Origin of the sequence: Pseudomonas sp. PDNC002 (assembly GCF_016919445.1) — a bacterium.
GTDB lineage: Bacteria > Pseudomonadota > Gammaproteobacteria > Pseudomonadales > Pseudomonadaceae > Pseudomonas.
The window spans coordinates 3,524,796-3,580,895 of record NZ_CP070356.1 but is presented as its reverse complement, the minus strand read 5'-3'; the positions used below and the strand labels follow the sequence as shown (position 1 = coordinate 3,580,895).

Below are 56,100 nucleotides of genomic sequence, written 5' to 3'. Positions count from 1 at the left end.
TGCGCGCCCCGGACATCTGGCGCGGCGCCACCAGCAATGCCTGGCAAGTGGAGAATCCAGCATGACAAAACGCCTGAGCCACGGCATGGGCCTGGAGCCGGTGGAGGCCGACTGGCCAGCGCTGACCGAAGCGGAGGTCGCCGAGCTGTTGAAAGACTTCCCGCAGGCCGGCGACGAGGCGCGCCTGGCCTGGCACAGCCCGCGGCCCTTCTCCGCCGCCGCGCTGGTGGAAACCGCCAGCGGCCCGCTGTTCGTCAAGCGCCATCACCCCAGCGTGCGCACGGCTGACTGGCTGGCGGAAGAACACGCCTTCCTCGATCACCTGGCCCGACATGGTGCGCCGGTCGCGCAGGTACTGCGGGATCGATACGGCCGCAGCGCTATCGAACTGGGCGGCTGGACCTACGAAGTTCACCAGAAGGCGGAAGGGCTGGACCTGTACCGCGATGCGCTGTCCTGGACGCCCTTCCAGCACAACGCCCACGCCTTCGCCGCTGGCGCTGCATTGGCGAAACTGCACCGTGCCGCCGAAGGTTTCGCCGCGCCTTCGCGCAGCGCCGGCGTACTGGTCAGCAACCTCGACTTGTTCGGCGCGCAGGACCCGCTGGCCGCCATCGAAGCGACATTTGACCAAGCACCCGCCCTGGCGGAGTACCTGCAAGCACGCCCCTGGAAGGAAACGCTCAGCGAACTGCACCTGCCGCTGCAACGGGAGCTGCTGCCCTACCTGCAACGTCAGCCGGCACTCTGGACCCACAACGACTGGCACGCCTCGAACCTGCTGTGGAGCGAGGATGGCCCGCAGGCGCAGGTGGTCTCTGTGCTGGACTTCGGACTGAGCGATCGCACCTTCGCCCTCTTCGACCTGGCCACCGCCATCGAGCGCAATCTGGTGCCCTGGCTGGAGCTGGACCAGGGACGCGCCGCCGTCGCCGACCTCGATGCGCTGGACGCCCTGCTGCAGGGCTACACCAGCGTGCGCCCTCTGCGCCGCGGCGATCTGCTCGCGCTGGCCGCGCTGCTGCCACTGGTGCACACGGATTTCGCGCTGTCCGAGGTCATCTACTTCCACGGCATCCTCGGCTCGGCCGAGAGCGCTTCGCTGGCCTATGACAATTACCTGATCGGCCACACCCGCTGGTTCCTCGAAGCCGAAGGCCAGCGCCTGCTGAATCACCTTCGCCAACTGGCCGCTAAGGTGAACTGAGATGCGCGAACCCCTGGTCACCGTAGGCTGGCTGGCCACCGCGCTGGACGACCCGCGCCTGTGCCTGCTGGATGCCAGCGTGGAACTGGCGGCGCCTGAATTCGATGGCGACTATCGCGTCGAATCCGGCAAGGCCGGCTGGCTCGCCGGGCACATTCGCGGCGCTCGCCACGCGGATCTGCTGGGCGAGCTGGTCGATCCGCAGGCGTCTTTCAGCTTCGCCCTGCCGGATGCCCGATCGGCCCTGGATTCCCTGCAACGACTGGGCGTCCACGACGACTCGCTGATCGTGATCTACGACCGCAGTGACGGCTTCTGGGCCGCACGCCTGTGGTGGATGCTGCGCAGCCTCGGCATCGCGGCAGCGGTCCTCGATGGCGGATTGCGCGCCTGGATTGCGGCTGGCCTAGCGCTGGAGAAAGGCGATGAACCCAGCGTACGCACGGGAACATTATCCGCCGCCACGCGCTACCTCGATGGGTTCTGGATCGACCGCCACGGCGTGGGGAAAGTCGTCGCGGGAGAAGCACCGGGCACACTGGTCTGCGCCTTGTCCGCCGCCCTCTTCGACGGCAGCGCCGTCACCCGTTACGCCCGCCGTGGGCACATTCCCGGCAGCAGCAACCTACCGGCGCGCAGCCTGTTCGACGACGACGGCCGCTACCGGCGCGGCGCGGCACTGAGCGAAGCCCTCAGCGGGCTAAGACAGGCCGAGCCGCCGCTATTGCTGTACTGCGGTGGCGGTATCTCCGCCGCTGCCCTCGCGCTGGCCCTGACGCTGGCCGGGGAAACCCGAGTCGCGATCTACGACGGCTCGCTGCAGGAGTGGGCCGCCGAGCCCTCCCTGCCATTGACCACCGGAGCAGCTCCGGCCTGACAGCCCGCCCACGGGCAATCACGTTTCACATCCAAGGCCATCCGTTTCGCGCGGGAGGGGCTCAGCCCCGTGCATTCCCGGCGCACGCCCCGGCGATTTTCAGGAGCGTTCCATGCAGTACCTGCCGCGCCCCGCGCGCACGCGATTTCCCCTCAGCCTGCTGACCCTGGCCGTACTGCTGGCCAGCGGCCCCGGCCACGCCGAAGACGCAGCAACCCTGGACACCGTGACGGTGATCGGCCACGACACCGAGAGCTACGCCAGCGGCCGCGCTTCGGTCGGTGGCTTCGGCGAAGCCCCGCTGCTCGATACGCCCGCCTCCATCTTGGTATTCAACCAGGCGCTGCTCAAGGACCAGCAGGCGCGCCTGCTCAGCGACGTGCTGAAGAACGACGCCTCCACCGGCGAGGCCTACGCACCGGTGGGCTACTACGAGAACTTCGAGATCCGCGGCTATTCGCTCAACTCCGCCAGCAGCTACAAGATCAACGGCCGCACCATCACCGGCGAGCAGAACGTGGCGCTGGAGAACAAGGAACAGGTCGAGGTGCTAAAGGGCCTGTCCGGCCTGCAGAGCGGCGTGTCCGAGCCGGGCGGCGTGATCAACTACGTCACCAAGCGCCCGCAGGACGTGCGCTCGGTGACCCTCGGTACCGACGATGAAGGCGGCCGCTATGTCGCCACCGACGTCGGTGCCTGGCTGGACAGCGAGCAGACCGTCGGCGTTCGGGTGAACCTCGCCCACGACGACCTGCGCTCCTACATCGACCACACCGACGGCCAACGCGACTTCGCCTCCCTGGCACTGGACTGGAACCTCTCACCCAACGCGCTCTGGCAATTCGACGCCGAGTACCAGAACCGCCGCCAACCCTCCGCTCCGGGCTACCAGTTGCTCGGCGGTACGCAGCTGCCCCACGACATCGACCCGCACGACCGTATCGGCTACCAGAGCTGGGCCGACCCGGTACGCATCGAATCGCTCAACCTCAACACGCGCTTCGAATACCGCTTCAACGACGCCTGGACAGGCACGCTCAGCGCCTCGCGCAGCCGCGTGGTGATCGACGACTACAGCGCCTTCCCCTGGGGCTGCTATGGTGCGGCGAGTTGCGCCGACTCGGCGGTGCCCAACTACTTCAGCCCGGAAGGCGACTACGACCTCTACGACTTCCGCAGCCCCGACGACACTCGCCGCAACGACGAACTGGAAGCCGCCCTGCACGGCCAGTTCGCCACCGGCTGGCTGCGCCACGAGCTGACTATCGGCACCTCGGCCTTCCGCCGTGTACTGGACAGCCGCCCGGAGCTCAACGAGTGGGTCGGCACCGGCAACATCTACACCGGCATCGGCGCCGTGGAGCCCTTCGACGGCGAGCCCGGCCACAGCTATCGCCACCTCGACAGCCGCCAGTACGGCCTGTTCGCCAGCGACCGCATCTCCTTCAATGAGCAATGGCAGGTCGTGCTGGGCGGACGCCAGGTGCGCCTGGACGAGCGCACCTTCGACAGCGACGGCGACACCACCCGGCATACCCGCCGCGCGGAATTCCTGCCCAACGGCGCGGTGATCTTCAAGCCGCGTGCGGACATCTCGATCTACGGCAGCTACAGCAAGGGCCTGTCCCTGGGCGGCGAGGCTCCGTGGTTCGCCAGCAACGCCGGCGACACCCTGGCGCCTACCTCCTCACGCCAGGTCGAGTTCGGCATCAAGCAGGAGCTGGCCGGCTTCGACTGGAGCGCCGCGCTGTTCCAGATCCACCAGGCCTACCAGTTCGCCCGGCCCAACGGCGACGGTACCTTCACCTACGTGCAGCAGGGCCAGCAGAAGAACAGCGGGCTGGAGTTGTCCGCCAGTGGCCGGGTAACCTCCACGCTGCAATTGAGCGGCAGCCTCGCGGCGATCCGTTCGCGGGTGGTGAACAGCGGCACGGACGACTACGAAGGCCACCAGGCGATCAACGTCCCGCGCCTGCGCGCAAGCCTGCAGGCGGACTACGCGCTGGCCGAAGTGCCGGGGCTTTCGCTGCTGGGCGCGGCACGCTACAGCGGCGCCAAGTATGCCGACCGCGATGGCGCAGTAGAGGCCGGCGGCTACACCGTGTATGACGCCGGCGCACGCTTCAGCACACGCATCGGCGACTACCCGACCGTGCTGCGGCTGAGCGTCGACAACCTGTTCGACAAGCGCTACTGGCGCGATGTCGGTGAATATTTTGGCGACGGCTACCTGTTCCAGGGTGCGCCGCGTACGGCTCGCCTGACGGCGAGCGTCAACTTCTGAGGTAAGCGCGAATGTCTGCTCTGGAAATCATCGCGGTGATCGTCAACGTGCTCGGCGTCTGGCTCACCGCCCGGCGCATCCGCTGGTGCTGGCCGGTGAACGTGGTGGCGGTGCTGCTCTACGCGTGGATCTTCTTCAGCGTGAAGCTCTACTCCGACATGCTCCTGCAACTGGTCTTCGTGGTCCTGCAGTTCTACGGCTGGTGGCAATGGAGCAAGGGTGGCAGCGACCACGGCAAGGTGCGCGTCGAACGCCTGCCCCTCTCCACCGCTATCACCAGCTGCCTGGCCGGTGCCGTGGGCGCCTTCGCCCTGGGCTGGGCGATGCACACCCACACCGACGCCGCCCTGCCCTGGATGGACGCCGCGCTGACCGCCTTCAGCCTGGTGGCGAGCTTCTGGGCGGCGCGCAAATACGTCGCCAGCTGGTGGCTGTGGATCATCCTCGACGTGCTCTACACCGGGGTCTTCCTCTACAAGGCGCTGTACCTCACCGCCGGGCTCTACGCCGGCTTCGTGGTGCTGGCGATCTACGGCCTGCTGGCCTGGCAGCGCGAGCTGCATGACGAACCGCCCAGCGCTCCGGCACTGGCCGGCAACTCCTGAGAAACGCCATGCTCTACCAGGCCATCCCGCCGCACTACGCGCGCATCCGCGACCAGTTGGCCGCGGACATCGCCCAGGGGCGCTTCCTCGCCGGGCAGAAGCTGCCGCCCGAGCGCGACCTCGCCGAGCGCTTCGAATGCACCCGCGTGACCCTGCGCCAGGCCCTGCAGCAGCTGGAAACCGAGGGCCTGATCTACCGCGAGAACCGCCGCGGCTGGTACCTCAGCCCGCCGCGCATCGACTACGACCCGACGCGGCTGGTCAGCTTCATGGACTACGTGCGCCTGCAGGGCCGCGAGCCACTCACCGAATGCCTGAGCGCCGAACGCCGCCGCGCCGGCGCCTGGCTGGCCGCGCGGATGAATCTGCCGTCACCGGACGAACCCGTCTTCCGCCTGCACCGCCGCCGGCTGATCGACGGGCGCCCGGTGCTGGTGGAGATCAACACCCTGCTCGCCAGCTGGTGCCCCGATCTGCTCGACGCGCGCCTGGACCGTTCGCTGACCACCGTGCTGCGCGAGCGCTTCGGCAAGGTGCAGACGCGCTGCACGCTGAACCTGCGCCTGGGCACGGTCAACGATGACCAGGCCGAGCTGCTGCAATTGGCGTCCGGCGCCAGCAACCTGGTGCTGGAGCGCCTGAACTACGCCGAGGACGGCCTGCTGGTGGAATTCGACCAGGAATTCTGGCGGCCGGATGCGGTGTCGGTGGCGGTCCAGGCAGATTTCCCGTCGCGGCTGCTTATAGCTGAATAAGTAATTACCAAATGCAAATTCAGTATTTCTGGTTCTAATAGAATCACGGCTAGGCTAGCTCCAACTTCACCGCAACCGGCTTGCCTCAAAGCCTTTCGGAGCCGCCATGGATCGCATCGACAACATCATCGACCTCGCCCGCCACCGCACGCGCCGTCAGGCCCGCCGCCAGGCTGAGCTGATGTGGATGCTGTACGCGCAGCGCGCCGGCTACGACGCCTTCCAGATCGTCCAGCAGAGCCGCGACAGCGGCCGCCGCGAGGCCTGATCAGTGGGCCTGTCGCTGTCCACGGAGCTGCCGGCCGTGGAGTTCGACGCCACGCCCGGCACCACCGAAGACCCCATCGGCGAACGGGTCGCCAGCAACCTGCTGCGCCTGCGCGCCAAGCGCAATCTCTCCCTCGATGGACTGGCCCGCCTTTGCGGCGTGAGCCGGACCATGCTCGCGCAGATCGAATCCGGGCGCAGCGTCCCGTCGATCAAGGTGCTATGCAAGATCGCCCAGGGCCTCAAGGTCTCGGTCGCCGCCTTCCTCGACGACCGCGCCTTCGAAGGCGTGGCCGTGCTGCCGGCTCGGGAAAGCAAACGCCTGGTCAGCGGCGATGGCGCTTTCGTCAGCCGCGCGCTGTTCCCCTTCGATGTCTCGCGCCAGGTGGAATTCTACGAACTGCGCCTGAAGGGCCTGGCCATCGAGCATTCCGACGGCCACGCACCGGGCACCCAGGAAAACCTGGTGGTCGCCCAGGGCGTGCTGGAGATCAGCGTCAACGACGAGCGCTTCCTGCTCGGCACCGGCGACTCCATCCTGTTCTACGCCGACCAACCACACAGCTACCGCAACCCGGCGGACAGCGAAGCGGTGGCCTACCTCGTCACCACCTACGCCGAACGGCTGGACTGAGTCGCTGCGCAAAACGCAAAAGGCCCGGCGGGTTTCCCCACCGGGCCTTTTCGTTTCAGCGCGTCGCGATCAGCAGGTGCAGCACATCATCGGCATGCCGTTGCAGCTCATCATCATCGGCATGCCGCACTCCATCATCTTGTTCATCAGCATGCAGCAGTTCTTCAGCATGTCCATGCTCATGCCCTGCATCGGCATCATCTTGCACATCATCATGTCGCCCTGCATGAAGCACTCCATCATGCACTTCATGGCCGGCATGCCCATGTTCATGCCCATCATCGGCATCGACATCATCGGGTTCATCATGCCCATCATCGGCATCATGGCCATGGCGGGCTGGGACATGCCCATCATCATCAGGTTGCCGCAGTGCATCATCATCGGCATGCCGCAGTTCATCATCATCGCCATCATCTCGGCGCTGTTGCGGAACATGGCCATTTCCATGCCCATGGCCGGCTTCATCCTGCACATCATGCCGTCGTCGAGCATCTCGCATTCCATGGTCGCCATCATCATCGGCATGCCCATCATCGGCATCATGGCGTTGGTGTTCATCGGCATCTGCATGGCGTTCATCATGGTGGAGCTCCCTGAATCGATTGGAATGAAGTGCTGCGAATGGGGCCGATTCTAGGAAGGCGCGGCGGCGGAACAAGATGGCGGCAGAGCGGCTGTTTCCGGCGTGTCTTCTCGCGATTCCGGTTCGATGATGGCGGTACTGTTCGCGATGGCTTCAATTACCACGCTTGAGCGAATCCAAAAGAATGCCTGAAGTGAATTTCGGCAAGATGGATATCTCATCCAGTGCTTAGCAAAGAACCGTTGTGAATATTGAATCTAACCAGCTCGCAAAAACTTCACGGCTGGCTGCGATGCACGTCCTAGAGCGTCTCCATGCAGATTCCAGCCAAATAAAATCAGCTATATAAGAATGCGTTTTTAATATTTAAGGAAATAACGGACGACCTTCTATAGTGGCGGTTTGGTTCAACTCTCATCACCGCAAGGAAGTCCCATGTTCCGCCATCTGCTCGCCGCCAGCCTCGCCCTGGCGCTGTTCGGCTGCGCCACCCCGCCCGCTCCTTCCGTCCATACCACCAACCCTTCCACTTCTACACTGCAGGGCGATCCCACACGGCCGGCGCAGGCGCAGTGGCTGCGCACCGAGTTGTATTTCGCGCTGGGGCAGGAGAACGGCAAGGAGAAGATCAGCGAGCAGCGCTGGCGGCAGTTCCTCGACCAGGAGGTGACGCCACGCTTCCCGGATGGCTTCACCGCCTACGATGCCTACGGCCAGTGGCGCGACCACGGTGCGCCGGCGCCGGAGCGGCTGAGTACCAAGGTGATCGTCATCCTGCATGAAGACACTGCCGCGCGCGGCCAGGACATCGAGGCGATCCGCCTGGCGTGGAAGCGCATCACCGGCGACCTCTCCGTGCTGCGCCTGTCGCAACCGGCGCAGGTGTCATTCTGATGGGCGAATTCCGCGAAACGCTGCACGAGGGTTACGCGCAGGCATTAACCGTCGATGAGCCGATCTACCAGGGCAACACCGGCCAGCAGGCCGTGCAGGTATTCCGCAACCGGCGCTTCGGCCGCGTGCTGACGCTGGATGGCGTGGTGCAGACCACAGAGGCCGACGAGTTCGTCTACCACGAGATGCTCGCCCATGTGCCGATCCTCGCCCATGGCGCAGTGCGCCGCGTGCTGGTGATCGGCGTGGGCGATGGCGGCATCCTGCGGGAAATCGTGCGGCATGCCGGCATCGAGGAAATCGTCGCGGTGGAGATCGATCCGCAGGTGGTCGAACTGTGCCGCGAGCTTCTACCGAATCACTCGGCCGGCGCGCTGGACGACCCGCGCCTGAGACTGGTGTATGCCGATGGCCTGGAATATCTCGCGCAAAGCCGCGAGTCCTTCGACCTGATCATTTGCGATTCCACCGATCCGGGCGGCCCGGCGGCCAGCCTGTTCACCGATGCTTTCTATCGCAACTGCCAGCAGCGTCTCGGCGCCAGCGGAATCCTCGCCACGCAGAATGGCGTGCCCTTCCTCCAGCCGGAGGAGCTGGGCGGCACGGCACGGCGGCTGGCGGACAGCTTCGCCGACTGGGGTTTCTTCCATGCCGCGGTGCCGACCTACATCGGCGGCAGCATGGCCTTTGGCTGGGCGTCGAACAGCGAGAAGGTCCGCCGCACCGACCTGGAAACCCTGCGCCAGCGCTTCGCGAAAAGCGGCCTGGTGACCCGCTACTACACCCCCGAAGTGCACCAAGCGGCCTTCGCCCTGCCGCGCTATATGCTCGACCTGATCGAGGCCGGACTTCAGCGCGACAGCTGAGGGTTGTCCAGGCGCTGCGGCGTCCAATCCGGGTCGCGGGCGCGAACCGGGCTGCTGACCTGCAGCACCGCCGTGCCGAAGCGTTTCTTGAAGTCCGCGCCGATCTGCGCCAGCGCCTGGCGGGTGTAGGGGTTGTCGGCATGGATGAGGATCAGCATCCGCGACGGCAACTTCTCCGGCCCGCCGCTGGGGCCGCGCCACTGGCCGTGCAGGTCGAGCCAGCTCAGACCATCGGGGAAACGCGGTGTCACCTCGCGGGCGAGGAAGTCTTCCCACTGCGACAATTCCACCGCCTCAAGGTACAGCTCGGTGCGCAGCATGCGCCGTCCGCTCGCTTCACCACTGGCATTGGCGCTGGGCTCGTTGAGCCACAGCCCGACCAACGCCGCCAGCAACACGGCCACGGCGCCATTGAGCCAGAGCAGTCTCCTGCGCATCACACGCCCTCCTCTGGCCAAGCTTCCGCCTGCACGCCTCGCGGGCGCAGGATCAGTTGCAGCAATGCACCCAGGGCCAGCACGCCCACGCCGAGCAATGCACCCCAACCGACATAGGCGACGCTGGAATACAGCATGTACAGGCACACCGCGAGGAAGCCCAGCGGCAACCACGGGTAGAGCGGCACGCGGATCGGCCGGGGCACTTGCGGATAGCGGCGGCGCAGGATGATCAGCGCCAGGCTGCTGAGGCTGAGGAACAGCCAGTACACCGGAGTCATGTACTCCACCATGGTGTTGAAGCCGTGACCGCTCCAGCCGCCGACCGCGATCAGCAGCAGCGCTACTACGCCCTCGGCCAGCAATGCCGCGCGCGGTACGCCATGGCGCACATCCCAGCGGCCGAGCGCGCGCAGCGCCGGCACATCGCTGGCAGCGGCGTAGGTGGTGCGGCTGCCGACGATCAGCGTGGAGTTGATGCTGGCGACGGCGGACACCACCACCACTGCCATGATCAGGCCGATCCCCGGCGCGCCGAAGGCCAGCCCGAGCAGCTCCAGCGCCGGCGCGCCACTGGCGGCCAGGCCGTCGAAGCCGAGGCCGCGAATGAACGCCCAGTTCAGCGCCAGGTAGATCAGCAGCAACGCGGCGAGCGCGCCGAGCATGGCGGTGAAGATGCCCCGGCGGTTGTCGCGCAGCTCCGCCGACAGCGTGGCCGCATCGCTCCAGCCACCGAAGGCGAGAAAGACGTAGATCAGCGCGGCGGAGAACCCGGCGACGCCCACCTGTTCCGGTTCCACCGGCGGCGCAACGGGCGGCGCGAAACCACGCCACTCCAGCCACAGGCCGGCACCAACGATCCCCAGGAATCCAGCGGCGACCAGCACCACCAACCCGGCCTGGGTGCCGAAACTGACGCGCCAGCCGATGAGATTCAGCGCCACCAGCGCGGCGACCAATCCACCGGCCAGCAGTACGTTGCCCAACTGGCCGAGGCCAAGCAAGGCACTGAAGTGATCGGCGAAGAGGAACGCCATCAGCGCGATCCAGCCGGTGTGCAGGATCGCGAAGCGTGACCAGGCAAACAGGAAACCCACCCGCTGGCCGTAGGCGCGCTCGAGGAAGTGATAGTCGCCGCCGGGATGGGCGAAGGCCGAGGCCATCTCCACATAGCACAGGGCGCCGACCATCGACAGCAGGCCGCCAAGAATCCACACCAGATAGAAGTGCTCCTGGCCGACGTTCAGCGCGACGGTGGGTGCGGTTTTCAGAATATCGCTGGTGATGACCATGCCCAGCGTCAGCAACAGCGCGTGGACAGCACCCAGTTGCCGGCGCGGGCCGGCGTCGTTGTCAGCCATGAATCGGCTCCGGAAGTAGTAAGGGCCGCGATGCGGCCCCTGGATTTTCAAAAGCGCAGATCAGAACGAATAGCTCGCGCGAGCGTAGTAGTACGCGCCGTTGGTGCCGATCGGCGAGAGCACGTCGTACGGCAGGTTGCCGCCGTAGTTGATCTCCGAGCTTGAGCGTTCCGGGTAGTTGTCGGTGAGGTTGTTGCCGCCCACCGCCAGGCTGAACTGCGGGGTGAACTTGTAGGCCACCTCGGCATCCAGCTGCCACACCGCGCCGTAGGTCTGCTCCGGGTGGTAGCCGTCGCCGAAGTCGAACACGCGGATGGTCTCACCCTGCCGGGTCAGGCGACCGAGCAGGTTCCACTGCGCATCGCTCCAGGTAGTGGTGAGGATGAAGCGGTCCTTGGGCGCGGCGTCAGTGAGGGTGTTGCGTTCCTCCACGCCCACCAGCGCATCGTCGCCAATCCCCAGGTTGCTGAGCTGCTGCGGAGTGGCCTTGGTGCTGCGCACCTTGGTGTGGTTGTAGGTGTACGCGGTAGTCACGCCCAATTGGCCGCCAACGAACGGCTGGTGGTAGTTCAATACCAGCTCCGCGCCATCGGTCCGGGTATCGGCGGCGTTGGTGAAGAAGTTCACGTCGTGCACGCCGGCTACACCGAAGTTGTCCTGGATGAACTGCTCCATGGCGTCGCTGCCGATGCGCTGGGACAGGGTGATGCGGTCGTCGACGTCGATGCGGAACACGTCGAAGGACAGGTCGAAGCGATCATTTAGCTGCGCGGTCAGGCCCAGGCTGAAGTTCTTCGAGGTCTCCGGATCGAGCTTCTCGGCGCCCAGCGCGCGGGCGATCGGATCGTTCACCGAGAGCACGCGGATATCGGTCAGCGTGCCGCCGTCACCGAAGTTGCTGGTGGTGTTCTGGAAGCCGACCTGGGCCAGCGATGGCGCGCGGAAGTTGGTGGACGCCGCGCCGCGCAGGGCCAGCACCGGGGTCAGCTGATAGCGCCCGCTGAGCTTGCCGGTGAGCTTGCTGCCGGCATCGTCGTAGCGCTCCCAGCGCGCAGCGGCATCGACGAAGAACTGGTCGGTGAGGTCGCCCGACAGGTCGACATAGGTGCCGAAGACGTTGCGGTCGATGTCCGATTCCTCGCTGGGGCGCAGGCCAGCCGCGCCGTCCGCGCCAACACCGTAGTACGAGGCCTCGTCACCAGCGGTGGTGATGTAGTTCTCGTACCGGTATTCGCCACCCAGCGCGAGCACGAACGGCCGCCCGGCAAGGCTCAGCTCGCGGTTCAGGTCGAGGTTGGCGACGCTCTGGCGCAGCTCGTAGTCGCCGGTGTCGAAGCGGGTCGGCGTGTCCTCGCCGAGCGATGCATTGAGGGTGCGCCGGGTCGAGGATTCGAAGCGGTTGCGGCCGTGGGTGACGCTGGCGTCGTAGTCCCAGGTGTCGGCGATCAACCCTTTGTAGCCGAGGGTGGCGGAGAGGTCGGTGTTGTCGCCCAGGGACTGCGGCAGGTAGCCGTTGGGGTAGATCTCCGGGTGCTCATCCGGGTAGCGGTAGAACTCCGCGCCAGTGGTATGGCGCTCGTTGTACAGGCCGAAGGAGTACAGCTTGCCGCCGCCCAGGGCGAGGTCGCCGTTGAACCAGGCGTTGACGTCCCGCGCCAGGCCATCGCCCATCACGTAGTTGCGTTGCCCGGGAGTGTCGGCGAAACCGTCATAACCGGCGCGGTTGGTCGGTTCGCGGTTGATGAATTCGGCGCCGCCACGGATGAAGCCGTCTTCGCCCAGGCGGGTGCCGGCCTTGGCAGCGGTATAGGAGTTCTGCCCGTCGGTGGTGGTCTTGTCGATGGCGTCCTGGTGGGTGTGGTAGGCGCCGTAGCTGGTGGTTACCTCGCCGCCTTCGGGGGCATCGTCGAGGATAATGTTGATCACCCCGGCAATGGCATCGGAGCCGTACTGCGCACCGGCGCCGTCGCGCAGCACTTCGATGCGCTTGATGGCGCTGATGGGGATCGAGTTGAAGTCCACCGGCGCGGTGCCGCGACCGATCTTCGAAGAGTCGTTGACCAGCGCCGAGGTGTGCTGGCGCTTGCCATTGATCAGTACCAGCACCTGGTCGGGGCTCATGCCGCGCAGCTGGGCGGCGCGCACGTGGTCGGCGCCACCGGAGTTGGACTGGCGCGGGAAGTTGAAGGACGGCAGCAGCGTCGCCAGGGCCTGGCCCAGTTCGCCGCCGACGGCGCCGGTGGATTGCAGGTCCTGCGCCGTGAGCACGTCCACCGGCACGGGGGAATCCAGCAGTGTACGGTTGTTTCCGCGGGCGCCGGTGACCAGCACGGTCTCAAGCTTGGTGGTGGCCTCGGGGGTCGACGAACTTTCGTCGGCGTGCGCGGAGGCCTGGGCGATGACCGAGGCCACCGCAACGGCAATAAGGGAACGGGATAACACGCGAAATACTCCTGTCTCGCTTAAAGAGCGCCACTCGCCGTTGGCGGCGAGTCCGGAACTCCGCTTTTTGGGTTCTTTTGACTTGAGCGGTTGGTGTCGGAAGTCCGGAAACCGCGAGCGACTGTTCCCGCTCAGGAGGGGAAAACAGTGCTCGGGAAAGCGCTCCAGGTGTCACGGCCGGTCGCTTTTCGTGATGAGCGAAAAGGCGCGGCTCTCGGTATCGCGGGTCATCCCTGACCCGATGGGGAAGGCGTCATCCTAGCTAGTGGCAGAATGCTTTTAAACGAATAAAAAATGCTTTGGTTATAACTACTTGCAATGTTCTTCAGGCAACACCGGCAGATGTTCGCCCAGCAACAGCAGCGCGTTTCAATCGAAAGCCTTGCGGGTCCATTCGTCCTCGGGAATATCCAGCGCCGCGCCGGAAAAGCGCTCCTCGCGGAAGGGGTCGGCGTCATTGTGGAAACCGTTGTTTTCCCAGAATCCGGGGCGGTCGGTTTCACTGAAATCCAGCGCGCGCAGCCACTTCGCGCTCTTCCAGAAATAGCGCCCGGCGATCACCAGCCGCAGCGGCCAGCCGTGCACTGGGGTCAGCGGTTCGCCGGCATAGTGCGTGGCGAGCAGGCTGTCCGGGCGCAGCAGGTCTTCCAGCGCCAGGTTGGTCTGGTAATCGTGATCGGCGTGGGCCAGGACGAACTGCCCGGCCGGTTGCACGCCGTAGTGTTCGAGCAGGTCGGACAGATGCACCCCGCGCCAGGCGGTATCGAACCTCGACCAACGCGTGACGCAATGGATATCGCAGACCAGCTCGCGCTGCGGCAGCTCCCGCAAGTCGTCCAGGCTCAGCTCCAACGGTTGCGACAGCGCGCCGGACAGACGCAGGCGCCAGGTCTCGCGCTCGTAGTTCGGCACCTCGCCCTCATGGAGAATCGGGAAGCGCTCGGTCAGCACCTGACCCGGTGGAAGCCGCTCACCATGGCGCGGATCACCTGCCGGCGAGCGCGCCCTCTTCAGGCGCGTGGCTTTGTCGTGCATCCCCGCTTCCTCAGTTGGCCAGCGGAATCCACGGCGCCTGCGCGACCTTCTGCGCCTCACCGAAGGCAGGCACCTTGCGCGCCAGGTCGCGAACGTTCTTCACGTCCAGGTCGAGCAGTTGCTGGCGGGTGATCAGGGTCGGCGGCACCAATACCTGTTCGCCCGGATTCTCCCCGGCGATGCGCAGCGCCAGGCTGCGCACGCTGATGGCCCCGGCCACTTCCGGGTTGACCGCGGCGGTGGCACTCCAGGCGCTGCCCTCTTCCTTCATGATCTGGATGTCGGCGGTGGAAATGTCGGCGCTGTAGATCTTCACCTTTTTGCCCAGGCCGGCTTCGTCCACGGCGATCTTCACGCCCTTGGCGAACTCGTCGAAGGGCGCGAAGAACACGGTGATATCCGGGTTGGCACGCAGCACCGCGCTGGCCTGGTCGGCCACCGAGTTGGCAATCGGCGCGTTGAGCGTGCCGAAGCGCGCTTTCTCGACGATGCCGGGGTTCTCGGCCTTCACCTGGCGCCAGATCTCGTCGCGGCGCTCCATGGGGGTGAAGCCGTCGATGTACACGTAGCCGGCCTCGAAGGACTTGCCGTTGTCCTGCAGCACCTGCTTGAGCGCCAGGCGCGCCAGCTCGCGGTGGTCCTGCTCAACGCGGGTGATGCGCGGGTCGTTCACGTCGACGTCGAAGGTCACCACCTTGATGCCCTTGGCCAGCGCCTTGTCGATGGAATCCTTGAGGGTTTCGGCGAGACCCAACTGGACGATGATGCCGTCCACGCCCAGGTCGATGGCCTGCTCCAGCATCTCGCGCTGGGTGGCCGCCTGCTGGCGGGCGTCGAACACGCGCAGCTTCACGTCCAGCGCATTGGCCTGCTTCTCCACGCCACGCAGGTAAGCCTCGGGAAAGTCCCCGGAGAACAGGTAGCCGACCAGGGCGATCTGTACGCCGCCCTTGTCGAAGGGTGCCGGCGCGCCGGGCAACCCGGCGGCCACCGCAGAAGCGGCGCTGGACAACAACAGGCCGGCGGCGAACAGCGCACGCAGGGATTTGCCGGGGGTGAATTTCATCCGTTGAGTCTCCGAAAGTTGAATCTCTGAAATAGGTAGGCGATCAGCGCCCGCGTCGAGCCAGACCGAAGGTGAACATCAAGGCCGAAACGAGGACTGCACCCTTGACGAAATCCTGGGCGTAGTAAGGCGCGTTGAGCATGGTCAGGCCGTTGAGCAGGGTCGCCACCAACACCGCGCCCACGAGCGTTCCGAAGGCATTGGGCTTCTGCGCGCCGAGTACGGCGAAGCCGATCAGCGCGGCGCCCAGGGCATCTAGCACCAGGCCATTGCCGGAGCTGACATCGCCGCGCCCGAGGCGCGCTGCCAGCAGCAATCCACCCAGCGACGCGAGCAGCGCCGAGAGCACGTAGGCGAGCAGCTTGTAGCGCTCCACCGCCGCACCGGCGAGGCGCGCCGCCTGTTCATTGCCGCCAATCGCGTAGAACAGCCGGCCCGGCCGCGTACGCTCCAGAAACAGCCAGATCAGCAACGCGCAGCCGAGCATGATCACCACGGGCACCGGCACGCGGTCCCACAGCTGGGCGCGACCAAGGGCAAGGAACCAGCTGGCGAAAGCACCCGGCGCTTCGTCGCCGTTGGGCAAGGTCATGCCGACGGCGATGGAGCGACCGCCAGTGGGGATCAGTTGCACGCCCACCACGAGGAACATGCTGCCGAGGGTGGCGAGGATGTCCGGCACGCGCATGCGCACGATCAGCCAGCCATTGAGCAACCCGACCAGGGTGCCAAGGCCGAGGCTGATGAGGATCGCCGCGAGCGGGCCCCAGTTCAGCACCACCATCACGTAGCTGGCGGTCATCAGGCTCAGCGCGGCGACCGCGCCAATGGACAGGTCCAGCCCGCCCACAGCCATGCTCAGGGTCACGCCCAGGGCGAGCAGCGCGACGATGGACACCGACTGCAACACCAGGAACAAATTGCCGACCCGCAGGAAGGCCGGTTCCAGCAGGGCGAACACCAGCACCAGCAAGGCCAGCAGCAGGAGCAGCGCGTAGTGGATGAGGAAATCGAGCAGGCGTGCGACGGAGGACGTCGCCGGGCTGCCCACGGCAGTTCTAGACACGCACAGCTCCTTGGCGTGAGAGATTGGACGGGGTGAGATGGGCGACGATCTCGCTGCGTTGCAGATCGTGCCGGGGCAGTTCGGCGACCACCGCGCCGTCGCGCACGACAAGGATGCGGTCGGCGATTTCCAGGGCTTCGTCCGGGTCGCTGCAGATCACCAGCGTGGCGCGGCCGGCGGCGCTGGCACGGATGCGCTGGCCGATATCGCGGCGGGCGCGCACGTCGACACCCTGGAAGGGTTCGTCGAGGATCAGCACGCGGCCCTGCCCCAGCAGCCATCGCGCGAGAATGACTTTCTGCTGGTTGCCGCCGGAGAGCAGTTCCAGCGGGTGTTCGAGGCCGGGCCCCTTGATACCGAGCGCTTCGATCTGCTCGGCCACCTTGGCGCGCTCGGCGTTACGGTCGATGAAACCCAAGCGCGTGAAGCTGCGCAGAAACGGCAACGTCATGCTGGCGCGCACCGAGAAGCCCGGCACCCGCGAGTTGCGCGCACGGTCCTCGGCGGCGAAGAACACGCCGGCGGCGATGGCCTCGCGTGGCGAACGCGGCTGCCAGTCACGGCCATCGAGGCGGATCGATCCAGCGTGCTGCCGACGCAGGCCGAACAGCACTTCGGCGATCTCGCTCTTGCCTGCGCCGAGCAGGCCGGTCAGGGCGACCACTTCACCTTCGTGCAGGTCCAGGTCGAATACCGCGCTGTGCGCATCAAGCTGCCAGTCGCGCAGGGACAGCACGGTTTCGCCACGTTCCAGCGGCTGCAATTGCACTTCGCCCAGCGCGGCGCCGAGCATGGATTCGACGGCGGCGGCGAGGTCCAGCGGCGCATCGAATTCGCCGACCAGGCGCCCATCACGCAGCACCAGCGCACGGTCCGCGACACGCTGCAGATCGGACAGACGATGGGAGATGTAGAGGATCGCGACGCCGCGTTCGCGCAGCTCATCGATCAGGGCGAACAGACGTGCGGCCTCCTGCGTGGACAGCGAGGCCGTGGGTTCGTCGAGTATCAGCAGACGCGGCTTGAGCGCCAGAGCGCGGGACAGGATCACCAACTGCCGTTCGGCGGTGCCCAGTGTCTCGATGGGCGCGTGCAGAGGGAGGTCCAGCGCCAGCCCGGCGGCGATCTCCGCGGCACGCTGGCGAGCGGCACGCGGCCTGAACAGCAGCGAATCAGCGGCGCCGCACAGCTCGTCCAGCAACAGGTTTTCCGCGACGCTCAGGCCGGGCACCACGCCCTGCTCCACCTGCTGGTGCACCGCAACGATGCCATGGCGCCGGGCATCCTGCGGCGAGGCGAAGCGCACCGGGTGGCCATCGATCAACAACTGCCCGGCGTCATGACCATGGGAACCGGCAAGTATCTTCACCAACGTCGACTTGCCCGCGCCGTTGGCGCCGAGCAACGCGACCACCTCGCCGGGGCGAACACTCAGGGCCACATCGTCCAGCACCCGATTTCCGGCAAAGCTCTTGGCCACGCCCTGGAGGCGAAGGAACGCTGCGGAGCTGGGCTCGACGGACATGGACATCTCGATACGACGCGGAAAGCGGAAGCGCCGTTTCAGAGCTTCGCCGTGGGAATGGACGGCGATTCTTTTATAATTACAAAAGCCACATCAAGATATTTTTAATATCGTTTACGCATAAGCTTGAAACCGCCCGCGCCTCTTCGCCGCCACTGTTTGCCCAGCAACAGTGACGCCTGCATCCTGCCCCTTACGAACGCGAAGGTTTGATGGAGTACAACCCCGCCAGCAGGATCAGCAGCGCGCCGGTCAGGGTCCAGGCGGTCGGTGCTTCCCCGAAGACGAACAGGCCGATCAGCATGGCGAACGCCAGCAGCGAGTAGTTGAACGGCTGCAAGGTCGAGGCCTGGGCGTACTTGAGCGCCTGGATCAGCAGCAGTTGGGCGAGCACGCCGGTGACCGAGAGAATCGCCATCAGCACCGCCTCGCGGGGCGTCGGCGTCACCCAGGCGGGCACGCCCACCGCCGTGACCACGACGGCGCCGACGACCGCCATGTACAGCGTCGTGGTGGCGAAGCTATCCGTCTGGCTGATGCGCCGCGAAAGGATGTTGAAGAAGGCAAAGGTCAGCGCCGCCGCCAGCGGGATCAGCGCCGCGGGCTGGAACACACCCATGCCCGGCCGTAGGATCAGCAGCGTGCCGCCAAACCCCACCGCCGCCGCCAGCCATTGCCGGCCCACCAGCCGCTCGCCGAGGAATACACGCGCCAACCCCAGCGCCATCAGCGGAAACACAGCGTACAGCGCGTGGGTTTCCGCCAGTCCGAGGTAGCGCAGCGCCAGACCGAAGATGGCGATCTCCGCCACGCCCAGCAGCGAGCGGATCACCTGCAACCAGGGATTGGCGCTTCGACTCGCCTGCCGCACGCCCCCTTGCGAACGGCAGACGACGAGTGCGAAAAGCACGAACACCCAGTAACGCACCATCACCAGTTCGGCCACTGGCAGGTGCCGCACCAGCACTTTGGTGATGCCGTCCTGGCAGGCGAAGATGAACATCGAGAGCAGGCACAGGGCGATGCCGAGCCGCGCCTGGCCGGCGTCAGCCAGGTTGGCGGTGGTGGATTTGCTGTCCATGGATGGGGGCTCTTGGCAGTGTGCGCCGACACGTCGGGAAGCGGGCGGCCTCACAGGCTTGTGCAGGAGGCGCCGGCTCGCGGTCAAGCCAGGCGACGCTGGCGGGTACGACGAGGTCGCTTGCCCTTCATTCCCGCGCGGCTTCCCTCTACAGTTTCACCAGCCCGGGTCGCATTCGGCCCACCTCGCCGGCGCACTCCGCGCCGGCCTGCAACGGTGACGCATGGACAGGTTTCAGGAAATGAAGGTGCTACTGGCGGTGGCCGAGGCAGAGAGCTTCGCCGGCGGCGCAAAGCAGTTGGGCCTTTCACCGCCCAGCGTGACCCGCGCCATCGCCGCGCTGGAACAACGTCTGGGGACCCTGCTGCTAGCCCGCAGCACGCGCAGCGTACGGCTGACCGAAGCCGGCCAGCGCTATGTGGAGGATTGCCGGCGCATCCTGCAGGAACTGGAAGAGGCCGAGGAACTGGCCTCCGGCAGCGCCCTGCGACCGCGCGGCAATCTCACGGTGACCGCGCCGGTGCTGTTCGGCGAGCTGTACATGGTCCCGCTGATCGCCAGCTACCTCGCGGCGCATCCGCAAGTGTCGGTCAACGCCTTGCTGGTGGACCGCGTGGTGAACTTCCACGATGAAGGCATCGACGTCGCCGTGCGCATCGGCCAGTTGCCCGAAGGTAGCCTGACCGCCCTGAAAGTCGGCGAGATCCGCCCGGTGATCTGCGCCGCGCCGTCGTTCCTCGACACCCACGGACGGCCCGCCAGCCCCGCCGACCTGCTCGACGCGCCGGTGGTGCTGGCGGCCTCCAGCACCTTGCTGACCGACTGGCAATTCGTCACCCCGGACGGCCCGCTGACGCTGCGCCCGCCCTCGCGCTTCGTGGTCAGCTCGAACAACGCGGCGCTCCACGCCGCGCGCCTGGGCTGGGGCTTCACCCGCGTGCTGTCGTATCAGGCCGCTGACGCCGTAGCCCGTGGCGAGCTGGAAATCGTCCTCGATGAGTTCGCCGTTGCGCCGCTGCCCATCCACCTGCTGTACCAGGAAAGCGCGCGGCTGCCGGCCAAGGTGCGCAGCTTCGTCACGCACTGTGCCGAACGGCTGCGCAACGATCCGGCGTTGCACGCAACGCGCGCCGGCTGAGCGCATGAGCCGCTACCGCGAGATTCAGGTCTTCGACGCCGTTGCCCGCTCCGGCAGCCTTGCTGCGGGCGCGCGGCAGCTGGAGGTATCCACGGCGACGGTGATGCGCGTGGTCGCCGCGCTGGAAGCGCGTCTCCACGGCACGCTGCTGGTGCGCGGCCCGCGCGGCGTGCAGCTGAGCGCCAGCGGCGAAGCGTTCGCCGCCAGCTGCCGGCGGATACTTCAGGATATCGACGAGGCGGAAGGCTCGGTCGGCGGCCTGCACGCCCACCCGGCCGGCCAGCTGAACCTCTCCCTGCCACTGCTGGTGGCCGACCAGCTCTTCGCGCCCATCGCCCTGGACTACCTCGCAGCCTTCCCCGAAGTACGCCTGTTCAGCCAGCACCGGGAAGACCTGCCGCGCCTGCTGGAAGACGGCATCGACGTCGCCCTGGTGATCGGCGCCCTACCCGACTCCTCTGGCTTCGCCGTGCCGGTGGGCACGGTGCGGCCGGTGATCTGTGCTTCGCCCGAATACCTCGCGCGCCACGGCGTGCCGCAGGCGCCGGAAGACCTCAAGACACACCGCATCATCGCCGCCGGTAGTCAGGGCGCGGTCAGCGAATGGCGCTTCCGCCATCAGGGCGCGGTGCGTTCGGTGCGCCTGACTCCGCTGCTTGCGTGCAGCACCACCCAGGCGGCGACCCGCGCCGCCAGTCTGGGTCTTGGGCTGACGCGTTGCATGAGCCACGAGGCCCATGCCGAGCTGAGCGACGGGCGTCTGCAAGTGGTATTGCAGGATTACGCCGCCCCCAGCCTGCCGGTACAACTGATCTACCGCGAAGGCCGCCGCGCGGCGGCACGGGTGCGGACCTTCCTCGACTTCACGGTGCCGCGCTTGCGGGCGCATCCAGCGCTGCGCGGCTGAGACCGCCGCTCCTACGGACTGCCTTTGTAGGAGCGGATCTTATCCGCGACCCGACCGCCAGGTCGGCTGTCTCCCGCATAGCTCGCGCGAACCTTCGACAATCACCGGCTAACCTGGTTTCCGCCGCGCAGGACTTCGCGGACAAGGTCCGCTCCTACGGACTGCCTTTGTAGGAGCGGATCTTATCCGCGACCCGACCGCAGGTCGGCTGTCTCCCGCGCAGCTCGCACGAACCTTCGACCATCACCGGCTAGCCTGATTTCCGCCACGCGGGACTTCGCGGACAAGGTCCGCTCCTACGGACTAACCAGACTGCCGCTCTTGTAGGAGCGGATCCTATCCGCGATCCGACCGCCAGATCGGCTGTCTCCTGCGTAGCTCGCGCGAACCTTCGACAATCACCGGCTAGTCTGATTTCCGCCGCGTGGGGCTTCGCGGACAAGGTCCGCTCCTACGGACTGCCTTTGTAGGAGCGGATCTTATCCGCGATCCGACCGGCAGGTCGGCTGCCTCCTGCGTCGCTCGCGCGAACCTTCGACAACCACCGGCTAATCTGATTTCCGCCGCGCGGGACTTCGCGGACAAGGTCCGCTCCTACGGATTAACCAGACTGCCTTTGTAGGAGCGAGCTTGCTCACGAACCGCAAATCCCCTGCGTGACTGTAGGCCCTGCCCGCCAGCATTCCATTCTTCCGCATTCTGAAACGCTGGATTGCCCGCCCTGGCGATTCTGCGAGCCGGCCATCGAGCGCAGCATTCACCCATCAGCTCGAGCAACCCGCCACCGACCGACTCGCGCTGCCTACCCACACAAGCCAAGGAGTCACCGTCATGTCCCATACCATCAAGCTCTTCCGCCACCCGCTGTCCGGCCACGCCCATCGCATCGAGCTGATGCTCTCGCTGCTGCAACTGCCCGTCGAGCTGATCGATGTCGACCTGGCCAAAGGCGCGCACAAACACCCGGACTTCCTCGCCCTGAACAGCTTCGGCCAGGTGCCGGTGATCGATGACGAAGGCGTCATCGTCGCCGACTCCAACGCCATCCTCGTCTACCTGGCGAAGAAGTACGGCAATGGCCGCTGGCTGCCGGAAGACCCGCAGGGCGCCGCCCGCGTGCAGCGCTGGTTGTCGGTGGCCGCCGGGCAGGTGGCGTTCGGCCCCGCCGCCGCACGGCTGGTCACCGTGTTCGGCGCGGCGTTCAACGCCCAGGAAGTCATTACCCGTGCCCACGCGCTGTTCCAGGTGATGGAACGGGAACTGGCCAAAACGCCGTTCCTGGCGGGCAACGAGGCGACCATCGCCGACGTGTCCAACTACTCCTACATCTCCCACGCACCGGAGGGCAACGTGTCCCTGCAGGAGTACCCGAACCTGCGCGCCTGGCTGGCCCGCGTGGAAGCCCTGCCCGGCTTCGTGCCGATGCAGCGCACCGCCATCGGCCTGCAGGCCTGATGCCGCCGGGCTAACCCGGCGGCACCTTCGCTGCGAGGTGCCCGACATGTTTCAGCTGCCCAAACACCGTAGCTCCCCCTGGCACGCCGGCGAAAAGGCGATCCAGGAGCGCGTCGGCGTCGCCGAGCGCATGGAAGTCCATGGCCAGAAAGTCATCCGCGACTACATGCCCGACCAGCACCGCGAGTTCTACCACCAGCTCCCGTTCATCATCGCCGGTGCCGTGGATGACCAAGGTCGGCCCTGGGCGACCCTGCTGGAAGGCGCGGAAGGCTTCGTTACCTCGCCCGATCCAAAGACCCTGCTGCTGGAGACAGTGCCCGACAGCCAGGACCCCGCCGCCAGCGGCCTGCAAGCCGGCAACGCCATCGGCCTGCTGGGCATCGAGCTGCACACCCGGCGGCGCAACCGCATGAATGGCGTCCTCCGCGAGGTCGACGGCGGCCTGCTGACGGTGGCCGTCGAGCACTCCTTCGGCAACTGCCCGCAGTACATCCAGAAACGCGATTGGAGCCGCGACGAGCAGCGCTACAGCCAGCGTGCCCCGCGCGAGGACTTCGCCGCGCTGAACGAGGAGCTGGCCGCCATCATCCGCAACGCCGACACCTTCTTCGTTGCCAGTTACGTGCAGCATGAGGATGGCGAGCGCTCGGTGGACGTCTCCCACCGCGGCGGCCGCCCCGGCTTCGTCCGGGTCGAGGGCAACCGCCTGACCATCCCCGACTACGCCGGCAACCTGCACTTCAACACCCTGGGCAACCTGCAGGCCAACCCACAGGCCGGGCTGCTCTTCGTCGACTTCGTCAGCGGTGACGTATTGCAGGTCCATGGCCGCACCGAAATCCTCTTCGACAGCCCGTTGCTGAGCGCCTTCGAAGGCGCCGAACGCCTGTGGACGCTGGACGTAGAGCACGCCGTGCTGCGCCGCAGCGCCCTGGCGCTGCGCTGGAGCTTCCGCGAGTACTCGCTCACCAGCCTGATGACCGGCACCTGGGCCGAGGCCGACGCCAAGCTGCAGGAACGCGAGCAGCGCCAGCAGTGGCAGGACTGGCAGGTGCTGCGCGTGGAGCAGGAAAGCGAGGACATCCGCTCGTTCTACCTGCAACCGCCGGCCGGCACCGCCATGAGTTTCGCGCCAGGCCAGCATCTGCCCGTACGCCTGGCAATCGGCGAACAGGCACTGATCCGCACCTATAGCCTGTCCAGCGCGCCGTCGGACGGCGAGTTGCGCATCAGCGTGAAGGTCCAGGGGCCGGCCTCGCGTCACCTGCATGAGCAGGTTCGGTTGGGTGATCGCCTGCAGGTCCGCGCGCCCATGGGCAGCTTCACCCTGAAGGGCGACAACGCACGCCCGGTCGTGCTGATCGGCGCGGGGGTGGGCATCACCCCGCTGCTCTCGATGCTGCGCGAACTGGCGGCGGGCCCGGCGCGGCGCGTGCATCTGTTCCAGTCCGCGCGGACGCTGGGCCAGTTGCCGTTCCAGCGGGAAATCGCCGAACTGCGCCAGCGCGCGCCGCAACTGCAAGTCCATCGCGCGCTCAGTCGCCCAGAACCGGAGGCCGTGCTCGGCCGCGACTTCGAGCAGGCCGGCCGCCTGAATATCGAGGCGATCAAGGCCCGGCTGCCGCTGGACGATTACGACTTCTATGTCTGCGGCCCCGGGGAGTTCACCCAGGCGATCTACGACGGCCTGCGTGGGTTGAACGTCGCCGACGCGCGCATCCACGCCGAGACCTTCGGCCCCTCGACCCTCAAGCGCCGGGGCGACGGTCAGGCACCCGCGCTGGTGCAGCCGCCCGCCGCCACCGAGCCAGTGCCGGTGTACTTCGCCGGCTCGGCCAAGGAAGCCCGTTGGAAACCCGACAGCGGCACTCTGCTGGAGCTGGCAGAAGCCCGCGGACTCTCGCCCGACTTCAGCTGCCGCGGCGGCTCCTGCGGCACCTGCCGGACGAAGATAGTCAGCGGCCAGGTGCACTACCCCAACCCGCCGGCGGAGATGCCCGAAGCCGGCAGCGCACTGATCTGCTGCGCCATCCCGGCGCAGGACGACGGCGGCGTGCAACCGCTGGTGCTGGACCTCTAGGGAGGCGAATCGATCATGAACGCACTGCATGCATTCGAGAGCGGGAGCGAACGTTTCCCGCAGTGGGACGAGGAGTTCGTCGAATCGAGCGAACCGGGTTTCTGCGGGCCGAACGAGGCGGAAGTCGGATTTCTGCTACCGCAGCTGCTTTCAACGCCGGGCTGCCCTTCACGCTCGCGCACCGTGGAGGTCAGCGCAGCGCTGGTGCGCTGGTTCAGGCGCGCCTTGTAGGCACAGTTCGCGAACGTGATCCGCTCCTGTCCCTTTGTTTCGCGCTCGGTCCAGCCCTCACCCTAACCCTCTCCCAGAGGGAGAGGGAACCGTTCGGTGCAGGGTGAAACGTGGCGTCAACTGGCACGGTCTTCCCCCTCTCCCACTGGGAGAGGGCTGGGGTGAGGGAAAGGCCCCTGGCACGGACTTGGCCGGGACAAGGCAGTTGCTCCACGGCCGCGACCGAAGCACAGGGAGCAATAGATCACTCGTCGTCCCGCGCCGGAATCCACCACTCCTCTCCGCGCACCGTGCGGATGTACTCCGGCCAGCGGAAGCGGTGCGGGACCTTGAAGTCGCTCGGCAGCAACGGCGCTTGCCACTGCTCGCCACCGATGCCGCCGCCGGTACGCTGGTTGAACTCGCGGGTCGCCTCGGCCAGCAGATCGGCATCGGTGAACAGCTCGATCAGCGTGCTGCCGATAGTTTTCGACGCCACGTCGATCATCGGGTCGATGGTCTCGCGGATGCCGCCCAGGGCGTTGGATACCCAGTCCGGATAGGTGAAGCCCGCCGGCGCGCTGAGCATCGGTCGGGCCACGTAGAGGCGCACAGTCGGGCAGTGCCAGGTGTACTCGGGGTAATCGTCGGAAGTCAGGTACTTCTGCCACGCCGGCATCTGCAGGCGCATCTGCCGCTCGCATTCCTGCGGCTCGATCAGCGCCTGGGTAGCGGGCAGGAAGGGTTCGTCCATGGGATCGAGGCCGAGGTTCGCGTGGATTTCCCGCGCCACGGCGATGGCCTTTTCGCCCCAGGTCGGCGCGCCGATGGCGGCGAGGTTGTCGTAGCAGGCCTGCGCCAGCGCGTGGTTGGCCAGCCCGCCACGGGATTTGCAGACCCAGGTCTTCTTCCACTGGCAGCCGGTGGCCATGGCCGCGGCGGCGGCGTTGTTGTCCATCACCGTGGAGATGGTCTCGGCCTGTTCGATGGAGTCGCAGCGCAGCAGGTACTGGATCTGCGAGATGTGCGGCGGCAGGTTGTCGGCGGTGGCCTGGCCGGCGGTGAGGATGGCCTCGTTGAAGCTCCATAGCCCGGTGAACGGCAGTGTCGAGCGGCGCAGGCTTTCGTTCAGCGTGTAGAAGTGCACCAGCGCATCGTTGGCGCCCGGCGCGCGGGCCGCGAGGTGGTTCTGCGGGATCGGGCTGTAGCGGTCGGCGGCGATCCAGTTCTGCGGGTCTTCGCAGGTGAAGGTGTAGATGTACGAGTAGGCGATGCCGCAGTGCGTGTCCCAGGTGGTGGTGTTGTTCAGCGGCAGCATGTAGGTGGGGTGGAAGCTGACGGCGGCGTCGAGGTCGTCGTAGTAGCCCTTGGCGGCGTGCACCGGCTTGGAAGCGCGCAGCTTTTCCGCCGGCTCGCCGAAGAACCTGATGGTGCCCTGGATGCCGAATTCCAGCATCGCCGCCTTGGCCGCGAGCACGCCGCCCAGGGCGCTGATGCCCAGCGCGGAGTGCGGGTCGGTATGGCCCGGCGCGTACTTCGACAGGCCCTCGCGCGGCATCGGCTTGGTCGCCGCTGCCTGGCAGTTGCCGGGCACCGCGTCGTATTCGGCATAGGTGGCGAGGATCGGCCCTTCGCCGTTGCTGAAGGTGGCGACGAAGGCGGTGGGCATGCCGCCACTGCCCTCTTCCACCGTGAAGCCTTCGCGGCGCAGCAATTCCACGTACCAGGCACAGGACTTGTACTCGCGGAAGGCCGGCTCGGCGAAATGCCAGATCACCTGGTGCCAGTCGGACAATTGCTGGCGGTGCTCGTCGATCCACTGCTGGACGTAGGCCTTGAATTTCGACATGGCGGCTTCCTCATCGTTGCCTGTTGTTGTTGTCGTGTGGCCTAGTATTGGTGAAGCGAAATTTGCAACAAGCTCAGGATTTCGCCACCCCATGTCGGGATAGTTTCACCAATAGAGTTTCACCAATCGAGAGTTGGACCGCCCATGCACTTTCCTTCGATGACCGCCCTTCGGGCGCTGGATGCCGTGGCCCGGCTGGGCAGCGTGTCCGCCGCCGCCGAGGAGCTGAACCTCACCCGCAGCGCGGTCAGCCACCGCATCGCCACGCTGGAGGAACGCCTGGGCTTCGCCCTGACCGAACGCACCGGGCGCGGCATCCGCCTGACCTATCGGGGCGAGAGGTATGCGCGCGACGTGCAGCGCATCCTCGCGGAGGTGCAACTGGCCGGCAGCAGCTTCGACGAGCAGCAGGTCAGCGGGCCGCTGTGCGTGAGTTGCAACCCCGGTTTCGCCACCTACTGGCTGTGCCAGCACCTGGGGGATTTCCTCGCGCAGTACCCGCAGGTGCAATTGCACGTCGTGACGCCGCGCGTGCCGCAGGACACCAGCGCCAGCGATGCCGACCTGTTCATCGCCTATGGCAGCGGCGACTGGCCGAACCAGACGGTGGAGCAACTGGTCGCCCTGCACTTCTTCCCGGTGTGCAGCCCGCGCCTGATCCACTCGCGCGGCGGCCTCACGCAGCCGGCGGACCTGGCCCACTACACGCTGCTGCACATGAACGATTTCGCTGATTGGCGCCTGTGGCTGGGCGCCGTGGGCGCGAGCGCCATCGACCACCGCTCCGGCGTGCTGTTCGCCGACGCGCCCTGCACCATCGCCGCCTGCATTGCCGACCAGGGCGTGGCCATCGGCGACAACCTGCTCAGTGGCGACGCCCTGGCGCGTGGCCTGCTGGTGCGCCCGTTCGACATCACCATCCAGTCCAGCCGGGGCTATTTCCTGGTGACCGACCCGGTGAAGGCCGAGCGCCCGGTGGTCAAGGCCTTCAGCCAATGGCTCAAGGCCCGTGTCGCCGCCACCACGCAGAGCGCCAGCGACCTCAGCCGGCCGCCGCTGGCGATTCCCGAAGAGGCGCGCTGAGCGTCAGGCGATGCGGCGCAGCCCTTTGCGCGCCTTGCCGGAGCGGGTGTAGCGGAACAGGTCCTTGGGATCGTTGTCCTCGTCCTCGCTCCACGGCACCAGGTCGATGCGCTCGCCGAGGTCCAGGCGGCTGGCCTGTTCGTTCACGTAGCGCAGTGCCGAGTAGTCTTCGAGAGCGAAGCCCACCGAGTCGAAGATGGTCACCTGCTCGGCATTGTCACGCCCGCCGACCTGGCCGGCCAGCACCCGCCACAGATCGGTTACCGGGAAGTCCGCCGGCATCTGCTGGATCTCGCCCTCGACGCGCGATTGCGGCTCGTACTCGACGAACACCTTGCCAGCGCGCAGGACGTCGGCGTGCAGCTCGGTCTTGCCCGGGCAGTCGCCGCCCACGCCGTTGATGTGCATGCCCGGCTCGATCATCTCCGGGGTAAGGATGGTTGCGTAGGCTTTGTCCGCCGTCACCGTGGTGACGATGTCGGCACCGCGTACCGCCTCGGCAGTGGAGCCGGCGCGGATGATCTTCAGGCTGGGGAATTCCGAGAGGTTGCGGATCAGTTTTTCAGTGGCCTGCGGATCGATGTCATAGACGGCGATTTCCTCGATGCCCAGGTGGTGATGGAAAGCCAGCGCCTGGAATTCGCTCTGCGCGCCGTTGCCGATCAGCGCCATGCGTCGCGAGTTCGGACGCGCCAGCGCACGGGCAGCCATCAGCGACGTAGCGCAGGTGCGCAGCGCGGTGGCCACTGTGAGTTCGGAGAGCAGCACCGGATAGCCCGTCTCGACATCGGCCAGCACGCCGAAGGCCATGACGGTGAACAGCCCGCGCTGGGTGTTCTGCGGGTGGCCGTTGACGTACTTGAAGGCATAGCGGGCGGTGTCGGACACCGGCATCAGTTCGATGACGCCGATCTCGGAGTGGTTGGCGACGCGGGCGGATTTGTCGAAGGACTCCCAGCGCACGAAGTCCTGGGCGATGGTGTCGGCGAGTTCGCCGATGAAGCGGGCGACACCGATCTGCTGGACCAGTTGAGACATCGTGGGGACGTCGACGAAGCGGGTCATGGTGGGACCTCCGATTGTTGTGATTGACGTCTTCTGATTGGACTGCAGCCCGCCTCCGCCGTGTCTCGAACAGCGGGCACAACAAGGTTGCAGAGGCCCTGGAACAGGTCTGCACGTCAGAGAGGGGCAAGACGATTTTCCCACTCGCCGAGGGGAAAACCCGGCTGTTATACGGGCCTGCGCCGGCCGATCCGGCTGTATTGGCGAGCGGCGACAGCCGATTCGGCTGTGCGTTTAGCAGCCTTCGACAGGCCGATATTGCAGGCGGGAAACCTAAGGAACTGGCGCCGCCGGAGGGGGCGCCGGAGGGCTAGCTGGCGGATTCCTTGATGGTCGTCAGCTCGGGATGGGCGACAAGCTTGTCGATATGCAGGCTCTCGTCGTTCAGCCAGGTTTCGGTCAGCGCGCGGTAGTGCTCCATGTCCCGGCAGCGCATGCGCACGCTGTAGTCGAAGGTCCCGCTGATCAGCTGGCAGTGCAGCACTTCCGGGCAAGCGATGACGCGGGCCTCGAAGGCCTTCTGCGCGCTGCGGCCGCTCTGGTTCGACAGTGCGACCAGTACCAGCAGCGAGAGCCCGGCGGAAATCTTCTGCTCGTCGATGACGGCGCCGTAGCCACGGATGATGCCGTGTCGCTCCAGCTTGCGGACGCGCTCCTGGCAGGGGCGCGGGGTGAGGTGCACGAGGGCGGACAGTTTGCCGTAGGTGATGCGACCCTGGTGACGGAGGATGCGGATGATCTCCTCGTCGATGCGGTCCAGGGTGAAGGGGCTGTCCTGATCTTTCCTGCTCATGATGCTTCGCAATGATTCGTCAGTCGTGCCGGCTTCCCTGCCCCGGCGAAAGCAGTCGGCGGGGACACTGCCCGCCACCGACCCGGATCTTTATGGGGCACGCCCCGCCTTCTGTCAAAGCGCGCCGTACCGTCTGCGACAGCACGGCGCACCCGGTCAGATTTCCCGCGCCAGCTCGCTGCCGTTGCCGCGCCGGCTGAGCACCGCGAGGTACACCAGGCCGATGGCGATCCAGCCCGCGCCCAGTTCCTGCGCCTCGCGGCTCATGCTGAACAGCACGTAGGCGATGATCACCAGGCCCACCAGCGGGAACACCAGGTGGCGCAGCACCCGGCCGCTCTTCTGTCGGATGAAGTAGTGGTTGATCACCGCGATGTGCAGCAGGCAGAAACCGGTCAGCGCGCCGAAGTTGACCAGCGAGGTGAGCACGTCCGGCGAGTCGAGGAAGTAGATGCCGATGCCCAGCGATAGCACGCCCACCAGGTACAGGCTGATGTGCGGGGTCTGGTACTTCGGATGCACCTTGGCCAGCACGCGCGGCAGCTTGCCGTCGCGGGCCATGGAGTACAGCAGGCGCGAGACGGCGGCCTGAGAGGTGATCGACACCGTCACGCCCCAGGCCAGCGCAGTGGCCACTGCGGTCAGCGTGGACAGCCAGCTGCCGCCAGCTGCTTCGGCGATCTCGTAGAAGGCGGTGTCCGCCGACTTGAAGGTCATGCCGGCAGCGAGGTCGGTGGCCAGCCAGGTCTGCACGATGAAGATGGCGCCCATGACGAACAGCGCGATCAGCGAGGCGCGGCCGATCTGCTTGGCCGGGTCGCCCTTGACCTCTTCGGCGAGGGTGGAAATCGCGTCGAAACCGAGGAACGACAGTACCGCGATGGATACCGCCTTCATCACCAGGCCGAGGTTGAAATGCTCCGGTTGCAGCAGCGGCTCCAGGGTCAGCCGGCCATTGCCCATGCCACCCTGCAGCGCCTGGTAGCCAACGACCAGGAAGATCGCCAGGACCACCAGTTCGGCGATCAGGAACAGCAGGTTGAAGCGCGCCGCCAGGGTGATGCCGCGCAGGTTGATGAGCGTGGCGGACACCAGGAAGATCAGCATGAACGCAAGCTTGGGAATCGCCGGGAACAGGTGGTTCAGCGCCAGCGCGCTGAACACGTAGAGCAGCGGCGGGATCAGCAGGTAGTCCAGCAGCAGGACCCAGCCGGCGATGAAGCCGACGTTGGGGTGGATGCCGCGCTGGGCGTAGGAGTACACGGAGCCGGCGATGGGAAACGCGCGGGACATCGCGCCATAGCTCAGCGCGGTGAAGAGCATCGCCACCATGCCCACCAGGTAGGCCATCGGCACCATGCCGTGGGCGTCCGCGTGGACCCAGCCGTACACGCCGAAGGGCGCGATCGGGATCATGAAGATCATCCCGTAGATCACCAGGTCGCCGAGCGTCAGGCTGCGGCGGAGTTGTTGCTTGTATCCGAACTGTTCGATAGCCACGGGGCACTTCCTCTGGGAACGGCAGCTGTAAGGGTTCGGCGCTCATGCGCTGAATTGTTGTTGTTTTCAGAACCTGCCCGGCCGCTGCAGCACGCTCACCATCAAATGGCCGGTCGGGCTTGGGTCCTCAGAGCCTGCTTACGACCTCGCGAGCTAGAGCCGTAGTAGGCGAAAAGCGCCCGAAGAGCGGAGTTCACGAGCCGTAAATGAGCATCTGAGGGCGCTTTTCAACGCCCTACGGCCGACGCGCAGCAGGTCGTAAACAGGCTCTCAGAGCCAGGGAGCCAGGCGTACAGCCCAGGCTTCCACCCCTTGCGGGGTCCGCAGTCCGTCATTGCGGATTTCGATCAGCACGGCGTCCACGCCGCGTTCGTCGCCATGTACCGGGACGGTCATGTCCTCCAACGGATCGATCACATAGGGCTGGTTGGCGCCGATCTCTTCGCCGCTCTCCCGCAGCCCCGCCACCATGCGCTGGGCATAGGCTTCGGCCTTGGCGTAGAGCACCCCGGCGACCCACGGGCGAGGCTCGCCGCGATAGCTCGGGGTGAAGCTGTGCACGCCCACCAGACGAGTCGGCCGGCCAGCGACCAGGCGCTCGTCGAGCAGCGCGGTCAGTTGTTGGTGGAACGGCTCGAACAGGCGCGCCACCCTCTCCTGCCGGGCCGCTGCGCTCAGGTTGCAGTTGCCGGGAATCGGGTAGATCTCGCTGTGCTCGGGAATCGCATCCGGAGCGGACAGCGGCCGGTTGAGGTCGATCAACAGGCGCGAGTAGTTGGCCACCAGCAGCGTGGCGTCCAGGCGCGCCGACAGCTCGCGGGCCAGCTCCAGCGCGCCGATGTCCCAGGCGATGTGCTCGGCGGCCGCCGCGTCGTCCAGGCCCAGTTGCGCCAGCTCCTCGGGGATGTAGCGGCTGGCGTGTTCGCAGACCAGCAGCACCGGGCTCTTGCCCTGCGGGTTGACGATCTCGAACGGCGGGCGCCGGTAGAGGCCGGATTCAGTAGAACTTTGCATAGGATTCACAGAGTTGTTCTTCGCTGAGTTCGCGGGTCAGGGCCAGTTCCTGGCGCTTCATGGCGACGTAGGTCTGCAGCAGGGCCGGCGGCAGCTGGGCGCACAGTTCGCTATCGGCCAGCAGCAGGCGCTGGGCCTCCTCCAGCGAACCGGGCAGGGACTTGATGCCCAGTTCCTCGCGCTGGGCATCGCTGAGGCTATGCGGGTCGACATCGGTGACCGCCGACAGCGGCAGCTCCTGCTGCATGCCCAGTCGCCCGGCGATCAGCACCGCGGCCATGGCCAGGTGCGGGCTGGCGGTGGCGTCCATGGGGCGGAATTCCAGGTTGAACTGGCGGGCCTTGGGCTTGCCGCCGATCTCCACCACCGGGCAGATGCGCAGCGCCGCTTCGCGGTTGCGCAGGCCGAGGCAGGCGTAGGCGGCACTCCAGTGGTGCGGTTTCAGCCGCAGGTAGGACACCGCCGTCGGCGCGGTCAACGCGCACAGTGCCGGCAGGTGGCGCAATACGCCGGCGGCCCAGTGCTCGGCGAGCTTGGACAGGTTGGTCGGCGCGGCCTCGTCGTAGAACACCGGAGTGCCATCCAGGCGTTGCAGGCTCAGGTGCAGGTGTACGCCGTTGGTCACGGCGCCGGGCGCCAGCAGCGGCGTGAAGCTGCTGCGCCAGCCGAACTGGCGGGCGATCTCACGGGTGACTTCGCGGACGTTCACCGCGCGGTCCGCAGCAGCAACGCCCTGGGTCGGCCGGCAGGTGACTTCGTACTGGTTGCGGCCGTACTCGGGCAGGAACATTTCCGGCTCGGCGCCGATCTGCTCCAGCGCGCTCATCAGCCAACCGCCGAAGTTTCCGGTCTGCCGCTGCGCCTGCAGGGAGAAGGCGGCAGCATGCTCATCGGGCAGGCCGAGCAGGTTGAATTCGTGTTCGAAGGCGGCGGTGACCTGCAGGTCCAGCTCGCGGTAACGGGCGATTTCTTCGCGCAACAGGGTGCGAGGGCAGACCGGCCAGGGCGCGCCGGTGGTGGTCACCAGGTCGCCGTGCAGGTAATCCAGCGGCGCGGCCTGGGAATCGGGGCCGTTTTCCAGGCGCACCCGGCTGCTCGGGTCGGGCAGCAGGCGCAGGTCGCCATGGCTGCCCCAGGGGTTGTCGTCGGCAATGATGTCCTGCGGCGTCAGCGCGCTGTTGGCGGGCACCCAGCCGCAGCCGGTGGCCAGTTGCTCGGCGACTTCCGACTCGGGAAGCGAGCGGCCGCGGGTGATGCCGCAGAGGTCGGTGGTGACGAAGCTGGTCAGGCGCATCGGAGCGGGATTGTTATTGTTCTGACTCATGGCGTTCTCCCGGCCTCAGGCCAGCGCGGCGATGCGGGCCAGCACGCTGTCGATGTCGGCGATCCAGCAGTAACCCTTGATCGCTTCCAGGCAGGCCTGGTGGCGTTCGGCGGTGTGGGTGGCGCAGGCGTCTTCCACCAGGGTGACGAGGTAGCCACGGTCGGCGGCGTCGCGCACGGCCATGTCCACGCACTGGTCGGTGACCACGCCGCAGATGATCAGGTGGCGGGTGTTGAGGTTGCGCAGCACGTAGTCGATGGCGGTGGAGTTGAAGACGCCCGAGGACGTTTTAGGCAGGACGATCTCGTTTTCCCGCGGCGCCAGGGCATCGATGACCTGGGCGTCCGGGCTACCCTTGGGCAGGTGCATGTCGGAGAGCTTGTGGTCCAGCGAACGATCACGGCCATCGGCGGTGAGGCTTTCGATAATAGTGTGCAGCACTTCCCCGCCCACCTCGCGCATGGCCGCCAGCAGGCGCTGCTGGTTGGGTATCACGCTCGCCTCGACGCGCTCGTAGAAGTAGCGGTGCGTCTGCGGGTCGACATGGGCATCGCGGCCGGGAATGACCCAGGCGTTCTGCATGTCGACGAACAGGATGGCGGTCTGGCCGGGGGTGAACGGCAGGTCACGGGGCGAGTGGTGGGGCAAGCTGAACACGGTCATTCCTCAAGGATGTGGCTGCCGAAGGCAGCTCTCAGGTGGTCGATGCCTTCCAGGCGTTCGTCGAGCTGGCCGTCCATGCGCGCTACCAGGCTGGCGATCAGCGCTTCGACCTGGGCCATGGTCGGCACCAGGGTGTCGAAGGGCGACGGGGATTCCACCGGGGCGCTGATGATCAGGTCGGCGAACTCGCGCAGCGGCGAGTCGTAGATATCGGTGAACAGCACCACGCGTGCGCCACGGGCCTTGGCCGCGCGGGTCACGCCCAGCGCCTGGGCCTGGTAGCGGCGGTAGTCGAACACCACCACCAGCGTCTGGCGGTCGATGTCGCCCAACTGGTCGGGCAGCGCGGCGCCATCGTCCAGCAGCAGGCAGCCGCTGCGCAGCATGCGCAGGTGCGCCACCAGGTAGCCGGCGACGAAGCGGCTGAAGCGCCCGCCGTGGCAGAGGACGCGCAGCTTGGGATCGAGCAGCCAGTCACCGAGCAGGCGCACGTCGTCGGCCTGGGTGAGGGCCAGGGTGCGCTGGATGCCTTCGCTGGCGTCACTCAGATAATTGGACCAGACGTCGTCGCGGCTCATGCCTTCGCGGCGCCCGGCGAGCAGGGTGCGCGGCGAACGCAGGCGGTCATCCACCTCGGCCATCAGCGCGTTCTGGAAGTCGCTGTAGCCGCTGAAGCCGAGCTTCTTCACCAGCCGCAGGATGCTCGGATCGCTGACGCCGGCCTGGCGCGCGAGGCGCGACATCGGCCCGAGGCCGCTGCGCGGGTAGTCGTCGAGCAAGGCGCGCAGGACTTTGCGCTCGGCCTTGGTGAGCTCGACTTCAGGGGTGTTCAGGCGATCTTTGAGTGTGAGCATGCGTGCGCCTCTTGTTGTGACAACATTTGTATAATGTGCTTCAGAAACTTTCAATACGTATTTTTTGTAGCATTCACTACAAACCTCAAGCACCCCGCATCGACCTCCCGATGCAGAGCCCCGCATGGCATTTTTCGCAAAGGGAACCGGGGCGTTCGCGAGCGCGTCGAACGCCTTCAACGCCGCCAGGAATCAACCTTGATGAACGAGCTGGAAAAGGCCGCCGCCGGCCTGCTCTACGACGCCAACCACGACCCGCAGGTGCTGCGCCAACGCGCCGAGGCCAAGGCGAAACTCTTCGAGTTCAACCACAGCCATCCGGACGACCGGGAACGACGCGAAGCGATCCTCAGGGGACTGTTCGCGCGGCTTGGCGACGGTTTCGTGATCGAAGGTCCGCTGCATTGCGACTATGGCTTCAACATCGAAATCGGCGAACGTTTCTACGCCAACGTCAACCTGGTGATCCTCGATGGCGCGAAGGTACGCATCGGTAACGACGTGTTCATCGCCCCCAACGTCGGCATCTACACCGCCGGCCATCCGCTGGACGCCGAGCGACGCAACCAGGGGCTGGAGTACGCCCACCCGGTCAGCATCGGCGACAACGTCTGGATCGGTGCGGGGGTGAATATCCTTCCGGGTGTGAGCATCGGCGCGAACAGTGTGATCGGCGCCGGTGCCGTGGTAGTGCGCGACATCCCCGCAGGCGTGCTGGCGGCCGGCAACCCGGCGCGGGTCATCCGGCCGATCAGCGAGGCCGACCGCCAGCGTTACCGCTGAGTATCACGCCGGGTGCCGAAGGCGCTGCCTCAGGCGCCGCTGTCGAGCCGCTCGACCCAGCGTTCCGCCGCATCGTGGGACGCTTCGACCGCGGCCTCGTCGGAGTCCCAGGGGCCGATCACGACGTCCAGCGGCGACACACTGGCCGGTACTCCGGCGAGGGAAAGTACCACCTCGGCCACTTTGCCGGGACAGATGTAACGCGGCGACATCAGCACGGAAATCCCTGCGGAAGTTTTGTATTCACTGGGCGCCATGAACGCCGGCGCGGCTGTCTGCTGCATTGCGGAAATCCCCTCGGCCAGTGCCTGGCCTGATCGTCTCTGAACGGCTCCGGGCTGGCGCGGAATGCGCACTCCCCTGATTGCTGACCTGGCGCGGCGAGCGTGGGTTCCGACTACCACTGCCCCGGAGGCGGGCAACGGACAAACGGCCGTTTCAAGACGCCGCCGTTGGCGCGGGAGCATGCTCGGGCAAAGGCCTACCCAGCAGGGCGCCGACCAGCATGGCAAACAGCAGGGCCGCGATCCCGGCTGCCAACAACACGGCTTCGAAGCCGCCGATGAAGGCCTGACGCAGCACCGGCGCCAGGGCATCGCGCAGCCCCGGATCGAGCACCGACAGGGCCGCGGCGATATCGCCAGCGGCGGCACGGGTGGCCATCTCCGACGCCTTGTCCAGTTGCGCGGGCGCCAGGGTCGCGAGGCTATCGCGCAGCAACTGGCTGCTACGGGCGGACAGCACGCCACCGAGAATGCCGATGGCCAGCACGATGGCGGCGAAGCGCGTGGTGGTGCTCAGGCCCGAGGCCATGCCGGTGCGGTCGCGGGGGACGCAGGCCATGATGTTCTTCTGCGTATCGCCGTTGAGCAGCCCCGCCCCGGCGCCCAGCACCAGGCTGGCCAGGGCGAAGGCCGGGTAGCCGCCCTGCCCGGCCGCCAGCGCACAGAGCAGGTTGCCCGCGCCGACCAGCACCAGCCCGAGAGCGAATACCTGCGCCGAACTGAAACGGCCGCTCAGACGCATACCCAGGCGCGGGGTCAGCAACATGGCCACGGCGAAAGGCAGCATCCCAGCACCGGCCGCGACGGCCGAGAGTTGCAGGCCGTTCTGCAGGTACAGCGGCAGCAGCGTCATCATCACCTGGGCGCAGGCGGCGTAGGCGAACATGCCGAGCAAGGCGCCGATGAAGCGACCGCTGCGCATCAGCCGCAGATCGATCATCGGCCGCGTCTGGCTGCGTTCCACCAGCACGAACAGTCCCAGCAACAGAGCGCTGAGCAGCAGGCGCGCCAGGGTCGGTGGGCTGTCCCAACCGACGCGATTGGCGTCGATCAACGCCCAGATCAGGTAACCCAGGCCACCGGCGAAGGTAAGGCTACCCAGCGGGTCGAGGCGCGCGGCGGCGCTGTCGCGGGACTCCTCGATGCTGCGCAGCGCCATGCTCCCGAGCAGCGCCACCAGCGGCAGGTTCAGGTAGAAGATCCAGCGCCAGCCGAGCGTGGCGGAGATCACCCCGCCCAGCAGCGGCGCGAAGGTGATGGTGGCGCCCATGCACGCGCCCCAGAAGGCCCAGGCGCGCAGGCGCTCTTCGGGCTCGTGGAAACGGTGGCCGATGGCGGCCAGCGCCGACGTCAGCAGCAGGGCCGCGCCGACGCCCTTGGCGGCGCGGGCGATATCGAGGAACAACAGACTCGGCGCCGCCCCGCAGGCCAGCGAGGCCGCGCCGAACAGCACCAGCCCGAGCAGCAGCATGCGCCGCCGGCCGAAGCGATCGGCCAGGCTGCCAGCGGGTAGCAGGCAGGCGGCGAAGGCCAGCAGGTAGGCGCTGACCACCCACTCGATGTCGGCGAAGGAGCCGGACAGGTCGCGGGCGATGCTCGGCAGCGAGACGGCGACGATATTGGTGTCGAGGATGATCAGCGCGCACACCGCCGAGGCGGTCAGCAGGGTGAAGCGTGCGGAGGGACGGTCGGGCATGGCTCGGTCGGACATGGCAAGGCTTCCAGCAGTGACCCACGCACCAGGTTTTGCCCTGGCCGCGCCGGCCTTGTAGTGTTGCCTCCACGGTAACGCCCACGCGCGCCGGGCTTGTTAGCCACGGCGACCTCCGTCATTAGCCTGCGACTAACGAACATGGAAATCCGTCATTTCCGCTACTTCCTCAGCGTCGCCCGCCACGGCCATTTCACCCGCGCGGCGGAGCAGCTGGGCATCGCCCCGCCAACGCTCAGCCGGCAGATCCAGGACATGGAGAAGGAGCTGGGCGTGCTGCTGTTCCAGCGCAGCCAGCGCGAGGTGCGTCTGACCGCGGCAGGCGAGGCCCTGCTCGCCGAAGCCGAGCTCGCCGTGCGCCAGTTCGATGCCGCACAACTCGGCGCCCAGCGTGCCGGGCGCGGCGAGACCGGGCGCCTGCGCCTGGGTTACGTCGCTTCGGCCGCCTATTCCGGCGTGCTGCAGCAGCACGTCGCCAATTTCACCCAGGCCTTGCCGGTGGTGGAGCTGGACGCCCGCGAAGTCCCCATGGCGCAGTTGCCGGCTCAAGTCCGCGACGGCGTACTCGACCTCGCTTATGTGCGCTCGCCCATGAACCTGCCGGAGGAGCTGGACGCCATTGCGCTGCAGGAAGAAGGCTTCGTCCTCGCCCTGCCCGCCGCCTCGCGCCTCAACGAACTGGCGGAGATTCGCGCGGTACGCCTGGCCGATGAAACCTTCATTCTCCCGGAGCAGATATCCGGCACGCTGGAGGTCGCCAGCGCCGGCGGCTTCTCCCCCCGCCTCGGCCAGCAACCGGGCAGCCTGGTAGCGGTGATCGCGCTGGTCTCGCTCGGCCGCGGCATCGCCATCGTCCCAGCGTCGGTGGTGCGCCGGGTACAACTGCCGCAGGTGAACTATCGCCCTATCGCCGACTGCGCGCCGCGCTCCTGGTTGTCGCTGCTGCACCGGCGCTTCGAGAAATCACCGGTGGTGCGGCGCTACCTCGAACAGGTGCGCGCCCAGCATCGGGATCAATCCGCCGACCACACCGCCAGCTCGTAGCCATCCGGATCGATGAAATGGAAGCGCCGGCCGCCGGGGAACGCGAAGGTGGCGCGGCTGATCGTGGCGCCAAGCGCTGCCAGCCGGGCCTGGACCTGCTCCAGGTTCTCGGCATAGAGGATCACCAGCGGGCCGCCGGGGCGGACCGGCTCACCGGTGGTGAAGCCGCCGCTGAGGCGGCCATCGCTGAACTCCGTGTAGGTCGGGCCGTAGTCGGTGAAGGTCCAGCCGAAGGCGCTGCCATAAAAGGCCTTGCTGCGTTCGATATCGCCGACGTTGAACTCGATGTTGTCGATCTGCCGATCGTTTCCGCGAATACCCATGGTTGCCTCCTGGCGGGTCGTGTCGGCGTGATCCTAAACCATCCTGCGCCATCCACGACCCGAGGCGACGCCTAGTCGCACGCCTCCAGGTCGGCAAGCACCTTGTGCAGGCGCTCCAGGGTAGCCGCCGAACACGCCTGCATCGGCTCGCGCAGCTCGTTGGCGATCAATCCCTGCACTGCCAGCGCGCCTTTCACCGCCGCCGGATTCGGTTCGGCGAAGGCCGCCTGCATCCACGGCAGCAGACGCTGGAAGGTACGTCGCGCCGCGTTGACGTCATTGGCCTCCATTTCCCGCTGCATCCGCACGTAGAGATCGGCGCGCACATGGGCCGAGGCGGAGATCGCCCCGGCGCCGCCCAGGCAGAGGTTGGCGAAAATCTGCAGGTCCTCGCCGGTGAGCACTTCGACGGTGCCATCGGCGATCAGCGCCAGGGTGGTTTCCACATCGCCGCCGCAATCCTTGATCGCCGCGATGTTCGGGTGACGGACGATGCGCCGCAGGGTCTCGCGCTCGATGCGCACGCCGGTGCGGTAGGGAATGTCGTAGAGCACCAGCGGCACGCTGGACGCATCCGCCACCGTCTGGAAGAACGCTTCCAGGCCTTGCTGCGAAGGACGGATGTAGTACGGCGCGGGCACCAGCACACCGGCCAGCGGGCGACGCTGGACATCCTGCTGGAAGGCCAGCAGCTCGCGCAGGTTGTTGCCGGCCAGGCCCATGATCACCTGCCGTGGCGGCACCCATTGGAGCACGGCGTCGAGCACCGCGAGCTGCTCGTCATGGCTCAATGCAGCCGCCTCGCCGGTGGTGCCGCAGACCACGAATCCGGCGACGCCATCTTCCAGCAGCTTGCTCACCAGGCCTTGCAGCGCGGCGAAATCGATTTCCCCGGAACGGAAGGGAGTGGCCAGCGCCACCCAGATACCGCGAAAACTGGACATGCAAAAAACTCCTTGTGGCTGACCGTCGGGTCGCCGTCAGGGAGGGTGCGGGATTCAAGCGGGGGGAGGTTTCGACCTTGCGCCTTGTGTCCTGTCAGCCCATCTGACGGGACAGCGCCCCGGTCAAATGAGCGACTGTTTCTTGGATTTCTTGGCAACGGCCACGCACACGCAAGCCCGGGCAAGAAGGCCCGAAGCGGAAAGCGCGTGGTCGTGGATGGAGAACATGGAAGTTCCGATGCAGGAAAAGTCCGACAGATACTGCTGAAGGAGCGTGGGAGCTGTCAACTCCCCGCTCCGCTCAGCCTGTCGGTCAGTCCTTGCCGCAGCGGCTTTCGTCGTGCTGCAGGCTGGCCTGGCTTACCTGGCTGCCCGGCGGCACGCTGCGGGTCAGCCAGACGTTGCCGCCAATGGTCGAGCCCTTGCCGATGGTCACGCGACCGAGAATGGTGGCGCCGGCATAGATCACCACTTCGTCCTCGACGATCGGGTGGCGCGGTTCGCCCTTGTGCAGTTGGCCGGTCTCGTCGGCGGTGAAGCGCTTGGCACCCAGGGTCACCGCCTGGTAGATGCGCACCTGCTTGCCGATGATCGCGGTTTCGCCGATGACCACGCCGGTGCCGTGGTCGATGAAGAAGCTGCTGCCGATCTGTGCGCCGGGGTGAATGTCGATGCCGGTGGCGGAATGCGCCAGCTCCGAAATCATCCGCGCCAACAGTGGGAGGCCGGCGTTGTAGAGATGGTGCGCGAGGCGGTGGTGAATGATCGCCACGACGCCCGGATAGCACAGCAGCACTTCGTCGACGCTGCGTGCCGCGGGGTCGCCCTGGAAGGCCGCGAGTACGTCGGCATCGAGCAACTTGCGCATTTGCGGAAGCGCGCGGGCGAAGTCGCGAATCAGCACCACGGCGTGCTCATCGATCCGCCCGTCCACCACATCGCCGCGTTGCCGAGCGCTGTAGCGCAGCTCCAGACGCGCCTGCACCAGCAGCGCATTCAGGGCGGCGTCCAGGGTGTGGCCGACGAAGAAGTCCTCGCTCTCTTCGCGCAGGTCGTTGGGACCCAGGCGCATGGGGAACAGCGCGCTGGCCAGTCGCTCCACCACTTCCTCGATGGACTGACGCGACGGCAGCTCGCGGCCACCCTGTTCCGGATGACGGCCGGTGCGGCTACGCCACTCGTTGCGGGCACCGCGCAGGTCCTCGACGATCTGCGCCAGTTGCCAGTTCACCGGGACATTTTCGTTCAGTCGGTTGGCGTCGTTCATGGCTTGCTGTGTTCCTTTGAATTCGGGAAAAACAATCACGGTTGCCTATCCTGATCGGTCGCACAGCACAGGACAAATCGCCGGAAGGCATAACCTAATGCCTTTTTCGCATGTAGCGCACTGTTGCTGCAGCAACATCGAATCAACAGCACTGCTGGACCAGCAACACTTCCTCGCCTTTCCCTGCAGGCGCACGCGGCGTGCATCGCTGGCACAGCGATTGCTGACCGCCAGGACCCGCCGCGCAGCCGCCCTCCTCCCTCCCTTGCGGAAACGACGCCGGCCGCCGGGCCCGAATTCCAATGAGAACTTGCCACGCGTGCACCGACGGGGCACCGCCCCAATTTCGACGATGGCAATGAGGACACCCCATGAGTCTGGATATTTTCTGGTTCCTGCCGACTTCCGGCGACACCCGCTACCTGGGCCACTCCAGCAGCGGCCGCCCGGCGACCAACGAGTACATGCGGCAGATCGCCGTGGCCGCCGACCAGCTCGGCTACGACGGCCTGCTGATTCCCACTGGCAGCAGTTGCCTCGATCCGTGGGTCACCGCCGCCAGCCTGGTGCCGGTGACCCAGCGCATCAAGCTGCTGGTGGCGCTGCGTACGTCACTGGGCAACCCCACCGCCTCGGCGCGCCAGGCCGCGTCCCTGGACCAGGCCAGCGGCGGCCGCCTGCTGCTCAACGTCGTTCCCGGCGGCGACAGCACCGAACTGGAAGCCGATGGCGTATTCCTCAGCCACGACCAGCGCTACGCGGCATCCGATGAATTCCTCAGCATCTGGCGCCGCCTGCTGTCCGGCGAAACGGTGGACTTCGACGGCGAACACCTGAAGGTGAACGGCGCACAGAATTTCTTCCCGCCCGTCCAGAAGCCCTATCCGCCGCTGTACTTCGGCGGTTCCTCGCCGGCCGCCCACGAGCTGGCGGCCAAGCACGTCGACGCCTACCTGACCTGGGGCGAGCCACCGGCGGCGGTCGCCGAGAAGATCGCCGACGTGCGCGAACGCGCCGCCCGCCAGGGCCGCACCGTGCGCTTCGGTGTGCGCCTGCATGTGATCGTCCGCGAGACGAATGAAAAGGCCTGGGCCGCCGCGGACGAACTCATCAGCCACCTCGACGACGCCACCATCGCCGCCGCGCAGACCAACTACGCGAAGATGGATTCCGTCGGCCAGCAACGCATGGCCGCGCTGCATGGCGGTGACCGCAACAAACTGGAAGTCGCGCCTAACCTCTGGGCCGGGGTCGGCCTGGTGCGCGGCGGCGCCGGTACCGCGCTGGTGGGCGATGCGGAAACCGTCGCCGCCCGCCTGCTGGAATACGCCGCGTTGGGCGTGGACAGCTTCGTGCTCTCCGGCTATCCGCACCTGGAAGAGGCCTATCGCTTCGCCGAACTGGTGTTTCCGCTGCTGCCCGGCAAGGGCCGCGTGACCGTGGACGGCGTGCTCACCGGTGGCGCCTTCGACGTTCGCGCCGGGCGCGAGAAGGAACACGCTGCCTGAGGCGTATCCGCCCCGCCGCGCACCGGCGGGGCTTCCCCTGCGATGCCATATGCCGGCGACGCCGCTGCGATACGGGTTGCGTTCGCCCATCGCTATGTAGAACTCTATATGCCGAAAGTTCGACCCGATGAGCCACTTCGCAGAGAGTGCCCAATGAATACTGCCGTGTACGCCAAGGAAGCCGTCGGCGCGAGTTACGCGCTGGAATCGATGCAGTACGCCCAGGCCCGAACCTGGGAAGCCGTGGACGCGATCGCCGCCGCGATCCGCCCTGGAATGAGCGAGCTGGAAGCCGTCGCCATTGGCAAGCAGGTACTGACCGACCTGGGGATGGAACGTATCTGGCACCCGTTGCTGATCCGCTTCGGCGCCAATACCCTGAAGACTTTCAAGCAACGCTCGGACGGCAATCCGCTGCTGGGCGAGCACGACATCTTCTTCATCGACATGGGCGTAGTCTGGCGCGGTCATGAAGGCGACGCCGGCGCCACCTTCGTGATGGGTGACGACCCTGAAATGACGGCCTGCGCGGCGGCGGCGAAGTCCCTGTTCGAGCGTGTCGAAGCCCGCTGGCGCAGCACCGGCTGCAGCGGCGTCGAGCTGTACGATTTCGCCCGGGCGGAAGCCGAAGCGATGGGCTGGGTACTCAATCTCGACATCAAGGGCCACCGGGTCAGCGACTTCCCCCACGCCATCTACCGCGCGGGCGATCTGGGCGACTACGCCGAACACCCCAATGGTGGGCTGTGGATCCTGGAGATCCAGATCGCCCACCCGAGCAAAGCCTACGGCGCCTTCTATGAAGACCTGCTGGCCTGACCGGGAGCCAAGCCACGATGAGCGACACCGTACTGCTGTTCTCCTACGGCACCCTGCAGGACAAGGCCGTGCAGCTGGCCAGCTTCGGCCGCGAGTTGCAGGGTCATGCCGATGCCCTGGTGGGCTTTCGAGAGGACTGGGTGGAAATCACCGATCCCGCCGTACTGGCCACCAGCGGCAAGACCCACCATCCCATCGTTCAACCCAGCGGGGTGGATAGCGATCGGGTTGCCGGCACCGTCTTCCAGATCACCGCGGACGAACTGCTGGCAGCGGACGCCTATGAAGTCGCCGATTACCACCGTGTCAGCGTGCGCCTGCAATCCGGATTGCAGGCGTGGGTCTACATCAAGGCCTGACCAATCGTCGTAGTAGCAATTACATAGCGTTTCTTGATGCTCTGGTCAGGTTTTCCACCTAACCGAGGTACAGGAATGAAAGTCAGTGCACGTAACGTCTTCAACGGGAAAGTCCGCGAGTTGCGCCCCGGCGCGGTGAACAGCGAGGTCGTGCTGGAACTCGCCGGCGGTGAAACCCTGGTCGCGGTCGTCACCATGGAAAGCGTCGACAGCTTGAAGCTGGCGGTCGGTGTCGAGGCCGTCGCGCTGGTCAAGGCGCCCTGGGTGATGCTGATGACCGATGCCGGCGGCATTCGCCTGTCCGCGCGCAACTGCCTGACCGGCAAGGTCGTCAGTGTGGCGGACGGCGCGGTCAACGCGGAAGTGGTGATCGAGTTGGCCGGTGGCACCAAGGTCTACTCGATCGTGACCCGCGACGCCGTCCACGAGCTGGGCCTGGTACCCGGTGCGCAAGCCACCGCCGTGATCAAGGCATCCCACGTCATCCTCGGCGTCCCGGCCTGAACTGCCTTCCGGGGCATCGTCTGATGCTCCATCGCCCTGGCCGTTCCCCCTCGACATGCCAGGGCGCGACACCTGCCCGCGCTGTACCGCAGCGACGAAACAGAAAGTCATCAAAAGCGATTTGGCGTGGCTTTCAATCAACCGTTACGCTGACCGGAATGCAGCCGGAAAGGCTGCCGGAAGCCAGCGTGAAATCAGTGTAACTGCTTGTTATATTTAACATTTTATTCACATTTGGCTTCCTAACTTGGCGCCCTCGATCGGTCCGGGTAAGCCTCATGTGGAAGCTCTGGTTGTCCCTCATTGCGCTAGGCAGCGCCCCTCTCGTCCACGCGGACACACAATGTACCCGCGCCGACAAATCCACCTGGAAGCAGGAATCCGCGTTCCGCTCGGCAATGAAGCAGCAGGGCTATCGCATCACCAAGTTCCGCGTCACGCCCGGCAATTGCTATGAGATCTACGGCTTCAATCCACTGAGCCACCGCGTCGAGCTGTATTTCCACCCCGTCACCTTCGCCCTGGTGAAGGCCGAGCCGGTCGTTCGGCGGTGAGGTGCGTTCCATGATCTCGCCCATCCGATCCGTCGTTGCCCTGCTTGTCGTCGCCATCTTCGGCTTCGCCTGGTACCAGTCGCCATCCTTCGAAGTCAGCGACTTCGCGCCGGGCGCGGTGTCGCCTGCGCCAGGCGCGGCACCCGCCAGCCTGACGCGGCGTTTCGCGTCCTCCGACATGCGCGACTTCGTACATTCCGCATCACTCGCCACATTGCCCAACGGCGCGCTGATGGCCACCTGGTTCGCTGGCAGCCGCGAGGGCGCCGCCGACGTGCAGATTCGCGCGGCCACGTTCGATCCGATCAGTCGGCAGTGGTCCGATGAGCGCGTCCTGGCTACCCGCCTGGGCACCGAACAGGCCGTACGCAAGAACATCCGCAAGCTCGGCAATCCGGTCGTCGCGCTGTCGCCGGACAACCGCCTGTGGCTGTTCTACGTCTCCGTCTCGGTAGGCGGCTGGGCCGGCAGCGCGATCAATGCGATGTACTCCGATGACCTGGGCAAGCACTGGAGCACCCCGCGCCAGTTGGTGACCACGCCCTTCCTCAACCTCAGCACGCTGGTGCGCGGCGCACCGGTATTCCATCGCGACGGCTCCATCGGCCTGCCGGTCTACCACGAGTTCATGGGCAAGTTCGCCGAGTACCTCTACCTGGGCCCGGAGGGCGACGTGCGCGACAAATTCCGCATCAGCAAGGGCAAACACTCACTGCAACCCACCGTGGTCGCGCAGGATGGCCGGCGGGCCGTCGCCCTCCTCCGCTACGCCGGTGAGCGACACCACCGCGTACTGGCCAGCCACACCCTGGATGCCGGGCAGAGCTGGAGCGCACCGGTGCCGGTGGAACCCAGCAATCCCAACTCTTCCCTCGCCGCCGTGGGCCGTGCCAACGGCAACCTGCTGGTGGCGATGAACGACCTGGAAGACGGCCGTTTCCGCCTGACGCTCTACGAGACCGACGCCCAGCTACGCGACTGGCGGCTGATCGAGCAGCTCGACGAATCCCCCGACCCCTGGGGCGATCCGGTGGCGCCGGAGGTGTTCCGCGCGCTGATCGGCAAGGCCTGGCAAAACGTCGACGCGCAACAGCCGGGCAGCCTCGAGCAGACCTTCCTGGCCAGCGTCAGCCAACGCATGTGCGAATCCGGCCAATGCCGCTTCGAGTACGAGTATCCCTACTTCGCCCGCGACGCCGCTGGCGCATATCACCTCGTCTATTCGTGGAACGACACGTTCATCAAGCACGTCAGCTTCAGCGATGCCTGGGTGGAGGAAAAACGATGATGCTCGCACTCTGGCAAGCGCACCTCGGGCTCGCCCTGTTCCTCTTCCTGATGGCCGCGCCCTTCGGCACGACGCGCCGCTGGCAGGCGCTGAAACTCGCCGTGGCGACCGGCCTGACGTTCCTGCCGGTGGATGGCATGCCCCTGGCCGTTGCGGTACGCAGCTTCACCCATGAAGTGTCCATCAGCCTGCTGGTCCTTTTGGCATGTTTTACCCTGGCGCGCTTCGGCGTCCTGCGGATTCGCCCTGCGCAGCAACGCGACGTGTTGCTGGTCCTCGCGCTGATGGCCCTGGTGCTTTACCCGGCCTCGCTGGGGCTGAGCTACCTGGATCCGTATCGCTGGGGCTACGAGCCTGGTTGGCTGCTGCTGGCCATGGCCGTCCTGACGTTCGGCTTCCTGCTGACCGGCAACGGTCCTGGCGCGGCGATGCTGCTGCTCGCCACCCTGGCCTACGCGCTGCGCGGCGACGGAATCGGCAACTACTGGAACTACCTGATCGATCCGCTGCTGTCGCTCTACGCCTGGGCCTGGTGCCTGAAATGGGCCGGCCTGGCCGCCTTCCGCCGAGCCCGGACCGCTCTTCAACAGCGGCGCCATGCGCGCCGCCCGCACCCCGCGGACTTCGCCGAGACCGATCGATGAGTTGGATTCGCTCCCGCCGCCTGCGCTACCTCGCAGGGGTCGTCGCCATGCTCTTCACCCTCTTCGCACTGCTGCGCGGTGTGTTCCTGCTGGGCTATTCCGGCCTGCCGTGGTCAGCCATCGGCGACCACGACGACGTCGTCCGCACACTGGGCATCGGCCTGCGCTTCGATCTGCGCCTGGCGCTGCTGGTTGCCCTGCCACTGGCACTGGTGGCGTGGCTACCGCGGCTGAACCTGCTGCGCAGTCGTGTCGTGCTGTGGCTCGCGCGCACCTACCTGGCGCTCGCCGTGGGCCTGTTGCTGCTGATCTACATCGTCGATTTCGGCCACTACGCGTACCTGGGCGTACGCCTCAACGCGACCGTGTTGCGCTTCGTCGAGGACGCGCAGATTTCCACTGCAATGGTCTGGCAGACCTACCCGGTGGCGTGGATCGCCCTCGGCTGGCTGGCCACGCTCGCGCTGGCCGTCGCCTGTTTCCGCTGGCTGGAGCGCGTCACCCTGAAGCGCCCGGCCGCTGCAATCCCGCGCTGGTCCGTCGCCACCGGCTCCGCGTTCGTCACCGTGCTGGTATTCCTCGGCCTGCTCGGCCGCGTCGACAACCTCAACCTGGAGAACCCGGTGCCACTGCGCTGGAGCGACGCCTTCTACAGCGGCGACGCGCAGGTCGCGGCACTGGGGCTCAACCCGGTGGTATTCCTCTACGACACCTTGCGCATCGACCCGGTGGCGTACGACGAGGACCAGGCGCGCCGGCACTATCCACTGATGGCGAACTACCTCGGCATCCGCGACGGCGATGGCCAGGCGCTCGACTACCGCCGCCAGCAGGCCGCGCAGCCTTCGGCGGTGGCGGCGGGGAAGCGGCCGAACGTGGTCTTCGTCATGCTCGAATCGCTGGGCACCAGCGCCGTCGGCGCCTACGGCAATCCGCTCGGCCCGACGCCCAACCTCGACCGTATCGCCCGCGAAGGCTGGTTCTTCAGGCATTTCTACGTGCCGGTGACCGGCACCGCGAAAACCGTCTGGGCGAGCGTCACCGGCGTGCCCGACGTCACCCGCGAGCAGACCGCCACGCGCAACCCGCTGATCTCCCGGCAGCACAGCCTGATCAATGCCCTGGACGGCTACGAGAAGTTCTACATGATCGGCGGCAACGCCGGTTGGGCGAACATCAACGCGCTGATCCAGCGCAGCATCGATGACGTACAACTCTTCGAGGAGCGCCACTGGAAATCGCCGCTGGTGGATGTCTGGGGCATCTCCGACCTGAACTTCTTCAAGGAAAGCTCCGGCATCCTCGGCGCCGTGCCCAAAGCCCAGCCGTTCTTCGCCTACCTGCAGACTTCCGGCAACCACCGGCCCTTCACCATTCCGGCGGACAACGACGGCTTCCAGCCCCTCGACCTGCCGCTGGAAGAGGTACAGCGCGCCGGCTCGCGCAGCCTGGCGCAGTTCAACGCGGTACGCCTGCTGGACTTCAACATCGGCAAGCTGCTGGAAATGGCCGAACGCGATGGCTACCTGGACAACACCATCTTCGTGTTCTTTGGCGACCACAACACCCGTATCAGCCAGATTCCGCACATGGCGCCCGGCTTCGAGCAGCTCGGACTGGAAAGCAACAACGTGCCGCTGATGATCTACGCGCCCGGTTTCCTGCAGCCGCGCGTATTCGACGAAGCCGTGGGCCTGGCGGATCTGCTGCCCACCGTGCTCGGCCTGCTCGGCAAGCCCTACGACAACGGCGGCATGGGCCGCGACCTGCTGCAGCCGGCTCCCGAAGGCGAGCGCGTGGTGCCGCTGGTCTTGCGCGAGGGCACCTTCCCGGTCATCGGCGGCGTTACCCGGCGCTTTCTGCTGCAGATGCAGCACGACGGCAGTTCGCCGACGCTGCACGACATCTATTCGCCGACGCCGAAGGAGAACGTCGCGGCGCAGCACCCGGAAGAGTTCGAACGCCTTGCCACGCTGACCCGCGCCATGCACGAGACCTCGCGGGCGATGCTGTACCGCAACGTGCGGGAATGAGGGATGAGCCCTCGAGTGAGAAATGAAAAGGGCCGCATTGCGCGGCCCTTCTCATGACTGCCCCGGGTCGCCACGAGGAGCTCATGGGCGCCGGTCGCGCACACCGCCATCGGCGCTCCTGAAAGCCCGCGCGAGGAACCCACCGATCAGCGGGGCGAGCTCACTCGACGGCATGGCCGGGCAACGGCCCGACGAGGTGGCGAGCGGTACAACCGCTCGTGCAGAAAACGTCAAAGTTTCCTGCGACGCTGCCGAGAAGATTGATTCCGACCGCCTCGCCGGCTCTGCGAAACGAGCACGCGGGCGCTTACAATCATCGCTTCCCACCGAAATTGCAGTACGGTTCCTCTATGGCGCTCGATCCACCCACCATGCTGACCATCACGGTCGCCCTCGCCGCGGCTGCCGCGCTGTACCTGGCGGTCGAATGGCGCAGCGTCCGCGAACGCTCGCTGCTCTACTGGAGCGCGGGTTTCGCCACCATCACCGTGGGTTCGACCCTCGCCCTGTTGCGCATGAGCGGCCACCTGCTGGTCGGCATCTGGTTCGCCAATGGCCTGCTGGTGCTGGCCCACACCTTTTTCCTGCTGGGCGTCGCGCGCTTCACCGAGGCCCGCCTGTCACGGCGCTGGTGGCTGATCGCGGTCGTCTGGAGCGCGCTCCTGCTGCTACCGGACGGGCCGCAATGGTCGAAGCTCATGCTGATGGCCAACTCGCTGCTGGTCGCCCTGCTCTCGCTGCGCGCCAGCTACCTGCTGCGCCCGCACGGCAAGTCACTGAGCGTGGGCGCCGTGCAGTTGCGCTACGTCCTGCTGGTGCATGGCGCCTTCTATCTGGCCAAGGCGATGACAGCCGTGGCGCCCGGCGCGCTGATCGACCTGGCGGCCTTCCGCGGCGAGATCATCCAGATTTCGCTGGTAGAGGGTGCGATGGCAGTCATGCTGATCGCCCTGTCGATGACCGGCAGCGAACGCTACCGCCGCGAGAAGCGCATCGCCCGGCTCGCCGCGCGGGATCCGCTGACCGCCCTGTACAACCGCCGCGCACTGGAAGTGCGTGCGCCACGCCTGCTGGAAGACGTATCGCTTACTCGACCGGGCGCGCTGCTGCTGATCGACATCGACAACTTCAAGCTGATCAACGACCTCTTCGGCCACGTTGCCGGGGATCGCCTGCTGGTGACACTGAGCGAAATGATCCGCTCGGCGCTCCCCGAGGGTGCGCTGGCGGCGCGGCTGGGCGGCGACGAGTTCGTCATCCTGCTCAGCGACGTGCGCCAGGAGCGGGTCGAAGCGCTGGGGGCGACCTTGCGCGACCAGTTCCACCAGAGCACTTCGCAGACGTTCAACACCCCCGCTCCGGTGACCCTGAGCATCGGCGCCAATCTGTTCGACCAGCCGCCCGCCAGCCTGGCCGCGCTGATCGAACAGGGCGACGCGGCGCTCTATGACTCCAAGCGTGGCGGCCGCGACAGCATTCGCCTGGTAGACCGCACCCAATCCGTTGGCGAGCAAGCGCTTTCCCGCTGAATGCTCGCCCGGCAAGCGGCGTACTCATTCGTTTACTTCGTATCCATCCGCCGCCGCCCCGCGCGGCGGCGGCCCAATGGCATCCCCGGCACAGACGCCACACAACACCGGCAGCGGGCATCGAACGAACCATACATCAGCCCTGACTGATGTCAGTTCAATCAAATATGAATTTTTCCTGATGATGCCAGCCCCTACTCTGGGCTCGCGCTGCACCGATAGCGCCAGCCACTCAGTCGTCCCCAGAGACGCGGGTTCTCGATAACAACTCCAACTGCCCCGAGGATCTCCCATGTGCCTTCGCCCCGTTTTGCCTGGCCGTGAATCCCCTGTTACCTGCATTTTCCGGAGGTCGGCATGACTGACCTTCGCCACACCGCCGAAGGCGACGAAGGCCTGCTGGCCAGCCACGGCTACCGCCAGGAGCTCGACCGCGGCCTGAACCTGTGGTCGTCGTTCTCCGTCGGCTTCGCCACCATTTCCCCGGTCGTCGGTATCTACTCGGTGATGTCCCTGGGCGCCATGAGCGTCGGCCCTTCCTGGGTGTGGGTCGTGCCGCTGTGCCTGCTGCTGCAGCTGACGGTGGCCCTGGTGTACGCCGAGCTGTCCTCGCAGTTCCCGCTGGCCGGCGGCTGCTACCAGTGGGTGCGCCGGCTGATCGGCGATCGCTCCGCCTGGTTCACCGGCTTCCTCTACCTCGCCTCCGCCCTCGCCTCGCTGACGACAGTGGCCTACCTGGGCGGCTTCTGGCTCGGCCTGCTGGTGACCGGCCAGCCGCCATCGGCCAACGCCCAGGTGCTCTGCGGCGGCGCGCTGCTGGCGCTGGGCCTGGCGGTCAACCTGCTGGGCATCAACCCGCTGAAGTATTTCGTCAACGCCGGGATTTTCGCCGAGGCCATCGCGTCCATCGGTATCGGCGTGCTGTTGCTGCTGTTCTTCCGCAACCATTCCTTCGAGATGCTGTTCAGCAGCCTCGGCGCGCTGGAAGCATCCGGCGGTTCGTACTGGACCGGCTTCCTCACCGCCATGGCCGTTGGCGGCTGGGCCTTCCTCGGCTTCGACGCCTGCTCGCAGATTTCCGAGGAAACCACCGACGCCCGAGTCTCCACGCCCCGCGCGATCCTGCGTTCGATGCTGGTGGTGGGCCTGACGGTGATGCTCACCGCCTTCGCCGTGACCCTGTCCTTCAAGGACCCGGCGGCGGTGGTCAGCGGGCAGATCATCGACCCGGTGACCCCGGCCGTCGTGGACGCCTTCGGTGCCTGGGCGGAACGTCCCTTCGTGGCCATCGTGCTGGTCGCCTTCATCGCCTGCGTAGTGTCGGTGCAGACCTACATCGGCCGCGCCATCTTCGGCATGGCCCGCGACGCCATCCTGCCGGGCTCGGCCCTGCTGCGCCGGGTGGACAAGCGCAAGGTGCCGATGGCCGCGATGGTCTGCAGCACCCTGCTGGCAAGCCTCGGCCTGGCCCTCGGGCTGAACGCCACGGCGGTCGGCACGCTGATCGCCTTCGGCAGCGGCGGCTTCTTCTTCGTCTTCCTGATCGTCGCCGCCAGCGCGCTCTATGCCCGCCTGACCGGCCGCTGGGACCCGGACAAGGGCGCGCTGAAGCTGGGCCGCAAGGGCCTGCTGGTGAACGTCATCGCCGTGGTCTGGCTGGTATTCGAAGCAATCAACGTGGCCTGGCCGCGGGAAATGCTCGCCCCGCCCGGCGCGCCCTGGTTCCAGGTCTGGGCCGTGGTGGTGGTGTTCTCCGCCCTCGCCCTGTTCGGCCTGGCCTACCTGTTCATCGCCAAGCCGCACCGCCGCATCGCCACCAGCCTCAGTTTCGCCGGCCGCGCCGTCGGCTGAGCGCTCACCTGAACGCCTGGCGCCGGGCCTGTCCGGCGCCCTGTTTCCCACATCCTCCCGCCGCTGGCTTTGCACGAGCCGGCACGGGCAGGCCATGCCTGAAATCCGGAGCTTGTCATGTCCACCCTGAACTACTGGAACTACCCCACCGACATCCTCTGCGGCGTCGGCGCCCTCGACCAGTTGGCCGAACGCTGCCGCCTCGCCGGGATGCGCAAGCCGCTGCTGGTCACCGATCCCGGCATGCTCGAACTGCCACCGCTGCACGAAGTGCGCCGTCGCCTGGAAGCGGCCGGCATCGACCATGCGCTGTTCCACGGCATCTCCAGCAATCCCGCGCTGGAGGAAGTCACCGCCGGCGCCCAGGTGCTGGCCGAAGGCGGCCACGATTCGCTGATCGCCCTGGGTGGCGGCAGCGCCCTCGACGCCGCCAAGGGCATCGCCCTGCTCAGCCGCGACGCGAACGGCCTGCACAATTTCGAATGGTCGCAACTGATCGAGCGCTACCCGACCCTCGGTGACCACCCTGCCCTCGGCCTGCCCGCGTTGATCGCCATTCCCACCACCGCCGGCACCGGCTCCGAGCTGGGCCGCGAAGCGGTGCTGACCGATACCGCGCGCGGCATCAAGATCGTCGTCGGTCATCGCGAACTGCTCGCCCGCTCGGTGATCCTCGACCCGGCACTGACCGTCGGCCTGCCGAAGTCCCTCACCGCCGCCACCGGCATGGACGCGCTGACTCATCACCTGGAGTCGCTGTTCTCGCCGCTCTATCACCCAATGTCGGCCGGTGTGGCCATCGAAGGCGTGCGCCTGGTGAAGGAGCACCTGCAGCGCGCCGTGCACAACGGTACCGACCTCGCGGCGCGCGAGGGCATGCTGGTCGCCTCGGCCAGCGCGGCGGTGGCGTTCCAGAAGGGCCTCGGCGGCGTGCATGCGCTGGCGCATCCACTGGGCGCCAAGCACCACAAGCACCACGGCCTGCTGAACGCGGTGCTGCTGCCGTACGTGCTGGTCGCCAACCGCACGGCCATCGAAGCCGACGCGACGCGCCTGGCACGCTACCTGGAATTGCCGGAGGCGAGCTTCGACGGACTGCTCGCCTGGGTGCTCGAGCTGCGCGCAGCAGTCGGCATCCCCCACACGCTGAAGGAACTCGGCCTGACCGGCGAGGACGCCCAGTGGGTAGGCGAACAGGCGGTGGCGGACATCTCCTCCTCCGAAACCAACGCCCTGCCCCTGCAGGCGGATGACTATTCGCGCATTTACCTCGATGCGCTGGGCGGACGGCTCGGCTAGACCGACAGTCCGTGCACGCTCAGCAGGTCTTCGATGAATGCGCGGGCGGCCTCGCTACGGGGCCGTCCGGCATGGGTGATCATGCTGTGCGTCACCTCGTAGCACAGCGTCTGCGGTAGCAGCGGTTTCATCTTGCCGCGCTCGACCCAGATGTTCGCGTAGTGGGTCGGCAGGTAGCCCAAGTGCGTGCCGGCCAGCACGGCATGCGCCACCGCCTCCATGTGATGCGCGGTGGCGCTGCTGCGCTCGGGGCGGAACGGCAGCGCCTGGTCCTGCGGCAGGAAGCCGTGCATCACCCAATTGCACTCGGCGATCTGCGCCGCACTCGGCTCGCAGGTGGCGAACAGTGGATGGCGCGCGCCGCAGAACACGCCGATCTCTTCGGCGTAGAGCGGCAGGTAATCCAATGTCGGGCGCGAGCGACTGAAATAGGACACCGCCAGATCGAGCTGACCGTCGATCACCGCCAGTTCCAGCTCGGTGGGGGAATTGACGAAGAGATTCAGTTGCACGTCCTGCTCGCGGCCATGGAACGCTGCCAGGGTCTCGTCGAAACGCGCCTGCGGCAGTGTCGTCACGTTGTCCGCCAGGCCCAGGTAGAGCTCGCCCACCAGCTTGCCCGACAGCGCCTGTGCCTGGTCGCGGAACAGCCCGATGGCATCGAACATCGCCTCCGACGCCTCGAGAATCCGTTGGCCCTTCGCCGTCAGGCGGAACCCACCCTTGCCGCGCTCGCACAACCGATAGCCCAGGCGCTTCTCCAGGCTGCCGATGTGCATGCTGATGTTCGACTGGCTCATGTTCAGCTCGGCCTGCGCGGCCGTGAAGCCGCCACACTTCACCACGGAGGCGAAGATACGCAGCAGGCGCAGGTCGAGGTCGGTGAAATTCCGGAGCATGGGCAGAGTCCGTCGCTGGGCGGGCGGCTAGTCTACTGCACGGGGCGAAGGCAGTCCCGCCGGGGCACTTCGATGGGATCCCCCATACGCTGCAGTGTCCTTCGTCAGACAATCCCACTGCCAACCGGATCAGCAGGGAAGCCATGCTGCTCGAAGGTTCCTGCCACTGCGGCGCCGTGCACCTCAGCATCTACCACGCGAAGATCCGCGAGGAAGGCCAGCGCACAGTGGCATCAGCGCCTTGGCCTGGAGCGGTAACCGGGGCGCGCTGCCGCGCCCCGGCATGACTCAGAAGGCGATGTTCAGCCCCAGTCGCGCCGCATTGTCGCGGCTACCGTCGCCGGTCTGGCCGGAATAGCCCAGCTCGACGCTGGCCTGCGGCGCCAGTTGCAGGCTGACGCCGACACGCCCCACCGCAGTGTCGCGTGCCAGCGGAACACCCGTGACACTGAAGCTGCCGTAGTCGCCGAGGGTCATCCGGCTCTCGTCCTCCGGCACATCCAGCGCGTGCTGCCAGGCCAGGCTGGTGGACAGCGCCAGCGGGCGATCGAACAACGTGCCGAGCGGTGCCTTGGCACGCAGGCCCAGGCTGGTGTAGTCGACCCGATCGGTTTCGCTGCCACCGTGCAGCGCGGCTTCGCCACCATGCTCGTTGAAGCTGTCGCTGTGTACCTCGACATGGGCGATGCCCGCGAAAGGTTCCAGCTCCAGCTCGGCGAGCCGCAGGCGGTAGCCCAGCTCACCAAACACCTGCGTGGTATCGGCGTCGTAGCTGGCCTTGAGCTTCTGCTGCTGGCTGCCCACCGTCACATCGCGACGAGTGTCCAGATCGTTCCAGGTGCGGGCCACGCCCAGGCGCAGGCCAAGGGCATCCCACTGGCCGCCCAGGTAGGCCGCAAGGGTGGTGCTGGAGACGTCGGCCGAGGAATTCCGCGCATCGACGTCCAGGTCAGCCGTGCCGTAGCCTGTGGCCAGGCCCAGGCGCCAGGTGTCGTTCAGCGCCAGGTCCGCGCCAACCAGCATGCCCTGGCTGTTGCGGTCCAGGCTGGCGGCACCCTGGGTGCCGTCGCTGTCGCTGGCCCCGCCGTAGCCCTTGATCCAGACCTCCAGAGCGTTGCCGGCGCCGTCCTGGCGCGCCTCATACAGGCGGTCGGTGAGCGCCTCGCGCACCTGACGACTGTCGTCGAACAGCGCCGTCCGCGCGCTGGCATGCATCTCGCCGGACAGGCTGTCATAGGCACGCCGCGCCTGCTCGGCACTGAGCCCGGACATCTCGCTCCAGAGCGCCTTGCCAACAGCGGGGTCGATGACCCCGGCGACCGCCCGCTGGTTGCCCGTCTGAGCCACGGAAACGAAGGTGGTGTCGTTGCGCTCCATCACCAGGGTGACGCCAGTGGCCGAGTACTGCAGCGATGCATCGAGGAATGGCAGGTTGCTGGTGAGGTTGGCGAAAGTGCCCTGCAACGCGGCAGCCTGGATGATGGCGTAGCTGGAGCTGGGCTTCCAGGTACCGGACTCGGCCAGGACGCTG

At 66.6% G+C, this 56,100-nt stretch carries 53 protein-coding genes (2 of these 53 running past the window's edge); 29 read left to right on the top strand and 24 right to left on the bottom strand.

What is annotated here, in order from left to right; translation table 11 throughout:
- From JVX91_RS16500 to JVX91_RS16465, 8 genes are all read left to right on the top strand, one after another.
- Positions 1-65, top strand: the 3' portion of a protein-coding gene (locus tag JVX91_RS16500) for an ABC transporter substrate-binding protein (RefSeq protein WP_205335272.1). It extends 856 nt beyond the left edge of the window; only the last 65 of its 921 coding nucleotides appear in the window; the start codon falls outside the window, past its left edge; it ends in the stop codon at positions 63-65.
- Positions 62-1,207, top strand: a complete 1,146-nt coding sequence (locus tag JVX91_RS16495) for a phosphotransferase (protein ID WP_205335271.1) — start codon at positions 62-64, stop codon at positions 1,205-1,207. Before JVX91_RS16500 ends, JVX91_RS16495 begins: the two co-directional genes overlap by 4 nt.
- A gap of 1 nt (position 1,208) precedes the next feature.
- Positions 1,209-2,084: a rhodanese-like domain-containing protein gene (locus JVX91_RS16490; protein WP_205335270.1), complete on the top strand. Its 876-nt coding sequence runs from the start codon at positions 1,209-1,211 to the stop codon at positions 2,082-2,084.
- A 112-nt stretch (positions 2,085-2,196) separates the two neighbouring features.
- The gene (locus JVX91_RS16485) at positions 2,197-4,368 is read left to right on the top strand and encodes a TonB-dependent siderophore receptor (RefSeq protein WP_205335269.1); all 2,172 of its coding nucleotides are present in this window, start codon (positions 2,197-2,199) and stop codon (positions 4,366-4,368) included.
- Positions 4,369-4,379: 11 nt separating this feature from the next.
- Entirely contained in the window at positions 4,380-4,973 is a 594-nt protein-coding gene (gene pnuC, locus JVX91_RS16480) for a nicotinamide riboside transporter PnuC (RefSeq protein WP_045214292.1), read from the top strand.
- A gap of 8 nt (positions 4,974-4,981) precedes the next feature.
- On the top strand, positions 4,982-5,728 hold the full coding sequence (locus JVX91_RS16475) for a UTRA domain-containing protein (protein WP_205335268.1): 747 nt from the start codon (positions 4,982-4,984) through the stop codon (positions 5,726-5,728).
- 106 nt (positions 5,729-5,834) lie between these two features.
- The gene (locus JVX91_RS16470; protein WP_205335267.1) at positions 5,835-5,996 is read left to right on the top strand and encodes a hypothetical protein; all 162 of its coding nucleotides are present in this window, start codon (positions 5,835-5,837) and stop codon (positions 5,994-5,996) included.
- Positions 5,997-6,032: 36 nt separating this feature from the next.
- Entirely contained in the window at positions 6,033-6,629 is a 597-nt protein-coding gene (locus tag JVX91_RS16465; RefSeq protein ID WP_205340025.1) for an XRE family transcriptional regulator, read from the top strand.
- A 69-nt stretch (positions 6,630-6,698) separates the two neighbouring features.
- On the opposite strand, the gene JVX91_RS16460 is transcribed toward JVX91_RS16465, so the two are convergent.
- Positions 6,699-7,214, bottom strand: a complete 516-nt coding sequence (locus JVX91_RS16460; protein WP_205335266.1) for a hypothetical protein — start codon at positions 7,212-7,214, stop codon at positions 6,699-6,701.
- Between the two features lie 436 nt (positions 7,215-7,650).
- On the opposite strand from JVX91_RS16460, the gene JVX91_RS16455 reads away from it, so the two are divergent.
- Together JVX91_RS16455 and speE are read left to right on the top strand one after the other, a co-directional pair.
- Positions 7,651-8,109: a DUF3574 domain-containing protein gene (locus JVX91_RS16455; protein ID WP_205335265.1), complete on the top strand. Its 459-nt coding sequence runs from the start codon at positions 7,651-7,653 to the stop codon at positions 8,107-8,109.
- The gene (gene speE, locus JVX91_RS16450; protein ID WP_205335264.1) at positions 8,109-8,975 is read left to right on the top strand and encodes a polyamine aminopropyltransferase; all 867 of its coding nucleotides are present in this window, start codon (positions 8,109-8,111) and stop codon (positions 8,973-8,975) included. The genes JVX91_RS16455 and speE overlap by 1 nt, the downstream gene beginning before the upstream one ends.
- Here speE and JVX91_RS16445 read toward each other — a convergent pair.
- The 8 genes from JVX91_RS16445 to JVX91_RS16410 all read right to left on the bottom strand — a co-directional run bounded on the left by JVX91_RS16445 (position 8,960) and on the right by JVX91_RS16410 (position 18,988).
- Positions 8,960-9,412 carry a DUF3574 domain-containing protein gene (locus JVX91_RS16445; RefSeq protein ID WP_205335263.1) on the bottom strand — a complete coding sequence of 151 codons (453 nt, stop codon included), beginning with the start codon at positions 9,410-9,412 and terminating at the stop codon, positions 8,960-8,962. The genes speE and JVX91_RS16445 overlap by 16 nt on opposite strands.
- Positions 9,412-10,773 carry an APC family permease gene (locus JVX91_RS16440; RefSeq protein WP_205335262.1) on the bottom strand — a complete coding sequence of 454 codons (1,362 nt, stop codon included), beginning with the start codon at positions 10,771-10,773 and terminating at the stop codon, positions 9,412-9,414. Before JVX91_RS16440 ends, JVX91_RS16445 begins: the two co-directional genes overlap by 1 nt.
- Positions 10,774-10,833: 60 nt before the next feature.
- The gene (locus JVX91_RS16435) at positions 10,834-13,215 is read right to left on the bottom strand and encodes a TonB-dependent receptor (protein WP_205335261.1); all 2,382 of its coding nucleotides are present in this window, start codon (positions 13,213-13,215) and stop codon (positions 10,834-10,836) included.
- A 369-nt stretch (positions 13,216-13,584) separates the two neighbouring features.
- Entirely contained in the window at positions 13,585-14,250 is a 666-nt protein-coding gene (locus JVX91_RS16430; RefSeq protein WP_205335260.1) for a sulfite oxidase-like oxidoreductase, read from the bottom strand.
- Positions 14,251-14,260: 10 nt separating this feature from the next.
- Positions 14,261-15,316, bottom strand: a complete 1,056-nt coding sequence (locus tag JVX91_RS16425; RefSeq protein ID WP_205335259.1) for a substrate-binding domain-containing protein — start codon at positions 15,314-15,316, stop codon at positions 14,261-14,263.
- A 43-nt stretch (positions 15,317-15,359) separates the two neighbouring features.
- Complete coding sequence (locus tag JVX91_RS16420) at positions 15,360-16,382, bottom strand: ABC transporter permease (RefSeq protein ID WP_205335258.1); 1,023 nt, start codon at positions 16,380-16,382, stop codon at positions 15,360-15,362.
- Positions 16,375-17,913, bottom strand: coding sequence for a sugar ABC transporter ATP-binding protein (locus JVX91_RS16415; protein WP_205335257.1), 1,539 nt, complete (start codon positions 17,911-17,913; stop codon positions 16,375-16,377). The genes JVX91_RS16420 and JVX91_RS16415 overlap by 8 nt, the downstream gene beginning before the upstream one ends.
- Before the next feature lie 187 nt (positions 17,914-18,100).
- Positions 18,101-18,988 (bottom strand): DMT family transporter, encoded by an 888-nt coding sequence (locus tag JVX91_RS16410; protein ID WP_205335256.1) that lies wholly within the window; start codon positions 18,986-18,988, stop codon positions 18,101-18,103.
- 223 nt (positions 18,989-19,211) lie between these two features.
- On the opposite strand from JVX91_RS16410, the gene JVX91_RS16405 reads away from it, so the two are divergent.
- From JVX91_RS16405 to JVX91_RS16385, 5 genes are all read left to right on the top strand, one after another.
- Positions 19,212-20,126 (top strand): LysR family transcriptional regulator, encoded by a 915-nt coding sequence (locus JVX91_RS16405; RefSeq protein WP_205335255.1) that lies wholly within the window; start codon positions 19,212-19,214, stop codon positions 20,124-20,126.
- 4 nt (positions 20,127-20,130) lie between these two features.
- On the top strand, positions 20,131-21,033 hold the full coding sequence (locus JVX91_RS16400; RefSeq protein ID WP_205335254.1) for a LysR family transcriptional regulator: 903 nt from the start codon (positions 20,131-20,133) through the stop codon (positions 21,031-21,033).
- Positions 21,034-21,864: 831 nt separating this feature from the next.
- On the top strand, positions 21,865-22,488 hold the full coding sequence (locus tag JVX91_RS16395; protein ID WP_205335253.1) for a glutathione S-transferase: 624 nt from the start codon (positions 21,865-21,867) through the stop codon (positions 22,486-22,488).
- Positions 22,489-22,534: 46 nt separating this feature from the next.
- Positions 22,535-24,571: a pyridoxamine 5'-phosphate oxidase family protein gene (locus JVX91_RS16390; protein ID WP_205335252.1), complete on the top strand. Its 2,037-nt coding sequence runs from the start codon at positions 22,535-22,537 to the stop codon at positions 24,569-24,571.
- Positions 24,572-24,586: 15 nt separating this feature from the next.
- A complete protein-coding gene (locus JVX91_RS16385; RefSeq protein ID WP_205335251.1) occupies positions 24,587-24,802 on the top strand; it encodes a hypothetical protein in 216 nt (71 codons plus the stop codon).
- Positions 24,803-25,046: 244 nt separating this feature from the next.
- Here JVX91_RS16385 and JVX91_RS16380 read toward each other — a convergent pair whose 3' ends face one another.
- On the bottom strand, positions 25,047-26,630 hold the full coding sequence (locus tag JVX91_RS16380; protein ID WP_205335250.1) for an amidohydrolase: 1,584 nt from the start codon (positions 26,628-26,630) through the stop codon (positions 25,047-25,049).
- Positions 26,631-26,774: 144 nt separating this feature from the next.
- On the opposite strand from JVX91_RS16380, the gene JVX91_RS16375 reads away from it, so the two are divergent.
- A complete protein-coding gene (locus JVX91_RS16375) occupies positions 26,775-27,713 on the top strand; it encodes a LysR substrate-binding domain-containing protein (protein ID WP_205335249.1) in 939 nt (312 codons plus the stop codon).
- A gap of 3 nt (positions 27,714-27,716) precedes the next feature.
- Here the strand turns inward: JVX91_RS16375 and JVX91_RS16370 are convergent, their stop codons facing one another.
- The 7 genes from JVX91_RS16370 to JVX91_RS16340 all read right to left on the bottom strand — a co-directional run bounded on the left by JVX91_RS16370 (position 27,717) and on the right by JVX91_RS16340 (position 34,926).
- Positions 27,717-28,778, bottom strand: a complete 1,062-nt coding sequence (locus tag JVX91_RS16370; protein ID WP_205335248.1) for an ornithine cyclodeaminase — start codon at positions 28,776-28,778, stop codon at positions 27,717-27,719.
- 310 nt (positions 28,779-29,088) lie between these two features.
- Positions 29,089-29,571, bottom strand: coding sequence for an Lrp/AsnC family transcriptional regulator (locus JVX91_RS16365; RefSeq protein ID WP_024763763.1), 483 nt, complete (start codon positions 29,569-29,571; stop codon positions 29,089-29,091).
- 156 nt (positions 29,572-29,727) lie between these two features.
- Complete coding sequence (locus tag JVX91_RS16360) at positions 29,728-31,071, bottom strand: APC family permease (protein WP_205335247.1); 1,344 nt, start codon at positions 31,069-31,071, stop codon at positions 29,728-29,730.
- Between the two features lie 270 nt (positions 31,072-31,341).
- Entirely contained in the window at positions 31,342-32,085 is a 744-nt protein-coding gene (locus tag JVX91_RS16355) for an N-formylglutamate amidohydrolase (RefSeq protein WP_205335246.1), read from the bottom strand.
- Positions 32,069-33,409, bottom strand: coding sequence for a glutamine synthetase family protein (locus JVX91_RS16350; protein WP_205335245.1), 1,341 nt, complete (start codon positions 33,407-33,409; stop codon positions 32,069-32,071). Before JVX91_RS16350 ends, JVX91_RS16355 begins: the two co-directional genes overlap by 17 nt.
- 15 nt (positions 33,410-33,424) lie before the next feature.
- Positions 33,425-34,066, bottom strand: coding sequence for an isochorismatase family cysteine hydrolase (locus JVX91_RS16345; protein ID WP_205335244.1), 642 nt, complete (start codon positions 34,064-34,066; stop codon positions 33,425-33,427).
- Positions 34,067-34,068: 2 nt separating this feature from the next.
- Positions 34,069-34,926 (bottom strand): MurR/RpiR family transcriptional regulator, encoded by an 858-nt coding sequence (locus tag JVX91_RS16340; protein WP_205335243.1) that lies wholly within the window; start codon positions 34,924-34,926, stop codon positions 34,069-34,071.
- 201 nt (positions 34,927-35,127) lie between these two features.
- Between JVX91_RS16340 and JVX91_RS16335 the strand changes: the two genes are divergently transcribed.
- The gene (locus tag JVX91_RS16335) at positions 35,128-35,709 is read left to right on the top strand and encodes a sugar O-acetyltransferase (protein WP_205335242.1); all 582 of its coding nucleotides are present in this window, start codon (positions 35,128-35,130) and stop codon (positions 35,707-35,709) included.
- Positions 35,710-35,738: 29 nt separating this feature from the next.
- Here the strand turns inward: JVX91_RS16335 and JVX91_RS16330 are convergent, their stop codons facing one another.
- Both JVX91_RS16330 and JVX91_RS16325 read right to left on the bottom strand, forming a co-directional pair.
- Entirely contained in the window at positions 35,739-35,993 is a 255-nt protein-coding gene (locus JVX91_RS16330; protein ID WP_205335241.1) for a hypothetical protein, read from the bottom strand.
- Between the two features lie 154 nt (positions 35,994-36,147).
- The gene (locus JVX91_RS16325; RefSeq protein ID WP_240201603.1) at positions 36,148-37,704 is read right to left on the bottom strand and encodes an MFS transporter; all 1,557 of its coding nucleotides are present in this window, start codon (positions 37,702-37,704) and stop codon (positions 36,148-36,150) included.
- Positions 37,705-37,845: 141 nt separating this feature from the next.
- On the opposite strand from JVX91_RS16325, the gene JVX91_RS16320 reads away from it, so the two are divergent.
- Positions 37,846-38,748, top strand: a complete 903-nt coding sequence (locus JVX91_RS16320; protein ID WP_205335240.1) for a LysR family transcriptional regulator — start codon at positions 37,846-37,848, stop codon at positions 38,746-38,748.
- Here the strand turns inward: JVX91_RS16320 and JVX91_RS16315 are convergent.
- The 3 genes from JVX91_RS16315 to epsC form a co-directional block, all read right to left on the bottom strand.
- Entirely contained in the window at positions 38,718-39,071 is a 354-nt protein-coding gene (locus tag JVX91_RS16315) for a VOC family protein (RefSeq protein WP_205335239.1), read from the bottom strand. The two genes, JVX91_RS16320 and JVX91_RS16315, sit on opposite strands and share 31 nt — an antisense overlap.
- Before the next feature lie 71 nt (positions 39,072-39,142).
- Positions 39,143-40,015: a 4-hydroxy-tetrahydrodipicolinate synthase gene (gene dapA, locus JVX91_RS16310; protein WP_205335238.1), complete on the bottom strand. Its 873-nt coding sequence runs from the start codon at positions 40,013-40,015 to the stop codon at positions 39,143-39,145.
- Positions 40,016-40,328: 313 nt separating this feature from the next.
- Positions 40,329-41,282 carry a serine O-acetyltransferase EpsC gene (epsC, locus tag JVX91_RS16305; protein ID WP_205335237.1) on the bottom strand — a complete coding sequence of 318 codons (954 nt, stop codon included), beginning with the start codon at positions 41,280-41,282 and terminating at the stop codon, positions 40,329-40,331.
- A 371-nt stretch (positions 41,283-41,653) separates the two neighbouring features.
- Between epsC and ssuD the strand changes: the two genes are divergently transcribed.
- The 11 genes from ssuD to JVX91_RS16250 all read left to right on the top strand — a co-directional run bounded on the left by ssuD (position 41,654) and on the right by JVX91_RS16250 (position 53,670).
- Positions 41,654-42,790, top strand: coding sequence for an FMNH2-dependent alkanesulfonate monooxygenase (ssuD, locus tag JVX91_RS16300; RefSeq protein ID WP_205335236.1), 1,137 nt, complete (start codon positions 41,654-41,656; stop codon positions 42,788-42,790).
- A gap of 153 nt (positions 42,791-42,943) precedes the next feature.
- Positions 42,944-43,609, top strand: a complete 666-nt coding sequence (locus JVX91_RS16295; protein ID WP_205335235.1) for a M24 family metallopeptidase — start codon at positions 42,944-42,946, stop codon at positions 43,607-43,609.
- A 17-nt stretch (positions 43,610-43,626) separates the two neighbouring features.
- On the top strand, positions 43,627-43,968 hold the full coding sequence (locus JVX91_RS16290) for a gamma-glutamylcyclotransferase family protein (protein WP_205335234.1): 342 nt from the start codon (positions 43,627-43,629) through the stop codon (positions 43,966-43,968).
- 75 nt (positions 43,969-44,043) lie between these two features.
- Positions 44,044-44,472, top strand: a complete 429-nt coding sequence (locus JVX91_RS16285; RefSeq protein ID WP_205335233.1) for a TOBE domain-containing protein — start codon at positions 44,044-44,046, stop codon at positions 44,470-44,472.
- 278 nt (positions 44,473-44,750) lie between these two features.
- The gene (locus JVX91_RS16280) at positions 44,751-45,026 is read left to right on the top strand and encodes a PepSY domain-containing protein (protein WP_205335232.1); all 276 of its coding nucleotides are present in this window, start codon (positions 44,751-44,753) and stop codon (positions 45,024-45,026) included.
- Between the two features lie 10 nt (positions 45,027-45,036).
- Positions 45,037-46,314, top strand: a complete 1,278-nt coding sequence (locus JVX91_RS16275) for a sialidase family protein (protein WP_205335231.1) — start codon at positions 45,037-45,039, stop codon at positions 46,312-46,314.
- Positions 46,311-46,958, top strand: coding sequence for a hypothetical protein (locus JVX91_RS16270; protein WP_205335230.1), 648 nt, complete (start codon positions 46,311-46,313; stop codon positions 46,956-46,958). Before JVX91_RS16275 ends, JVX91_RS16270 begins: the two co-directional genes overlap by 4 nt.
- Positions 46,955-48,991, top strand: a complete 2,037-nt coding sequence (locus JVX91_RS16265; RefSeq protein WP_205335229.1) for an LTA synthase family protein — start codon at positions 46,955-46,957, stop codon at positions 48,989-48,991. Before JVX91_RS16270 ends, JVX91_RS16265 begins: the two co-directional genes overlap by 4 nt.
- Before the next feature lie 350 nt (positions 48,992-49,341).
- The gene (locus JVX91_RS16260; RefSeq protein WP_205335228.1) at positions 49,342-50,520 is read left to right on the top strand and encodes a GGDEF domain-containing protein; all 1,179 of its coding nucleotides are present in this window, start codon (positions 49,342-49,344) and stop codon (positions 50,518-50,520) included.
- A gap of 357 nt (positions 50,521-50,877) precedes the next feature.
- Positions 50,878-52,371, top strand: coding sequence for an APC family permease (locus JVX91_RS16255; protein ID WP_205335227.1), 1,494 nt, complete (start codon positions 50,878-50,880; stop codon positions 52,369-52,371).
- 117 nt (positions 52,372-52,488) lie between these two features.
- Positions 52,489-53,670, top strand: a complete 1,182-nt coding sequence (locus JVX91_RS16250) for an iron-containing alcohol dehydrogenase (protein ID WP_205335226.1) — start codon at positions 52,489-52,491, stop codon at positions 53,668-53,670.
- Here JVX91_RS16250 and JVX91_RS16245 read toward each other — a convergent pair.
- The gene (locus tag JVX91_RS16245) at positions 53,667-54,569 is read right to left on the bottom strand and encodes a LysR family transcriptional regulator (protein WP_205335225.1); all 903 of its coding nucleotides are present in this window, start codon (positions 54,567-54,569) and stop codon (positions 53,667-53,669) included. The two genes, JVX91_RS16250 and JVX91_RS16245, sit on opposite strands and share 4 nt — an antisense overlap.
- 288 nt (positions 54,570-54,857) lie before the next feature.
- On the bottom strand, positions 54,858-56,100 hold the 3' end of the coding sequence (locus JVX91_RS16240; protein WP_205335224.1) for an autotransporter domain-containing protein. 3,971 nt of this gene lie beyond the right edge of the window; 1,243 of the gene's 5,214 nt are visible here — the last part of the coding sequence; the start codon falls outside the window, past its right edge; its stop codon occupies positions 54,858-54,860.

Excerpts from the sequence above, each read along its gene's own strand:
- JVX91_RS16495 (WP_205335271.1), top strand. The coding sequence starts at position 62 with ATGACAAAACGCCTGAGCCACGGCATGGGCCTGGAGCCGGTGGAGGCC.
- JVX91_RS16490 (WP_205335270.1), top strand. The coding sequence starts at position 1,209 with ATGCGCGAACCCCTGGTCACCGTAGGCTGGCTGGCCACCGCGCTGGAC.
- JVX91_RS16485 (WP_205335269.1), top strand. The coding sequence starts at position 2,197 with ATGCAGTACCTGCCGCGCCCCGCGCGCACGCGATTTCCCCTCAGCCTG.
- pnuC (WP_045214292.1), top strand. The coding sequence starts at position 4,380 with ATGTCTGCTCTGGAAATCATCGCGGTGATCGTCAACGTGCTCGGCGTC.
- JVX91_RS16475 (WP_205335268.1), top strand. The coding sequence starts at position 4,982 with ATGCTCTACCAGGCCATCCCGCCGCACTACGCGCGCATCCGCGACCAG.
- JVX91_RS16470 (WP_205335267.1), top strand. The coding sequence starts at position 5,835 with ATGGATCGCATCGACAACATCATCGACCTCGCCCGCCACCGCACGCGC.
- JVX91_RS16460 (WP_205335266.1), bottom strand. The coding sequence starts at position 7,214 with ATGATGAACGCCATGCAGATGCCGATGAACACCAACGCCATGATGCCG.
- JVX91_RS16455 (WP_205335265.1), top strand. The coding sequence starts at position 7,651 with ATGTTCCGCCATCTGCTCGCCGCCAGCCTCGCCCTGGCGCTGTTCGGC.
- speE (WP_205335264.1), top strand. The coding sequence starts at position 8,109 with ATGGGCGAATTCCGCGAAACGCTGCACGAGGGTTACGCGCAGGCATTA.
- JVX91_RS16445 (WP_205335263.1), bottom strand. The coding sequence starts at position 9,412 with ATGCGCAGGAGACTGCTCTGGCTCAATGGCGCCGTGGCCGTGTTGCTG.
- JVX91_RS16440 (WP_205335262.1), bottom strand. The coding sequence starts at position 10,773 with ATGGCTGACAACGACGCCGGCCCGCGCCGGCAACTGGGTGCTGTCCAC.
- JVX91_RS16430 (WP_205335260.1), bottom strand. The coding sequence starts at position 14,250 with ATGCACGACAAAGCCACGCGCCTGAAGAGGGCGCGCTCGCCGGCAGGT.
- JVX91_RS16425 (WP_205335259.1), bottom strand. The coding sequence starts at position 15,316 with ATGAAATTCACCCCCGGCAAATCCCTGCGTGCGCTGTTCGCCGCCGGC.
- JVX91_RS16415 (WP_205335257.1), bottom strand. The coding sequence starts at position 17,913 with ATGTCCATGTCCGTCGAGCCCAGCTCCGCAGCGTTCCTTCGCCTCCAG.
- JVX91_RS16410 (WP_205335256.1), bottom strand. The coding sequence starts at position 18,988 with ATGGACAGCAAATCCACCACCGCCAACCTGGCTGACGCCGGCCAGGCG.
- JVX91_RS16405 (WP_205335255.1), top strand. The coding sequence starts at position 19,212 with ATGGACAGGTTTCAGGAAATGAAGGTGCTACTGGCGGTGGCCGAGGCA.
- JVX91_RS16400 (WP_205335254.1), top strand. The coding sequence starts at position 20,131 with ATGAGCCGCTACCGCGAGATTCAGGTCTTCGACGCCGTTGCCCGCTCC.
- JVX91_RS16395 (WP_205335253.1), top strand. The coding sequence starts at position 21,865 with ATGTCCCATACCATCAAGCTCTTCCGCCACCCGCTGTCCGGCCACGCC.
- JVX91_RS16390 (WP_205335252.1), top strand. The coding sequence starts at position 22,535 with ATGTTTCAGCTGCCCAAACACCGTAGCTCCCCCTGGCACGCCGGCGAA.
- JVX91_RS16385 (WP_205335251.1), top strand. The coding sequence starts at position 24,587 with ATGAACGCACTGCATGCATTCGAGAGCGGGAGCGAACGTTTCCCGCAG.
- JVX91_RS16380 (WP_205335250.1), bottom strand. The coding sequence starts at position 26,630 with ATGTCGAAATTCAAGGCCTACGTCCAGCAGTGGATCGACGAGCACCGC.
- JVX91_RS16375 (WP_205335249.1), top strand. The coding sequence starts at position 26,775 with ATGCACTTTCCTTCGATGACCGCCCTTCGGGCGCTGGATGCCGTGGCC.
- JVX91_RS16370 (WP_205335248.1), bottom strand. The coding sequence starts at position 28,778 with ATGACCCGCTTCGTCGACGTCCCCACGATGTCTCAACTGGTCCAGCAG.
- JVX91_RS16365 (WP_024763763.1), bottom strand. The coding sequence starts at position 29,571 with ATGAGCAGGAAAGATCAGGACAGCCCCTTCACCCTGGACCGCATCGAC.
- JVX91_RS16355 (WP_205335246.1), bottom strand. The coding sequence starts at position 32,085 with ATGCAAAGTTCTACTGAATCCGGCCTCTACCGGCGCCCGCCGTTCGAG.
- JVX91_RS16350 (WP_205335245.1), bottom strand. The coding sequence starts at position 33,409 with ATGAGTCAGAACAATAACAATCCCGCTCCGATGCGCCTGACCAGCTTC.
- JVX91_RS16340 (WP_205335243.1), bottom strand. The coding sequence starts at position 34,926 with ATGCTCACACTCAAAGATCGCCTGAACACCCCTGAAGTCGAGCTCACC.
- JVX91_RS16335 (WP_205335242.1), top strand. The coding sequence starts at position 35,128 with ATGAACGAGCTGGAAAAGGCCGCCGCCGGCCTGCTCTACGACGCCAAC.
- JVX91_RS16330 (WP_205335241.1), bottom strand. The coding sequence starts at position 35,993 with ATGCAGCAGACAGCCGCGCCGGCGTTCATGGCGCCCAGTGAATACAAA.
- JVX91_RS16325 (WP_240201603.1), bottom strand. The coding sequence starts at position 37,704 with ATGTCCGACCGAGCCATGCCCGACCGTCCCTCCGCACGCTTCACCCTG.
- JVX91_RS16320 (WP_205335240.1), top strand. The coding sequence starts at position 37,846 with ATGGAAATCCGTCATTTCCGCTACTTCCTCAGCGTCGCCCGCCACGGC.
- JVX91_RS16315 (WP_205335239.1), bottom strand. The coding sequence starts at position 39,071 with ATGGGTATTCGCGGAAACGATCGGCAGATCGACAACATCGAGTTCAAC.
- dapA (WP_205335238.1), bottom strand. The coding sequence starts at position 40,015 with ATGTCCAGTTTTCGCGGTATCTGGGTGGCGCTGGCCACTCCCTTCCGT.
- epsC (WP_205335237.1), bottom strand. The coding sequence starts at position 41,282 with ATGAACGACGCCAACCGACTGAACGAAAATGTCCCGGTGAACTGGCAA.
- ssuD (WP_205335236.1), top strand. The coding sequence starts at position 41,654 with ATGAGTCTGGATATTTTCTGGTTCCTGCCGACTTCCGGCGACACCCGC.
- JVX91_RS16295 (WP_205335235.1), top strand. The coding sequence starts at position 42,944 with ATGAATACTGCCGTGTACGCCAAGGAAGCCGTCGGCGCGAGTTACGCG.
- JVX91_RS16290 (WP_205335234.1), top strand. The coding sequence starts at position 43,627 with ATGAGCGACACCGTACTGCTGTTCTCCTACGGCACCCTGCAGGACAAG.
- JVX91_RS16285 (WP_205335233.1), top strand. The coding sequence starts at position 44,044 with ATGAAAGTCAGTGCACGTAACGTCTTCAACGGGAAAGTCCGCGAGTTG.
- JVX91_RS16280 (WP_205335232.1), top strand. The coding sequence starts at position 44,751 with ATGTGGAAGCTCTGGTTGTCCCTCATTGCGCTAGGCAGCGCCCCTCTC.
- JVX91_RS16275 (WP_205335231.1), top strand. The coding sequence starts at position 45,037 with ATGATCTCGCCCATCCGATCCGTCGTTGCCCTGCTTGTCGTCGCCATC.
- JVX91_RS16270 (WP_205335230.1), top strand. The coding sequence starts at position 46,311 with ATGATGCTCGCACTCTGGCAAGCGCACCTCGGGCTCGCCCTGTTCCTC.
- JVX91_RS16265 (WP_205335229.1), top strand. The coding sequence starts at position 46,955 with ATGAGTTGGATTCGCTCCCGCCGCCTGCGCTACCTCGCAGGGGTCGTC.
- JVX91_RS16260 (WP_205335228.1), top strand. The coding sequence starts at position 49,342 with ATGGCGCTCGATCCACCCACCATGCTGACCATCACGGTCGCCCTCGCC.
- JVX91_RS16255 (WP_205335227.1), top strand. The coding sequence starts at position 50,878 with ATGACTGACCTTCGCCACACCGCCGAAGGCGACGAAGGCCTGCTGGCC.
- JVX91_RS16250 (WP_205335226.1), top strand. The coding sequence starts at position 52,489 with ATGTCCACCCTGAACTACTGGAACTACCCCACCGACATCCTCTGCGGC.
- JVX91_RS16245 (WP_205335225.1), bottom strand. The coding sequence starts at position 54,569 with ATGCTCCGGAATTTCACCGACCTCGACCTGCGCCTGCTGCGTATCTTC.